A 57,671-nucleotide genomic window follows, 5' to 3' on the forward strand; every position below is an offset into this window, starting at 1 on the left:
TTAAAAGGAGGAGCCATGGTATGGCTCAGGTATTTTAAATAAATTATTTCCATAAAGTTGGCAACTCGCTCCACTCAGACACTCCAACTTTTTTTATTCCAATAATTTAGAGTTGAATTGCATTTCGATTCTAAATCGTCGGATTTTTTTATTCCTATTTAAACATTTAACTCCTTTTTTAATAATGAATTTATAAACCGTCCTTGCTGAAAAGTCGAGTGTCAATTCGGCGTAAAGAGCGTTAAAAATGATTTACTATTCGCATTTCATATGCGAATGATTTAAAGCATTTAGCGAATAGACGTTATTGACCGACTTGTAAGCACAGACTTGATTTTTTGATTACTTTTTGATCAAGCAAAAAGTAATCAAAAAACTCTTGTCTTTGATTTTCGACGGTCAAAATAAGTTTCAGCCATTCAATATTTTAAATCATTTGCTGCGCAAACAGTAAAATATTTTAACCATTTACTTCAACTTTTTGACACTCGCCTCCAAATCATATGACATTTTATGATCCTTTTTCAAATACATAATACATTGTACTTTTTACATTTTACTTAATACTTAAAAAACATCTTACAATTCTAACTGAATCGAATAACCGTCTGTGCAAAATCTTTAAATCTTGCAAAAGTGTAGAGGTTAAAACAAATGGTATAGAGGAATAACCAAATGTGTATTATAAAGAAGTTCGATGCGATTTTGTGGGGAAATGACCATACAAAAAGGCGTAGAACTCTACTTAAATCTTTTGAGGTACTGGTATACCGAGCAACAATAAGAGAGCCCACGCCTAGGTCGTGAGCAAATTTACTTATTTTCTCGTTGCTACAAAAATTACCAGTTTTCAAAAGCGAGACAAAAGTATTTTTACTTTAATTTTTTAACTATCTGATAACAAATATAATAATATTATTTTAATTGCGCACTATCGACCGCAATATTTTTATTTACTCCTATTAATTTGCTGTCATGGATAGTTCTAATAGACGTATATGTAAATTCATATATAATAACTGGATAACAAAATCTGAATCACAAAGAAAGTTTGCTGACGAACATAATATTGAAGAAAGCGTTGTCAGAAAAATTAAAAAAGCTTCTCAAGATGATAATTATATTGAATATAATATGCCAATATCCACACTTGAGAGAATTTGTGAGGCACGAGAAATTAAATTATATGAATTTTTCAAATTAGTTAACATATAAAAGGCTCCTATTGGAGCCTTTTATATGTTAACTATCTTTAATTTTAATGATTCTTCCTGGATTACCTACAACAGTTGCGCCATCCGGAATATCTTTTATAATAACAGCACCTGCACCAATGGTACACCACTTGCCTATTTTAATTCCTTGAATGACAGCAGTTCCTATACCTATATGAGTTCCCTCACCTACTTCTACATTTCCTGCTAACGCCACATTGGGTGAAATATGTACATAATCCTCAATTACACATTCATGATCGATTGAAGCATTGGTATTAATAATGCAATGTTTACCTATTTGTACTTCCGTATTCACAGAAACCCCTGACATGATAACAGACCCTTCTCCAATTTTAGCTCGTTTTGAGATTGCTGTTTTTGGATGAATAAGCGTTAAATAATTAAATTGTGGGTGATTATTCACAATCATTTTTCGTGTAGCATTATTTCCTATTGATATGAACATATTTCTTTCGTTAGGGAAACTATGCAAAACTTTGTATTGATAAACTGAATTTATTGATTCATCTACATCAAGAAATCCGTCAACTTTTATTTCTAAATCTTCAAGAATATCTAAAATAACTTTTCCATGCCCTTTTGCTCCTACTAAATACATTTGTATATTTTAAAATAATGCAAAGCTATGGTACATAAATTTATTTATTATATAACCTCATGAAATTTTATTGGTTTTGCAGGAATACCAACAGCTGTACAATTTGCAGGTAAAGATTTTGAAACTACAGCACCTGCTCCTATGATTGTATTTTCACCAATTTCTAACAAATTTATAATTTTAGCGCCAGTACCAACATATACACCTTGGTATAGATGGACTTCTCCTGATATATTAACACTTGGCATAAAAGCACAATAATCATCAATTAATGTATCATGACCAACAGTACACATTAAATTAAAAATAACAAAATCTCCAATCTTTATATTACAAGTAATTATTGTTCCTTCACAAATAATGGTACCTTTACCTATTGTAACATCATCTGCCGAAATAGAAGTATTGGGATGAATAATTGTTGGAAATTGAAGATTAGAATTCTCTATTTTATCGAGAATTACTTTCTTTATCTTAGGATCACCTATAGAAATAATTAATGATAATTCAGAAGTAACTTCGTTTAATTCTTTAATTCCTCCCAAAACAGGAAAACCATTAATAATTGATCCTTTCTCTTTACCGTCATCATAAAAACCAACAAAATTATAAGTATTAGGTTGTGTTTTATTAATTGCATCAACGATGGTCTTTACTTCACGACCAAAACCACCTGCTCCAAAGATTGCTATTTTTTTCATTTTTTTGTGCGTTATATGAAAATTTTATTTAATTTTTTCCGTTAAAAGGTTCAATCGTTACATGTCCATCGGCTGAAATACCTTCTGACTTGAACACTTTTTTAAAGGTTGTAAAGAACACGTTCAAATCTGTTGCAAACGAAAGATTCTCTACATACCATACGTCTAATTCGAACTTTTTTTGCCATGAAATGGCATTGCGTCCGTTGACTTGTGCCCAACCCGTAATACCTGGTCGTACCAAATGTCTTTTTCTCTGTGTTTCGTTATACAAAGGTAAATATTGAGGTAACAAAGGACGTGGTCCTATTAGTGACATATCACCTTTTAAAACATTGATTAATTGTGGGATTTCATCTAATGATGTTTTGCGTACAAATGCCCCAATGGGTGTTAATCGTTCGGCATCAGACAAAAGATTTCCTTGTGCATCTTTTTTATCATTCATCGTTTTGAACTTAATGATTTTAAAAATCTTTTCATTCAATCCTGGACGTGCCTGAAAAAAGAAGGGCTTCCCTTGATTGGCAAAATATAAGCCTATTGTAACTCCAATAAATATAGGAGAAAGTACGATAAGTCCTATTAAAGCTATAAAAAAATCGAAAACTCGCTTGAAAAAGTGTTTATACATTAATTTAGAGATTAGATATTGGGGATTAGAAATTAGGGACTAGAGTTTTGATTTACGATATTTTATTAATCCATTTAACATTTTACCTATTTCTTCAATTTTTGCTTGTAAAATTATATATTCAGAATCTGATATAAAATTAATATTTTTTGAAATTAATAATTGTGTGTCTAATTCCATTAAACTACCTAAGGCTATGTATAAAAAATGAATAAACTCTTTATCAGAATTACGTGCAGCTCCTTCTGCTATATTTGAAGATATAGAAACTGCTGATCTTCTAATTTGATTGGTCAAACCATATATTTCTTCTTTTGGAAAAGATTGTGTTTCTTTATAAATAATCGTAACAAAATCAACCGATTTCTTCCAAACATCTAAGTCCTTATGTGTTTTCATATCTTTTATTTTAGGGACTAGGAACTAGAGATTAGAAAGTCTAGTTTCTGATCACTGATTTCTAGTTTCTAATATCTAATTCTTGATATCCAGTTTTTTAATCAACATATTATATTCATCTAACAAGGCGTTCCATACAACCGATTGTTCATAACGGGCTTGTATCATTGGGCGAGCATTATTCTTTAAACTTAGGTAATAGGCTTTATCTTCAATTAACTTTTGCATGGCGGTTGAAATTGCTTCTACATTTTTTACAGGAATAATCGTACCATTTTCTCCTTCTGCAATAATTTCATTGCATCCATTTATATCTGATACAATACTTGGCAATTCCATTGCTCCTGCCTGCATCACTACATTCGGAAATCCTTCGCGATAACTCGGAAAAACCAACGCATTACTTATTGCAAAATAAGGACGCACGTCTTTTTGGAAACCTACACTGATTATGTTAGGGTTTGTTTTGATTTCATTTAATGTTTCCTCCTTTAATGGATCCAATTCTGTTTCAAGTGGACCAACCAATAAGAGTTTAGGGACTTTACTAGAGACTAGAGACTTGGGATTAGAGAGTTGGGAGTTGTGATTAGAGACTAGAGTTTCTGATTCCTGATTTCCAGTACCTAGTTTCTGAAATGCATCAACTAACTCATTAATTCCTTTATCCCCCACTAAACGACCAACAAAAACGAAAACGAAGTCCTCTGTTTGTATATTGAGTTCTTTTTTTAACTTTTCTGTTTGTTCCTCAGAAATTTGAATTGGACTAAAATGATTGGTATCAATACCATTGGACGAACCTTCTCCAATTACTTTTAATTTATCAGCAGATGTATACTTATTTTGTAAAATAAAATCATACAATCCTTGGGAATTCGGATAGACTTTGGTTGCTGAAGAATAGGTTAATTTTTCGACAACATCTAATACTTTACGTTTAGTTCCTGTAGCTTCCATTAAAGGTAAGCCTGCCACCGTATGCAAACGAATGGGTACACCTGCTAACTTTGCTCCCAACATCCCTACTATACCTGCTTTTGGAGTATGTGAATGCACTATTACAGGCTTTTCTTTTTTACATAGTTTATAGAAATTCCATAAGGATTTTATATCTTTTATAGGTGAAATGGTACGCGTCATTTCTAACCCTATAACATCAATACCTTCCTCTTTATTCACATCTTGTAGTTCTTGTCCATTGCTTGACACCCCCATTACCTCATAGCCTTTTTTTGACATGAAATGATGTTGTCCTTTTAAAAGTGTTTTTAAGGAAATGGGAACGGTGGTTATACGGATTAGTTTAGTTGGCATTAATTTACTTTTGAAATATAATCAATTACATCAAAATCTCTTATTAATAATTTTAATTTACCTGATTTATTGTGATCAATTACTTTCTTATATTCAAACTTAATAGATATTTTATCACCTAAAATATTCTTTAGCTTTTTAGAAATATTATTTTCACTTTCTACACTAAATTTAGTGTTTTTAACAATTTTAACAACTAATTTATTTGGGTCAATTTGAACAATTTGAAGTTGATCTATACCATTAACTTCTTTTATTACAGATGCAATTCCACCTGACACATAACCTCTTTCGAATGTCCATAACATATCATTTGATCGTCCTAGAACGGATTTAACATGTTTGAAAGGACTATTGCATAAACATTTAGAATCATTAGAAACAGTCTCAACATAATCAAGAATATCATATCTCAATAAAGGTGTTTTCCAATTACGTAAACTAGTTACTACTAATCTACCAACTTCACCTTTGTTTACAGGTTTATTATTCTCATCTAAAATTTCAAAAACACCAGAATCTTCATTCAAATGCATGTTTCCATATTTACATTCAGTAATAAAAGGACTACCTTCAGAGGAAGCATATTGATTAAAAACTTTACAATTGAAAGCTTTTTCTATTTCTTCTCTTTGAAATTCGAATAATGTTTCTGCAGTAGTGCAAATTGCAATTGGTTTAAAATTTAATTTTATATTTTTTCTATTAATGTATTCTGATACTATATAAATTGCAGAAGGAAATCCATCAAGATATATAGGTTCAAAACTATTAAGTTTATCTATATAACTCTCTAAATAAGATTCTTTTAAATGAAAGACTGACATTATTAATTGATCATCAGTCTTGTTGTATACCCAAAATGGAGGCCTTTTATTTTGAGGCTTTATAATAATATTAGAAGAGAATCTAACATTTCTTTCTTTCTTGTTAAGACCAATCATAATATGAAATCTATTCCAAAGTGCAAAAGACATAGCTTCAGATTCATAATCTAAAACATTTTTTGTGGGTGTTCCTGTAGTCCCACTTGTAAATCCAATAGTCGAAACTTTCCTTGATTTATTGTTATTAATTATTTCGTCAACATATTCTTTCCTTTCTTTCTTTGATAATATTGGTAAAGAATATAGTGCTTCATAAGGATTTTTTTTAATATCATCAATACTAATATTATTAGATAAAAAAAGATTATTATAATATTTAGAAAAGAGAAAGCATTCAATCAGTAATTGAGTCAACTTTATTTTCTGATAATTAATCATAAAATCATAATCAGAATCTTTATTTAACAAAAGTTCCTTTAATTTTTTATTATAAAATCGATTATATCTTTTTGATTTATTTAAATATCCTTTTAAAGATGCTAATACACATTTTATAAAATAGGGAGAATTTAAGTATATTTTAGTTATCATACTATATTTAATTAAATAATAAAATTGCTAACATTTATTAAGATAGACATAATTGTACCATACCAGAAAGAAGTATCTAAAATTAATAAAGGTAACATGAAGTTAATAAAGGCTATATTAAATGAAAATGAAAAAAAAGCAAAAAACAATAAATTAGAAAATTGTTTTTGATTTTGAATATAGTTATAAAATAAAACAATTAAAACTAAAAAAAACATATGCGCAATATTCAAAAATCTTGACCCCGAAGGAAATGAAATTGCAATAAATGAAAAGGAATAGAAAAACAACACAAAATTAAATAGTTTGTTAAAATAAGCTCTTTTATCTAAGCCTACCAGTTTAATATTCTTTTTTATATATACAACTACAATAAAAACAAAAATTTTTATAGCCATATCAAAATATTTTTGAACACTTAAAAAAACTGAATTTTCACGCCTTTTATCTACTAATGCTGAAACTTCATTACTATTTACATAATTTAAACGTTGGCCAATAGCTCCATCAACCAAATCAGCATTTGAAATAAATCCTAGATTTATTGAATTTGTTCTTAAAAACCAAGAAATAAAAAAAGTAAACAGAAATATATACCACAAAAATTTATTCGGCTTTTTTTTATTATCAAAAAAATCATGTAGTAAACAATAAACAACCATTACAGGCATCACCATTATAAAACCATAGTGAAACAAAGGTGTTAATAAAAGTAATAAATACCCATATTTTTTATTATATAAAACTATATTATAATTAGCTAGAAAAAAAATTAAAGCTCCTGTCCAAAATCTAAAACCATTAATATTAGATAATGAAACATATGTATAAAATATTAAAGCAAGTATTATATAGTTTAAATCTATTTTTCTAAAATATTCATTTCTAAAAATTAGAATACATTTATAGCTAAGATAGGCATAAATACCACCTGCTAAACCGTACATTATTTTAGGATTATTTGTAAAAACAGAAGAAATATAAAAAATAAATAATCGATAAATATCTCGTAATTCTCCATCTCTATACAATCTAATGATAGCATTATAGTCTAATGAATTATCAAAACTCGCAAAAGCTTTAGCATATCTATAAGAATCAGCTGAAGAATCAGAAAAAGAAATACTAGCACCAAAGAGTATACCAAAAAAAATATATATAAAGTAACTGCTTTTAGATCTTATATCAAAAAAAGAAAGAATTAATCCTAAAGGAGGATTAAGAAATACCATAGAAGTACCTAAAGAACTTAACTTTTTGTACATAATAGTTTATCTAATTTTTTTATTTGATTTTGCCATGTAAAAATCTCAATATTCCCACTATTTAAAACAATATTATCATTTAAATAATCACTCAAAACTTTATTAAATTTCAAAGACTCAATTTCTACTTGAAAATTTGAGGTATTAAAATTATATCCTAAATTATTATTTTCAATTATAAAAGATGATTCAGAAATATTTGGAGCAAAATTTAAAATTGGTTTTCCTGTAGAGATATACTCAAATAATTTCAAAGGCACTGTTTGGTAATGTGCTTTAATATTACCTACAATTAACCATAAGAAAGAAGCTTTCATTTGATATTTTATGACTTCTGATCTAGGTATATTTCCAAGAAATTGTATAGATGAGAAACATTTGTAATTTTTCATACTCTCTATTAATTCTTTCTCAATATTACCCGCAATGATAAGTTCAACCTGTTCTAAAGTAATAATTTTTTCATTAATAGCTTTATCTAATAAATCTAATAACGGAAATGGAGACCTTATACCATTGTAAAAAGTACCTGCATAAAATATTTTAATTTTATCTGTACTTTTTATATGTTTACAATTATCAGTTAATTCCAAATTAGTACCTTCAAAACCGTTATAAATACAATGCATTTTATGACTATATTTTTTATAGTAAGCTTGATTCACTTTTAGCATTGTATTTGTTACATAAGTTATAAAATCTGCATTTTTTAATATACTAGCTTCTAATCGTTTATGTAAAATTGATTTTAATCCTTTTACTTCGTTCCAATGGTTTAAATAATTAAAATCTCTAAAATCTGCAATCCATGTTAAATCTCGATTTTTTATTTTTAAATATTTTGCAATTCTATGATTAGTAACTCCTGGTGAAGTAGAAATGACAATATCAAGATCATTGAACATCTTTTTATTATCTTTGATAAAATTAATAACATTTGGATACCAAAACATTCCTTTATCTGGAAAAACAAATGACTTAATAAGTTTAATAACTTTCGTTTTTATTCCATTCTTACTTTTTTTTACTGAATGGTTAACTTGTGCCACTTTATTTGATAACTTGCTCTTAACAGTAAAAATTTCTACACCATCCAAATTATTATCAAAGCTTTCACTTTTACCCAAAGGTAAATCGGGGTTTTCACAAGTAAGTACCTTTATATTATATTTACTTTTGTCTAAATATTTTGCTATTGCATAAGGTCTTTGTGCACCTGCCACATTGTTTGGGGGATAAGCATACGCTATTATTAAAACATTTTTTTTCATTTTTTAGTCTATATTTCTTATTACCTTACATGGATTACCAACTGCAACAGAATTATTAGGTATATTTTTAGTAACAACAGAACCAGCTCCAATAATAGCATTATCTCCAATTTGAACACCTGGTAATATAACACAATTTGCACCAATCCAAACATTATTTCCTATTCTGATTGGATCAGATTTTACATGTTTAGAATAATCATTTAAATCATGATTTGAACTAATAAATGCACAATTAAATGACCAAATAGTGTTTTCACCTATTTCGATTCCGTTTATTGCTTGATAATAACATCCTGCTGATGTTGCAAAACTGAAATAACTACCTTTATTATTATCATTATTAATAATAATTTTACTAGGAGAATTTGCTCTTGAGGTAAAATGAAATAGTAAATTTCCATAATTAATTCTCAATATATATTTAAAAAATAAGTTAATTATTAATGTCCCTAATCCAGTTGCGTAATATTTACGTTCATAAATCTCATTAAAAAAAGGGATAAATCTAATTTTTTTTAATAAATTTTTCATCCAAAAAAATATGTTATAATTATCAACAAAATCAATAATAGTATAATTTTATTACCTATAATCTTTTTAAAGTAAGAGAACAATAAACTCTCATGTTTTAACTGTAATAAAGCTATCAATATAGTAGAGATTACATTTCCAAATACAATACCTTCTAAACCATAAAAATAATACAGTGTTAATGACAGTACTAAATTTAACCCTAAAAGTAATAAAGCATATCTTAAAATATATTTTGCGTTACCCGATGCTGTTATTAATGCTCCGTAGTAATTATTACGAAATAAACCAATTAAAAGAAATGTTTTAAAAAGGAACACGGAATCTTTATAACTTTTATCGTAAATAAAAAATATAATATCATCTGCAAAAAACATTAATAACAACAAAATAGGATAGGTTATAAATGATACTTGCAAAGTAGTTTTAATCCACGCCTCTTTTGCTTTTTCCTTTTCGTTATTATTGATATACTTTACTAATATAGGATATTGTTTCTGAGAGAAAGCTGCACTTAACATTGCAAAAATAGGTATTTCCATAGCACCAACAGAAAAAATTGCAAAAGCTCTTTCATCTTCAAAATGATTTACAATTAAACTTCCCGTATTAAGCATTAATGTTCCTACAAAAGTTGCTAAATACAGCGGTAAACCTTGTTTTAATACTTTGTAAAAATATTCTTTACTCGGCATCTTAATTTTAAATGTAAGATTTTGTTTCTTTACTAAAGCTATAATTGGCAAACCAAACAGAACAATATAAAGTAAAACGCCTAAATAAATAATATTAATATTTAAATTTTCATAACAAACATAAGAAAGAACTAATAGTATTAAGCTTACAATAAAATACATAACCGTTAAAACGGTGTGTGTATATATATGCGCCTGATTTATGTAAGTGTATCTTAAAACTTTATTTAAATTAAAAACAAAAAAAGTTAATGGAAATAATAAACTTACTAAATAATAATATTTCAAATCTAGAATATTAAAATAGTGTAAGCTATTTAATAAAAAGATAATTGAAAAATAAATAAAACCAATTATTAAATAAAATGAAACTGTATTAGAGAACAAATCATCCTTTTTATCACCTTTAGCTAAATAGTATTTATAGCCTTCTGCTATACCTAAAGATAAAATAGGCACTGAAAAATTTACTATAAAAAAGACTTTTTTCCACACACCAAATTCTTCAATCGATAATTTTTTTGAATAAAAAAAATCAATTAAAAGAAAGAAAACTGCAATTAAACTCTGAGAAAAAGCAAGTAAAAAACTTTGGAATAAATTAGTTTCTTTAAATTTTAAAAATTTATCTTTAAGATTCATTTCCAATTAAAAGTAAATTTTCTATTATTCTTTCCGCAGCATTTCCATCCCATAATTCTGGAATTCCGCCTTTTTTCCATTTATCAGTAAACAAAATATCTAAAGCAGGTTTTATCGCTTTAGGATTGGTTCCGATTAATTCGTTTGTACCTATAGTAATGGTTTCTGGCCTTTCTGTATTATCTCTTAACGTTAAACAAGGCACTCCCATAACTGTTGTTTCTTCTGTAATACCTCCAGAATCTGTTATTACAGCCTTAGCATTTTTAACCAAATAATTAAATTCTAAATAGCCCATTGGATTTACAATATGTAAATTATCAGCTTCTATACCTAAATCGGTAAAGATTATAGCAGTACGCGGATGTATTGGAAAAATAACGGGTAATCCTTGAACATTGTTCAAAATTTCGTTCATAGTTAATTTTAACTTTTCTGCTTCATCAACATTAGCAGGTCGATGCATGGTAAGAACTACATATTTTTTTTCTTCTAATTTTAAACATTTAAATATTTGAGGTTCTTTGAATCTACTTTGATTAACTAATAAAGTATCAATCATTACATTTCCTACGAAAAAGATGTTTTTTTCAGACACACCATTTTTTAGTAGATTGTTGTTTGCTACATCGGATGTAGTAAAAAAATAATCCGTTATTGCATCTGTAACTAAACGGTTAATTTCTTCTGGCATCGTTAAATCACCACTTCTAATTCCAGCTTCAACATGAGCAACTTTTATATTTAACTTTTTTGCCACTATAGAACATGCCATAGTAGAGGTAACGTCTCCCACAACTAAAACAAGATCTGCCGGATTACAAATAAGCTCTCTTTCAAAAGCTATTAAAATTGCTGCTGTTTGTTCAGCTTGGCTACCTCCTCCACATTCTAAATTAACATCAGGTTTTGGTATATTTAATTCCTCAAAAAAAGTTTCGCTCATTGCATGATCATAATGTTGTCCCGTATGTACTAAACGATAAGAAATATTATTACCTGCACTTTTTGCTTTAATTATAGCATGAATTATCGGAGCAATTTTCATGAAATTTGGTCTAGCTCCAGCTATTAATGTTATTTTCATTACAATCGATTATCACTATTTTCTAAAATCCCTTTCACATCGTAGATAACACCGCCTTCTTTCAGGTATTGGTTTAGATCTAGGTCTGCAAATTCTTTGTGCGCTACGGTTAGGATGATGGCGTCAAAAGCGTGAGCTTGTGAAGCTGTGAAGTTGTGAACATCATCTAACGAATTATAAGAAGTAATTCCATATTCATGCATTACTTCCGCTGGGTTTGCCCAAGGGTCATAGGTTGTAACATCAAGAGAATAATCTTGTAAAGCTTTGATGACATCCACTGCTTTGGTGTTGCGTACATCAGGACAATTTTCTTTGAATGTAATTCCCAAGTTCAGCACTTTGGCACCGTTCACTTTAACATCTTTTTTAATCATGGTTTTTACCACTTGCGAAGCGACATATTGCCCCATCGAATCGTTGAGACGACGACCAGCTAAAATGATTTCGGGATGATAGCCTTTTTCTTGTGCTTTTTGCGCTAAATAGTAAGGATCTACACCAATACAATGTCCACCTACTAATCCTGGTTTAAAGGGTAAGAAATTCCATTTAGTTCCGGCTGCTTCTAACACAGCATGTGTATCGATCTCTAATAAATTAAAGATTTTTGCTAATTCGTTGACAAAAGCAATATTAATATCGCGTTGAGAGTTCTCAATTACTTTAGCTGCTTCTGCTACTTTAATACAAGGTGCTAAATGCGTACCTGCCGTAATAACTGATTTATAAATATCGTTAACTACTACTCCAATCTCTGGTGTAGAGCCCGACGTTACTTTTAATATTTTTTCTACCGTATGTTCTTTGTCTCCTGGGTTGATACGCTCTGGAGAATAGCCTGCAAAGAAATCTTTATTGAATTTAAGACCAGATACTTTTTCCAAAACAGGAATACATTCTTCTTCTGTTACACCTGGATATACCGTCGATTCGTAGATGACAATATCTCCTTTTGACAATACTTTCCCTACGGTTTCAGATGATTTATATAAAGGCGTTAAATCTGGACGATTGTGCTTGTCTACTGGTGTAGGAACCGTTACTATATAGATATTCGCCTCTTTGATATCGTCTAAGTTTGATGAGCAGAATAAACCATGGGTTGGTTGAACTGTTGAATCGTTTAATTGATTAATTGGATTCTCAGTAACTAAAACTGATTGTAATACTTCATCAGAAACCTCTAATGTTAAGTCGCGTCCTTGATTTAATTCGTTGATACGTTTTTGATTGATATCGAAACCTACTACTGGGTATTTTGTAGCAAATAAACGTGCTAATGGTAACCCTACGTATCCCAAACCGATAACGGCAATTTTGTGTTGTGTATTCATTCTTGTTTTATGATCGATTAATTTTTATTTAATTTTAATTTGTTAACTTGTAAACGTGTGAACGTGTGAACGTGTGAACTTCTTTACTTGTAAACATGTAAACTTGTGAACTTGTTAACTTCTTCACCTCTTCACTTGTTAACTTCTTCACCTCTTCACTCCTTCACTTGTAAATTGTAAACGTGTGATCATGTAAACTTGTGAACGTGTGAACCTGTAAACTTGTAACTTCTTCACTCCTTCACTTCTTTACTTCTTTACTTGTAAATTGTGAACTTGTAACTTCTTCACTCCTTCACTTCTTCACTTATTCTCTATTTCAAATTCTCCCAATACCATTTTACAGCTTCTTTTAAGCCTTTGTCTATTGTATGTGTTGGCTCATATCCTAATAATGTTTTTGCTTTATCAATAGATGCTAACGAATGAGGAATATCTCCTACTCTGTTTGGCCCATGAATGGCTTCTACAGTTGCAATTTCAGCATCAAATTCGCTTAAATATTCACGTAAATATTTCACTAAATCGTTTAATGTTGTACGATCTCCAACAGCTGTATTATAAACTGTATTAACAGCTTTTTCATCTTCTGTCAGCATCGCACGTTCGTTCATTTGAATGACATTGTCAATATACGTAAAATCTCGAGAATAATCTCCTGTTCCATTAATCTTAGGTGATTCGTGATTCATGAATTGTTTAACAAACAACGGAATAACTGCTGCATACGCACCATTTGGATCCTGACGACGACCGAATACATTAAAATAACGTAAACCAATACATGATAATCCGTAGGTTTTAGAAAAAATATCGGCATATAATTCATTCACATATTTTGTAATGGCATAAGGAGAAAGTGGTTTCCCGATGATATCTTCTACTTTCGGTAAATTTTCTGAATCACCATAAGTAGATGAAGATGCCGCATATACAAAACGTTTGACTCCTGCATCACGTGCTGCAACTAACATGTTTAAAAAACCAGATACATTTACGTCATTAGATGTAATTGGGTCATTTATAGAACGTGGAACAGAGCCTAAAGCCGCTTGATGTAAAATATAATCTACTCCTTCTACCGCTTGATGACATGTTGCTAAATCTCGGATATCTCCTTCTATTAAAGTATAGTGTGGATTTGCTAAAAAAGGTTCTACATTGTGTCGATGACCTGTTGCAAAATTATCTAAACACGTCACTTGATAGTCTTTAGCTAAAAAATATTCGGTCAAGTTAGATCCGATAAATCCAGCTCCTCCTGTGATTAATATATGTTTCATACAATAAATAAGTTCGAATTTTTATGAGATGAATACGAAGTATTGTACGACAATTTAATCATCACAATTTGTTGAGAAGTATCGAGTGAATACTCTTTAATTATCAATCTCATATTTGTTTTATAGTTAGTTAGTTGTTAGTAAACGCAAATATATATCATATATTTATTAATTATGTTTCTTTTTAAACAAAAAAATGCAACACTTTTATTTTGTTGCATTTTTGTCTATAATTTTACTTACAAACTTTTATTAAATATTCACCATACCCACTTTTCTTCAGTGGTTCTGCAATATTCATTAATTCTTCTTTTGTAATGTATCCCATACGATAAGCTACTTCTTCGATTGCGCCAATTTTCAACCCTTGACGTTCTTCGATCACTTGTACAAACTGCCCAGCTTGCATCAACGAATTAATCGTTCCGGTATCTAACCAAGCTGTTCCACGATCGAAAACACCAACTTTTAATTTACCTCTTTTTAAATATTCGGCATTGATATCTGTGATCTCTAATTCGCCACGTGGAGAAGGTTTGATATTTTTTGCAATTTCTACCACATCATTGTCATAGAAATACAAACCTGGTACTGCATAATTTGACTTGGGTTCAGTTGGTTTTTCTTCAATTGAAACAACTTCATTTTGCTCGTTAAATTCAACTACTCCGTATCGTTCGGGATCGCTCACCTGATAAGCAAAAACCAAGCCACCATCTGGATCTGCTGAATCTTGTAATAATTTAGACATTCCAGAAGCGTAAAATATATTGTCACCCAAGATTAAGGCTACTTTATCATTTCCAATAAATTCTTCTCCCAAAATAAAGGCTTGTGCCAATCCATCTGGACTTGGTTGTTCTTTATACGAAAATTTACATCCGATTTGAGAGCCATCGCCTAATAATTTTTCGAAATGAGGTAAATCGTGAGGCGTAGAAATAATCAAAATTTCGTTAATCCCTGCCAACATCAACGTTGACAATGGATAATAAATCATTGGCTTATCGTAAACAGGCATCAATTGTTTACTTACCGCTAATGTTAACGGATGTAAACGTGTCCCTGATCCTCCTGCTAAAATTATTCCTTTCATTTTATTTATTTTATGGTTAGATGGTTAAAGGGTGAACGTGTGAACTTGTAAACGTGTGAACGTGTAAACTTGTGAACTTGTAAACGTGTGATCATGTGAACTTGTAAACGGGTGAACGTGTAAACTTGTGAACTTGTAAACGTGTGATCATGTGAACTTGTAAACGGGTGAACGTGTAAACTTGTAAACTTGTGAACTTCTTCACTTCTTCACTTGTCAAATTGTAAACGTGTGAACTTGTCAAATTGTAAACTTGTAAACTTGTAAACTTGTAAACTTGTTAACTCTTTCACTTCTTCACTCCTTCACTTCTTCACTTGTTCACTTGTTAACTTCTTCACTTGTTAACCTTCTTCAATATCCCTTTTCAATGATTCTATTAATTTTAAGAGCATTCTTTTGATGTGTAAAAATTGTGTATCAAAATCATCTAAATTACTTATATAATTTAATCTTTTAGATATTTCTAATTGTGTTTCAATTTCATTCAATGAGCCTAAAGCGATGTACAAAAAATGAATAAATTCTTTTTTACTTTTTCTTCCAGCTCCTTCCGCAATATTAGAAGGGACAGATACTGATGCTCTTCTTAATTGGTTTGTCAAACCAAATTGCTCTTCTTTTGGGAAGCAATCTGTAATAGAATAAATATTTGTGACCAGATCTAATGATTTCTGATATACTAATAAATCCTTATGGCTCTTCATCTATTGTATTTTATGTGAAACTTGTGAACTTGTGAACGTGTGAACGTGTAAACTTGTGAACTTGTGATCATGTGAACTTGTGAACTTGTAAACGTGTAAACTTGTGATCATGTGAACTTGTAAACGTGTGAACTCTTCACTTCTTCACTTGTTAACCTCTTCACTTGTTAACTTCTTCACTTCTTCACTTGTCAAATTGTAAACGTGTAAACTTGTTAACTCTTTCACTTCTTCACCTTGTTCACCTCTTCACTTGTTAACTCCTTCACTCCTTCACTTGTTAACCTCTTCACTTCTTCACTTGTTAACTCCTTAACTTCTTCACTTGTTAACCTCTTCACTTGTTCACTTGTTAACTTTTTCACCTTAAACTCTCCAAACGACTGTGCTTCTTGATCCTTTTCAGAAATTATCATTTTATCTGTTGGAATTTGCCAATCTATATTCAGTTCGATGTCTAAAGGATACACGCCATCTTCAGACGCTTTGTTGTACCCATTATCGCATTTATAGAAAAATGTTGCTGTTTCTGAAATCACCGAAAAACCATGTAAAAAGCCTCTCGGAATAAACAATTGTTTTTTATTTTCTGCTGATAATTCTACTGCGACAGCTTTTCCATAGGTTTCTGAACCTGGACGTACATCTACTGCGACATCAAGCACAGCTCCTTCTACCACACGTACTAATTTTGCTTGTGCGTACTCTCCTGCTTGCATATGTAAACCACGAACAACGCCATAAGATGAACGAGACTGATTATCTTGAACAAAGTGTGGTTTATATCCTAAAATTTCTTCCAACTTTCCTTCGTTATACGATTCGAAGAAATACCCTCTCGAATCTTCAAAAACAATTGGTTCTAAAATAAAACAACCTTTTAATTTTGTTTCTATCGCTTTCATTATAGTCGTTTATCAACTTCTTCTTTAGGCAAAGCCCCTTTTACATCATAAATCACACCATTTTCTTTTAAATAATCAGTTAACTGAAGATTTAAAAATTCGTCGTGTGAAACTGTTAGAATGATGGCGTCGAATTGGTGAACTTGTGAATTGGTGAACTGGAAAACCTGATCCAATGTATTACAAAAAGTTATTCCGTATTCATGGTTTACCTCATCCGGGTTAGCCCAAGGGTCTAACGTTGTCACCTCTATTCCATATTCTTCTAAAGCATGAATCACATCAATTGCTTTTGAATTACGAATATCAGGGCAATTTTCTTTAAAGGTAATTCCTAAATTTAGAATTTTTGCGCCTTTTACTTTGATATCGTTGTGAATTAACAATTTAACAACCTGAGAAGCTACAAACGCTCCCATAGAATCATTCAATCGTCTTGCTGCTAAAATTAATTCAGAATAATATCCAATTTCTTGTGCTTTTTGAGCCAAATAAAATGGATCAACACCGATACAATGTCCACCAACCAAACCTGGTTTGAATGGTAAAAAATTCCATTTTGTTCCAGCAGCTTCTAATACGTCATTGGTATCAATATCCATTAGCGAAAAAATCTTTGATAATTCGTTAATAAAAGCAATATTGATATCACGTTGCGAATTTTCGATGACTTTCGATGCTTCTGCAACCTTGATTGTCGGTGCTAAATGCGTCCCTGCAACAATTACGGATTGATATAAATCGTCAACAATTTTTCCAATTTCTGGCGTTGAACCTGAAGTTACTTTTAAAATTTTCTCAACCGTGTGTTTTTTATCGCCTGGATTAATTCGCTCTGGTGAATATCCCGCATAAAAATCTTGGTTAAACTTCAATCCCGAAGAATGTTCCAATACTGGAATACATTCTTCTTCTGTAACACCTGGATAAACCGTTGATTCGTAAATAACAATATCATTTGGTTTTAACACTTTACCTACCGCTTCCGAAGACTTTTTAAGCGGCGTTAAATCAGGTCGATTATTCTTATCTACTGGCGTTGGAACGGTTACCACATAGATATTAGCGTCTTTGATATCGTCTAAATTAGCTGAACAGAATAAACCATGGGTTGGTTGAGCTGTTGAATCGTTTAATTGATTAATTGGATTCTCAGTAACTAAAACTGATTGCAATACTTCATCAGAAACCTCTAATGTTAAGTCGCGTCCTTGATTTAATTCAGCAATACGTTTCTGATTGATATCAAACCCAACAACAGGGTATTTTGTTGCAAATAATCGAGCCAAAGGTAAACCTACGTAACCTAAACCGATAACTGCTATTTTATGTTGTTGATTCATTTATTATAATATTTTCTGTACCATTGTACAAAGTTATACACTCCTTTGTCAACCGGATAATGAGGATGATAACCAAATTTATCTTTCAACTCTTGGACATCTGCCCATGTTTGATTGACATCTCCTGCTTGCATCGGATACATTTCTAAAATAGCTTTTTCACCTGTCGAAAACTCAACTTCTTTGATAAAATCCATTAATTGAACAGGTTTACTATTTCCTATATTGTATAATTGGTATTTTTCTTTAATATTTTTATCTTCAAGTATTTTGTCTATTCCTTGAATAATATCATCAATGTACGTGAAATCGCGTGATAAATCCCCGTGATTAAAAACTTTTAAGGGTTGATGATTCAAAATAGCATCTGTAAACAAAAACATGGCCATATCTGGTCGTCCCCAAGGTCCATAAACCGTGAAAAAACGCAAACCTATCGTTTGGAAATTGTATAAATGACTATACGCATGTGCCATTAGCTCATTTGCTTTTTTGGTAGCTGCGTATAAACTAATAGGATGATCAACGTTTTGATTTGTTGAAAAAGGAACATCTGAAGAGTTTCCGTAAATACTTGAACTACTTGCGTACAGTAATTTTTTGACGTTATAATTTCGGCAACATTCTAAAATATTTAGAAAACCGACCAAATTACTCTGTCCATAGGCATCAGGATTTTCGATACTATAACGAACACCAGCCTGAGCTGCCATATTAACAACCGCATCAAACGAATATGTTTTAAAAAGTTGAGCCAATGACTCTTTATCTTCTAAATTCATTCGATAGAAAATCATCTTTTCTTCGTATTTAGAAGAAAGAACTTTCTGCCCAAAATTTGAAGCAAATTCTTGAGAAATTCCTAATTCGTGTAATCGATCATATTTTAACTGAACGTCATAATAATCGTTGATATTATCAATTCCAACAACTTGAATATCTTTTTCGATTAGTTTTTCAGCTAAATGATAACCTATGAAACCGGCTACACCAGTTATAAGTACTGTTTTCATTACTTCTCTTTTTCGGAGGTTGCGACCACTTTTCTTAATCCTGAACTAGAGAAGCGGTGTGTACGCTTGTTGTAGTAAATCTGAATATTATTATCTAAACAATATTGTTTTCCTGTAAAGTCAATGTTTCGGTATTCTTCCCCTATAATTCTAACATTTACGGGTAAAGCACTTAACATATCAAACAAATCTTGTTCTGTTTCGTATGGAATAATTTCGTCCACATAACGACATCCTTCTAACTGTATATAGCGTTCTACGATAGATTGTGTTGGACTGTTTTTAGAAGGGTCTACTGCTGCAGGATCTGTATTAAGACCTACAATCAAATAATCGCATTGTCGTTTGGCTTCTTCGAGCATCATCACATGTCCTGCATGAAGTAAGTCAAATATTCCGAAAGTAATTCCAGTTGTCATTTATAATACTATTGTTGGAAAGGCAAATTTAGGTAATATTTTGAATTATTGTTAAGGAATTGTACAATAAAAAAAGTCTCTCAAATTTGAGAGACTTACACTTATATCAATTCTGAATTTCTTTTTTCTAAATGGGTGTAAACATTCTTTACTTCCTGCGAATATTCTTTTTGTAGAATTAAATTCGCTGTTGGGGTATTCACAAAAATACAATTCTGAAGCCCTACAAAGGATGTATACACATCTGTTCCAATCACCATGTTTCCACTACGGTCGACATAATGTCCGTTCATCACAAAATAATCATACAAGGATTCGAAAGAACCTAAATCATTCCAAACAAATTTTGCTGGAACTACTTTTATCTTCTTGCTTCGTTCCATTACGGCGTAATCGATGCTATTTGATGGAATATTCATCGAAAGTTCTTCGTTCAATTCTCCATTTACATTTTCGTTCCAAGCCTCGACAGAAGTTTCATAAATTTCTTTTTCAAACTTCTTCAACTCTTTTAGCAACACTATTGCTTTGAAACAAAACATTCCACTGTTCCACAAAAAATTTCCTTGCTCGATAAAATCTTGTGCGGTAATATGATTTGGTTTTTCACGAAACGATAACACAGTGTCTCCTTTGTGTTCGATATAACCATAACCTGTTTCTGGACGTGTTGGATGCACCCCAAAGGTTACAATATGGTCATTCTGTGCTAAATCGATTGCTCTATTCATCGCTTCTTGATAAGCTGCTGTATCTTCGATCAAATGATCTGAAGGGGTCACAATCAATAGATCATCTTCGTCAACCGCCAAAGCCGCAAACGCAATTGCCGCTGCTGTATTGCGAGGGACAGCCTCTACAATTTTTGTGTATTCAACATCCATCTTATCGAGCACTTCTTGACTCAAATGATCGTTATCCTTGTTTCCTATGACCATCAACTTATCTGCAATAGGACGATTGCGCTGAATCGTTAACTCAAATAAAGATTGCTCATTAAACAGAGGTAAATATTGTTTTGGATGACTTTTTCGTGAAAGTGGCCAAAGTCTACTCCCAACACCACCAGATAAGATCACATTATAAATACACATAAATTCTTCTAATTCGAACTTGTAAAGATATTAAATCAAATCATTATAGAAAATTATTGAAATTAAATTTAATGTAAATTTAATAGGAAACTGATCTAATAAAAGAAAAAAATCCTGCTCAATTGAGCAGGATTTTTATATTAAATTCATTTTGAATCTTAAATCATCGAAATACGAAGTGTATTGGTAATTCCTTTTTCAAACGCTGGCATAGCATTCAAATTGATGATGTAATCACCATATTCTACATAACCTGCATTCTTCGCTAAGATATTTACCTCTGTTACCGTTTGATCCGTAGATGTATCGCGAGGATCGTAATTAATCGATTTTACACCCCATAACAAATTCAACATACGGTTGATTCGTTTACTTGGATTAAACACCAAAATAAATGAATTTGGACGATGAGAAGAAATTTGAAAAGCTGTATAACCAGAATACGTCAACGTTGCAATTGCTTTTGCTCCTGTATCTTCTGCCATTTTAGCTGCATTGTAACAAACCATATCGGTTACAAAACGTTCGTTTTTAACTTTTGGTTTGTGTTCTGGTACATGTACGTGCTCATCATCTTCAACAGTTTGAAGAATTTTCGTCATTTTCTCAATCACTTGAACAGGGTATTGACCAACAGATGTTTCACCTGATAACATAACCGCATCTGCTCCATCAAAAACGGCATTTGCAACGTCAGAAACTTCGGCACGAGTTGGCGTTAAACTCGAAATCATAGTTTCCATCATTTGAGTTGCTACAATAACTGGTTTACGCGCTAATTTTGCCTTATCAATTAATTGTTTCTGTGCTTTTGGAACGATTTCAAATGGAACCTCAACTCCTAAATCACCACGAGCAACCATTAATCCATCCGAAAACTCTAAAATATCTTTAATATTTTCTAAAGCCTCAGGCTTTTCAATTTTAGAAATAATTGGAATTTTTAATGTTCCATGTTCTTTGATAAAATCAGATAAATCTTTTACATCTTGTCCCGAACGAACAAAAGATAAGGCAAACCAATCGACACGATTTTCGATTGCGAACTTTGCATCTTCTTTATCTTTTTCCGTTAAAGCTGGTAAAGAAATATTGGTGTTTGGTAAATTAACTCCTTTTTTAGAACGCAATGGCCCTCCTTGTATTGTTTCAGCTTTTACAGTATCTGTACCATTTGTCTCGATAACTTTGAAGATTAATTTTCCGTCATCAATCAAGATGTTTTCACCCACTTGCACGTCTTGTGCAAACTTTTGGTAGGTCATAAAAACTTTCTCTTTTGTTCCTACAACATCCTCATTGGTGAAAGTTAAAATTTCTCCTGGATTGATGACAAAATCTTCGTGTTCCATTTTCCCAATACGCAATTTTGGACCTTGTAAATCCGCTAATACTGCTGTATTGTATCCGTGATCATTATTTAATTGATGAATGATTTCTATCTTACGTTTCACATCCGCATAATCGGCGTGCGAAAAGTTGATACGGAACACATCTGTTCCTTTTTTCATCATTTCTAGTATAATTTCTGGACTATCAGTTGCTGGACCTAATGTTGCAACAATTTTCGTCTTTTTAAGAAATTGTTTATCGTAAATCATATTTTTCCCTTTTTTTATGCACAATATTTTGTTAGAAAACCAATCTATCAGCTGTACTGATTAAATCGATATCTATTTTTTTAATTAATTTAATAAAATCTTTTTCTACAAATGGAAGTGGAAGATTCTCTATCTCATCTTCCCAGCCAGACACTTTGACAATGTAGTTGCAATCCTTGTAATTAGGCACAAGAATAATGCTCTCTTTGAAAAGATTTGATAAATCTACTTCAATTTTTTTAGAATCGGATTGATTTGGGATATTTTTAATGATATGATAATCTATCTTATTGGTTTCATCTATCCATTCGTATGTTTCGAAAAAATAGGTATGATCATCTAACCAAATATCCAAATCATTGATACGTTGAAAACGCGTATCATAAGTAGAATTGAGATGGAAAATAAATTGTGTCGAAGTATTAAAGCTTGAATTTACGCCTATTAGATGGAAATCTATCCACTCATCATATAAGAGTAACTCTGCCATTCTTCTATACTTTTTCTATTTTCTTTTGTAGTGAATAATACGCGCGTTTTGCGGCACTTTCTTCTGCTTTTTTCTTTGAAGTTCCTCTCCCCTTCGAGATAACTTTATCGTTAAGACGGATAACGGATACAAAGACCTGAAGATCTTCTGCATTTTGCTCCTCAAATGTATTGAATCTTATTGTATTTCTCGTTTTTTGACTCCACTCCAAGATCAACGATTTGTGACTTGTTATGGTATGTTCCAAACGATCTAAATCCGCATAAGGGTCAATAATTTTGATTTGAATAAATTTTTGGACTGCATCTATTCCTCCATCTACATAAATTGCACCGACTAAAGCTTCTAACATATCACCATTGACGTCTTCCCCCAAATTGTTGTGATTGTTCATAGGATCTAAATAATCCAACAGACCAAGTTGTTTTGACACAGCGTTTAATTGCTTGCGTGAAACAATTTTAGAACGCATTTTTGTCAAATACCCTTCTTGTTGATCTGGTGCTTTATAGTACAAATGTACTGCGGTAGAAGCACCAAGTAATGCATCTCCTAAAAACTCTAATCTTTCAAAATTGATACTGTTTCCATTTTCATCTTTTTTTTGCGCTGATCTGTGGGTAAATGCTTCTTTAAACACCTCAATATTTTGAGGGGTATACCCCAGGGTCTCGTTCAAAAATTTCAAAAAAGGATCAGATGAATTTGAATCATCACGATGATTTTTAAAAGAAAATAATTTTTTTAAGAAAGACATTACTTATACTTCTTAAATATCACACACGCATTGTGACCACCAAAACCAAAAGTATTACTCAATGCATAATCCACATTTTTCTCTTTTGCTTTGTTAAATGTATAATCAATTTTAGGATCAAGATTTTCATCATCCGTAAAATGATTAATTGTTGGTGGAACAATACTGTTATTGATAGCTCCAATAGCCGAAATCGCTTCAATAATTCCAGCACCACCTAATAAGTGACCTGTCATTGATTTAGTTGAATTGATTTGAATATTGTACGCATGTTCTCCAAATAATTTTTGAATCGCTTTAGATTCTGCAATATCTCCTAATGGTGTAGATGTTCCGTGCATGTTGATATGATCTACGTCTTCTACTTTGATATTTGCGTCTAATAAAGCTTCTTTCATCACATTTAAAGCGCCAATTCCTTCTGGATGTGGTGCTGTAATATGATGAGCATCTGCTGTCATCCCTGTTCCTACTAATTCAGCATAAATTGTAGCTCCACGTGCAATTGCATGTTCGTACTCTTCTAAAACAATACATCCAGCGCCTTCACCCATTACAAAACCATCGCGGTCTTTGTCAAATGGTCTTGAAGCCGTTTGTGGATCATCGTTTCGTGTAGATAACGCATGTAATGCATTGAAACCTCCAATGCTTGATGCTGTAATCGCAGCTTCTGACCCTCCTGTTACTATTGCTTCTGCTTTTCCAAGTCTTAATAACATGAATGCATCAATAATTGCATTTGTTGAAGAGGCACATGCCGAAACAGTTGTATAATTAGGTCCCATAAGACCAAATTCCATTGAAATATGACCAGGTGTGATATCTGCAATCATCTTAGGGATAAAGAAAGGATTGAAACGTGGTGTTCCATTTCCTGTTGCGTAATTCGAAACTTCTTCTTCAAAAGTTTTAATTCCACCAATACCAGATCCCCATATAACACCGATACGCTCTTTGTTTACGTTAGTAGCATCTAAGATCCCACTGTGTTTGATAGCTTCTCTTGCAGCCACAATCCCCAATTGGGCACAACGATCAATCTTGCGCGCTTCTTTTCGATCAAAATGATCTTCAATGTTGAAGTTTTTGATCTCACAAGCAAATTGTGTCTTAAAAAGAGTTGCATCAAAAAGCGTAATAGGCGCGGCGCCACTTACACCATTCACTAATCCTTTCCAGTATTCTTGGTAAGTATTTCCGATTGGTGTTAGCGCGCCTAAACCTGTTACTACTACTCTTTTTAATTCCATAAAAATTAAGGAACTATTACTTGTTTAAGTCTTCGATGTATGTCACAGCTTGACCTACTGTAGAAATTTTCTCTGCTTGATCGTCTGGAATTTGAATATCAAATTCTTTTTCGAATTCCATAATTAACTCTACTGTGTCTAATGAATCAGCTCCTAAATCGTTAGTGAAACTTGCTTCAAGCGTTACTTCGCTTTCGTCAACTCCTAATTTATCCACGATAATTGCTTTCACTCTTGATGTAATGTCAGACATAATTTTCTAATTTTAATTGTTGTAAACTACTGCAAAAATATAAAACTTATATTAAATACAAGCTTTTTTTTATATGCATGCATAAGAACTTGCAAATATAGGGTGAATAATTATTCACGAAAACGTTTAAGTGAATGACATAAGTCAAATTTTTCACGCTTTTTTTTATTGTAACTTTGTGCAAAGTTTTTACCTTTAATATTTTAAAAATACTATAAAATCACAAAAATGAGCATAGAATTGGCATCTTACGGAATAAAAAATTCCAAAATTAACTATCAATTATCTCCTGAAGAACTTACCAAGAAAATGGTAGAATTAGGACAGGGAGAAATCACATCTTCTGGCGCTATTAATATGCTAACAGGAGAATTTACAGGGCGTTCACCAAAAGACCGTTTCATTGTAAAAGATGATATTACGGCTGATAACGTTTGGTGGGATGGAAATACAAATATTCCTTTTGATTCTGATAAGTTTGACGCTTTATATGATAAAGTAGTTGAGCACTTAAGCAACCGCGAAATTTATGTACGCGATGCTTTTGCTTGTGCAGATGACGCCTACAAAACTAAAATTAGAGCAATTACAGAAACACCTGCTGCTAATTTATTTATCTACAACATGTTTATTCGTCCAACAGAAGAAGAATTAAACAACTTCGGAGATTCTGAATGGACAATTATAAATGCGCCAACTTTTGTTGCTGATGCAGACCAAGATGGTACAAGACAACACAATTTCTCTATCTTAAACTTCAAACGTAAAATCGTTTTGAATGGTGGAACTGGTTACACAGGAGAAATGAAAAAAGGAATTTTCTCTGCTTTAAACTTTATCTTACCGGTATTTAGAAACACATTACCAATGCATTGTTCTGCGAACTCTGGTGAAAACGGAGATACTGCCATGTTCTTTGGGTTATCTGGTACAGGAAAAACAACCTTATCTGCTGATAAAAACAGACGTTTAATTGGGGATGATGAACATGGTTGGACTGAAGACAATACTGTATTCAATTTTGAAGGTGGTTGTTATGCTAAAGTAATCAACTTATCTGCAGAAGGAGAACCAGAAATTTTTGCAGCAATTAAAGAAGGGGCGTTATTAGAAAACTGTAAGTTAGTTCCAGGAACAAACGAAGTTGACTTTACGGATACCTCAATTACAGAAAACACACGTGTTTCTTATCCGATTGATTACATCGAGAATATTGCAGTTCCATCTGTAGGAAAAAATCCTAAAAATATTTTCTTCTTATCATTTGATGCTTTTGGTGTTTTTCCTCCAATCGCTAAATTAAACCCAGATCAAGCAGCTTATTTATTTATCTCAGGATATACTTCAAAAGTGGCTGGTACAGAAGCTGGTGTTACAGAACCACAAACGACATTCTCTACATGTTTTGGTGCGCCATTTATGCCTTTACACCCAACAAAATATGCTGAAATGTTAAGCGACAAAGTAGAAAAAACTGGCGTTAATGTTTGGTTAATTAACACAGGTTGGAATGGTAAGAAAGAACGTATGTCTTTAAAAGATACTCGTGCAGTGATCAATGCAGCATTAAATGGAGATTTGGATAACGCGGCGTTTAAAAAGGATCCATACTTCGGATTTGAAGTTCCAGTTGCAATAGATGGTGTTTCATCAGAAAAATTAAATCCTGCAACTTCATTTGCAACAGAAGAAGCGTATGAAGAAAATGCGAAAGTATTGGCAGCTAAATTCAAAGAAAACTTCAAAAAGTTCGAAGAATTTGCGAATGCTGATTTATTAGCTGGAGGACCAACAATTTAAGGTTGAAATTAAGATTGAGATTAAGATTGAGATTAAGACAAAGTTTTAGCTCATTTTGAAAATCAGAAATAAATACAAAACCGAGCAAATTGCTCGGTTTTTTTATGTTTTAAATTTTTTAAAAAGATATAATTCATCTTAATTCTAGATACACTTTTTATAAATTTCATTTCTAAAAATCACTCAAATTGACAAATTTTCATTCAGATTTACAATAGAAAAATTACATTTTCAAATAAAATTCTTTTGTTAAATTAATGTAATCTTCGGTATATTGATGACGTTCGACTTCGATGATTAACTCATTTTCAAGGCATTTCTTGTCATGAAAACTAAATTCTAATAAAACACGTTTGGTTGCAGTAGTTGCATTTCCTTTTACATAGACTGTTTTTGATCGTTTTAAGTTGTTTTGCGAAGCAATTTTACAAAAAGCACCCATTTGATCGTAAGGTATAATAAAACTCGCTGAACCGTCTTGTTGAAGCAATTCAGTCGTTTTTTTGATTAGCTCTTCAAATGTTAAGGTTTCTTGTTGTCGCGCTTGTTTTCGCGCATCAAATTCAACCGTGTCATTTACTATGAAAAATGGTGGATTGCTTACGATCAAGTCATATTTTTGATCTGTAGAATACGCTTGAAGTGATGCATTAAAAACCGTTAATCGCTCAGAAAAAGTTGCAAGTTCAAAATTTTCTTTTGCTTGTATAAAAGCATTTATATCAATTTCGATAGCATCAATTGTTGCATGTGGAAAACGTTGGGCTAACATCAAGGAAATTAATCCTGTTCCAGTGCCAATATCTAATATATTTTCGCCCGTTTCTAAAGTTGACCAAGCGCCAAGCAAAACACCATCTGTGCCAACTTTCATTGCCGTTTTATCTTGAAAAATATCGAATTGTTTAAAACGAAAAGGTTTTCTATTCATTATATGGAATCAATATGTAGAATGTTGTGCCAACAGAAATTTCGGTTTCGAAACGAATGGTTCCATCGTAATCGTCAATAATTTTTTTCACCATTGGCAAACCGATTCCCATTCCACTGTTTTTTGTTGTAAATTTTGGAATAAAAATAGCGTCCTGAGATTCTACTGGAATTCCGTCTCCATTGTCTTGAATGGTGATATGAAGAAAATCTTTAACCAACGCCACATCTACTCTCACTTTTGCTGTTCGAGATTGTGGTATAGACTGAAAAGCATTCTTGGTAATATTGGTGATAATTCGATTCAAATATTGTTTATCAAAACGCATCATGATGATGTTTGGCGAATAATTAAATTCGATAAATTCCATCGGAAATACAAAAAGGGTATTTTTTATAACATCAACAACATCTATTTTTTCGTCTTTACGAGAAGGCATTTTAGCAAAATCAGAAAAGGCTTCAGTTATTGCCGAAATCGTATCAATTTGTTGCAATAAAATATTCCCTGTGCGCATTGTTTTCTCTTCGAGATCAGGATCATTGATATCAAATCTTCTCATGTGATTTTGAATCATTAATCGCATTGGAGTTAATGGATTTTTGACCTCATGAGCCACTTGTCTTGCAAAATCTCTCCACGCTTCTTCACGTTCTTGTTTGGCCAACAAATCGGATTGTTCTTTTAATCGAAATAACATATCGTTATAGGAATCAACCAAGACTTTAATCTCGTCATTTCCATCGTAACGAATCGGCATATTGTTGACAATTACTTCTGTTTCTCGAATACGATCTGCAAACGACCAAAGTTTATTCAATGTACGTTTAGTTACAAAATAGACGGCTAATGTTCCGAATAAAAGAATTACACCAAAAGCCAATCCATAACTTCCAATTAAGGTAAACATGTCTTGCTGTAAAAAATCTTGGTTGGATTGATAAGGTAAACAAAGAATGGCAATGTTCTCATTGTAATAATTCTTGATATTACTATACGATGAATAGATATCACTCTCGTCATTTGAATCTTTATTCGTTACAATAAAATCATTTGAATCTTTGAGTTTATCGAGTATCTTTTGCGGTAAAACATCATAAGTTGTCGATACAGGTTGAGTTGTAAGGATTTTATTTCCACGCAAATCGTAAACCACAATATCTGTTTTGTTGATATCTCCAATGCGAAGAAAACCATCTTCTAATAGGTTATGAATATTATCCTTGGTTGCAATTCCAGGGTAATTATCCATCTCATAATCTATCGCAGCTTCTACTGCTCTTACCTTTCTTTTAAGAATATCTTCGTGATATTGTTTGGTTTGATCATTGAAATGATTAGCAGTAATCAATAAAATTGCGCCTGCTGTAAATAACAAAATCGTTACCATGTAAATGATAATACGAACAGGTAGCGATAAGTTATTTTTTCTTGTAATCATTTTTATTTTTGAAATAATCTTTTGACGTATTTTCCTAAGATATCAAATTCTAAATTTAAGGTATCTCCAACTTTCACTTGATTGAGATTTGTAAATTCCCAAGTGTACGGAATAATTGCTACCGAAAATTGACCAACTTTACTATCTACAACGGTTAAACTAATTCCATTTAGACAGATCGAACCTTTTTCTACAGTTACATTTCCAGACGATGCTTCGTCATAGGCTACGGTAACAAAAAAACTTCCGTTTTGATTTTCAATAGAAACTACTTTTCCTGTTTGATCTACATGTCCTTGAACAATATGACCGTCTATGCGACCATTGAATTGCAAACATCGTTCTAAATTGAGAAAATCGCCTTCTTTTAAGGTGTTAAAGTTTGTTTTTTGTAGTGTTTCCTCTATAGCTGTGACTTTGTAAAGACCATCTTTAAAATCAACAACTGTTAAACAAACTCCATTGTGTGCTACACTTTGATCTATTTTTAGTTCATCACAAAAATCAGCTTCAATCCATAAATGTAAATTAGATTGATCTTTCTCTGCTTTTACAAGCTTTCCAACTCCTTCAACGATTCCTGTAAACATGATGTTATTTTTGGTGAAAGTAATAATTAATTCTAAAATTATAAAATGAAAAAGGGATGATTTTAAAACATCACCCCTTTAATTATTGATCTAAATATTTATTTTACTCAACTGTAACTGATTTTGCCAAGTTACGAGGCTGATCTACATTTTTACCTAATTTTACAGCAATCCAATAAGATAATAATTGTAATGGAATAGCTGTTAAAATTGGAGAAAACTCTTCTGCCGTTTCTGGGATTACAACATAATCATCTGCCATTGCAGTAACTTGTTCATCGCCTTCGTTTACAATTGCAATTACTTTTGCACTACGAGATTTAATTTCTTGAATGTTAGAAACTACTTTTTCGTAATATCCTTTTTTCGTTGCAATAACAATAACTGGCATATTTTCATCCAACAATGCGATTGGTCCGTGCTTCATTTCTGCTGCAGGATACCCTTCTGCGTGGATGTAAGAAATTTCTTTTAATTTTAATGCACCTTCTAAGGCTGATGGGAAGTTATACCCACGACCTAAATAAATTGCATTTCTATTGTCTTTGTATTTTTCGGCAATTTTATCGATAACGCCTTCGCAATTATCTAAAATTTGTTGCACTAATTCTGGAATACGCTCTAATTCGTGTGTTAACAAGTTGAATTTCTCTGCTGATAATTCACCATTGTGTTTTCCTAATTTTAATGCAATCAATGCTAAAACTGTTAACTGAGCTGTAAAAGCTTTTGTTGAAGCAACACCAATCTCAGGACCTGCGTGTGTATAAGCACCAGCATCTGTAATACGAGCGATAGATGAACCTACAACATTGTTAATTCCGAAGATAAAGGCACCATTTTCTTTTGCTAATTTAAGCGCTGCTAATGTATCTGCCGTTTCTCCTGATTGAGAGATTGCAATTACCACATCATGTTTGTTGATGATTGGATTACGGTAACGGAATTCTGATGCATATTCTACTTCTACAGGAATGCGAGCGAAATCTTCGATCATGTATTCTGCTACTAATCCTGCATGGTAAGACGTTCCACAAGCTACAATAATGATACGTTTGGCATTTAAGAATTTCTCTTGATGATCCCAAATACCTGCCATTTTGATGACACCTTCGTCAACCAATAAACGTCCACGCATTGTATCACGAATAGAACGAGGTTGTTCGTTGATTTCTTTTAACATGAAATGTTCGTACCCTCCTTTTTCGATTGCTTCGATATTTAATTTTAATTCTTGAACATCTAAAGATACCGCTTCATTATTTTTAATTGTACGTACATCAACTGCTTTGTCTAAAGTAATTGTTGCCATGTCTCCGTCTTCTAAATAAACAGCATCTTTCGTAAATTCGATAAACGGAGAAGCGTCAGAAGCTACAAAGAATTCGTTTTCACCAATTCCGATTGCTAATGGAGATCCTAAACGTCCAACAACAATTGTATTTGGTTCTTCTTTGTCTAAAACTGCTATTGCATAAGCTCCAATCACTTCATTAAGCGCTAAACGAACAGCATCTGTTAAATTTAGATTTTGTTCTTCTTGAAATAATTGAATAAAGTTTACTAAAACTTCTGTATCTGTATCACTGTGAAAAACATAACCTTTTTCGATCAACAATTTTTTGATTGATTCATAGTTTTCAATAATACCATTATGAACTAAAACCAAACGTCCACTGTTTGACATATGCGGATGCGAGTTTACATCGTTTGGAACACCATGTGTAGCCCAACGTGTATGACCAATTCCTAAATGAGGTGTTTTATCTAAATTTGATGATTTTTCTTCTAAATCAGAAACTTTTCCTTTTGTTTTTACTAATTCAAAATCAGTACCAGTAGAAAGGACTAAGCCAGCACTATCGTAACCACGATACTCTAATCTTCTCAATCCATTTATAATAATTGGATACGCTTCGCGATGACCAATATATCCTACAATTCCACACATAATGTTATATAGTATTTTAAGTTAAATTGTTATTTTTTTGAATAATATACTAATAGTTTTAATTTTTTAGCATCATTTTCTGTGTTATTCCCGTGCAATACAATTCTATACGGATTGTATGCTCTATTATTTTGGAATGGGTTTGTACTATTGATAGTTGTCGCATCAGAAACAGAAGTGATAAAATTACCCAATGTAATGTACATTGTTTGGTCTTTAAATTCATTTCCTTTTTCTAACATACTTTTCAGATGTTTTGTGATATCAATTGTATAAAACTCTGTTTTTCCTTTTACTTGAGGATTAAAGTGTACAGAAAGTGGATACGAATTATAAAATTCTAAAACATCTGCATATAATTCATTAACAATTTTGTCCTCTTTTTTGTAGTTATTCCAAGCAGTTATATACGGTGGTTTTGGAAAACCATATGATTCATCTATATAAAATTTCAATTTGGCACCAAGAATAGCAATATCACTTTTCGACATTTCTGTCTTCAATTCATCTAACTGTTGGGTGTTGAATTTTAATTTCGCATAGTTACCACTCATTCCACTCAAAAACAATCTTGCATCACCCTTTATAGAGTCTGGTTGAACTGTTGAATAAGTAGAACCTGCTATATTATTTACAATTTGAGAAGCAATTACATTTGAGTTATTCGCTGTACCTGAATTCCACTGATTAGAGAAATCAAAATCATAGGTTGCGTCCAAACGTTCTTTGTATTCTTTATCTGTATCTTTTTTAGGTGTTGGATTTTTGTATGAATAATACATTTTTAAATCCATTTTATTTGGATTAAAATTGATGATAAATCCATCCGTTTCTTCAACAGAAAATTCTAACCCTTTGATGTTTTCACGAATAAATGTTGCATAATCAGAAAGCAATCCTGTTTTAGCATTCTTGATGATTTTTTCGTCAAAATAATCTTTATCTAAAGAGACTTTGTAACCTACTGCTTCTTCCGAAATATTAGTTGTTCCTGTTTTTTGTTTTACAACTTTACTCACCACTGTTTTTCCAATTTTAGCAGTCCCAATCACTCTCGAATTGGCATCTATTGGCGATTCTGAACCATCTAATTTAGAAAAATACTTTGAGTCTCGATATAAAACCGTATTAATGTCTTTAATTTTCAACGTCATCTCCAAATCCTTTTTTCCATACAAGGAATCAACAGCGTATTTTGTTGTAATTTGGATTGTATCTGTATCTTCTGGTTTCTCTCCTGGTTTAGACAAGTTGATTGTGTCCTTAGAAATAGGATCTTTTGTAGAATTGTAATAAACAGGGATGATAAGATTGACAGAATCTACTTTTGGCTCTGTACCAAAATCTTGGTCTCCAATAGAAGTAGGTCTAAATTGCGTATAAAACTTTGATGCAGTCGAGCCAAAAATTGGTTCATTGTACACACCAAAAGCCCCATTTTGCAATACAAATCTATCAGATCGAATCGTATCAAAACTTGCATTAAACGCTAATACATCTAACGATTTCACATTCCCATCAGCTTCTCCTCCAATAACATTGTTATCTAATTCTAATGTTTCGTTTTCACAAGAAACCATTGTTCCCATTCCAATCATCATTGCAACAGATACAGAAAGGACATTCAAAAATTTTTTCATTAATCTCAACGGATTTTAATTAGAGTTCATTACTTCCTCAAGATAAAAGTTGTTGTACACTTCTTTTGCTTGCTCTTTTGAGCAATAATCTAATAGAGGAATATTTTGTTGGTTGATATAGTTTTTGACATCTTCTGGAATTATCTCTTCTCCTCTCGCTACAGCATCTGCGTATTCTAAAGAAGCTTGAATCATTCCTAAATGAGTCGGTTTTTCTAAGTATTGTTTTACTTCCCCTTCTACTTTATCGAAGGCTAATTTATTGATTAATCCATTATCCAATTCTCCATCAAATGCATTGTCAAATAGTGAAACTACTACTTTCGCATCTTGAAAAAATGGATCATCCGAATAATATTTCTTTAGGTACAATGGTACTAAACTTGACATCCATCCCATAACGTGAACTACGTCTGGTTTCCAGTTTAATTTTTTTACTGTCTCTAAAACTCCTTTTGCGAAGAAAATCGAACGCTCATCATTATCAGAAAACAAATCATTTCCTTCTCCATAAACTTCTTTACGTTTAAAATATTCTTCGTTATCGATAAAATACACTTGTAGTCGCTCTCCTGGTACAGATGCTACTTTAATGATTAAGGGTTGATCCAAGTCATTAATAATCATGTTCATACCTGAAAGTCGTATTACTTCATGTAATTGGTGTCTTCTTTCATTAATTGCTCCAAATCTTGGCATAAAGATTCTTACATCTGCGCCATTACTTTGCATGATTTTTGGCAAATCTAATGCTTGAGAAGACATCGGATTTTCAGGAAAATAAGGTACCATTTCTGTTGTTACATACAATATGCGCTTTCCTTCCATAATTTCTACTCTCTTTTCCTAATGAATAATAAGGCACAAATTTACAAAAAAATGTTGATATATTATTTGCTTATAGTAGCTTTGCCGGATATTAGTTTTTTTTTAACAAATCAGTGGAATGGTTGTATTTAACGAAAAGGAAAAATTAACTCCCGTAATCGTCGAGTTAAAAAACCAAAACAAAACCATCGGGTTTATCCCTACAATGGGCGCTTTGCACGAAGGGCACATGTCTTTAGTAAAAGCTTCTAAGGCTCAAAATGACTACACAATTGTAAGTATTTTTGTCAATCCAACACAATTTAATAATCCAGAAGATTTAGCAAAATATCCTCGAACTGAGGAAAGTGATAAGGAATTGTTAATGAAAAATGGTTGTGATTTTGTCTATATGCCAACAGTAGAGGATTTATACGAGTCAAATGAAGGTGCAAAACATTACGATTTCGGAACGATTGACAAAGTCATGGAAGGTTCTTCTCGTCCAGGACATTTTGATGGTGTTGCAACAATTGTTTGCAAATTATTCAAAGCCGTTCAACCAACAAGAGCATATTTTGGAGAAAAAGATTTTCAACAAATTCGTATCATTCAAGAAATGGTAAAACAAGAGAATTTGGATGTCGAAATTGTTCCTATGCCCATTCATCGTGCAGATTCTGGTTTAGCTTTTAGTTCGAGAAATGCTCGTTTATCAACACAACAAACAACAGATGCACCACAAATTTTTTCGATTTTATCTAAAGCTGTTCAACTTAAAAACAACGGAAAAGATATAGCTGAAGTGAAAGCATTTGTCGAAAATGAATTTGAAAACTCTCCTTTTGAATTAGAATATTTCGAAATCACAGACGAAGAAACATTGTTGTCTATCAACCGTTTTTCTGAAGCAAAACATATTCGAGGGTTTGTTGTTGCCTATGCAGGCGATGTTCGTTTAATTGATAATATTCAATTCTAAAAAAAACTAAAATATTTGTTCCAAATCCATTGAAAAATATTGGAATAGGTTTTGAAATTTATAAGTTCAATGTAACTTTGCAAAATTATGATGGTAGAAGTTTTTCACTCTAAAATACATAGAGTTAAGGTAACAGACGCAAAACTAAATTATATCGGAAGTATCACAATCGATGAAGATTTGATTGATGCTGCAAATATGGTAGTGGGTCAAAAAGTACAAATCGTTGTTCAAGAAAACGGTGAACGATTTGAAACTTATATTATAAAAGGGAAACGTGGAAGTGGCGAAATTTGTTTGAATGGACCTGCTGCGCGCAAAGTACAAGTTGGTGATACGGTAATCATTATTACCTACGCGATGATGGATTTTGAGGAAGCCAAAACATACGAACCAACAATTGTTTTCCCTAACGACAATAATCGTTTAGATTAAGAAATTAATTTTCAAACATTTATATGAAGAGTAAGATGAAACAATCACTCTTCTTAATCATTGCTTCATTGTTAGCACTCTTTTTTGTGGTAATAACAGTGAGGCAAATTGATTTCGAACGAGTTGCAAACGTTTTAAAAGAGACCAATTACTTTTGGATTTTTGCATCAATGGCTATTAGTATCCTCACCTATTGGATACGTGCCGCTCGTTGGAAACTTCTTCTCAAACCAATGGGGTACAATACCCAAACTTCATCTGGTTTTTGGGCAATTGCCTTTGCTTATTTTATGAATTTAACCATTCCGAGAAGTGGCGAAGTTGCACGAGCAACAAGTTTTTATAAAATGGAAAATGTCCCTTTCGAAAAATCATTTGGTACAGTTGTTTTAGAACGCGTTATTGACCTCTTATTTTTAGGCTTATTTTTCGGATTAACACTTATTTTTAACTACGAGACCTTTATGCGTTTTGTAGAATTAGGAAACAAAGAAAAAGCACATCAACCAACAACAGAACCTTCTTTCTTAAAGTATTACATCGCGATTGGAATTGTTCTTTTTGGAATGATGTTAGTTGCCATTTTCTGGAAAAAAATTATCCAATTGAAGTTTTTCGAGAAAATTAAAACATTTCTTTTAGGACTTTGGGAAGGAATCAAATCAATCTCAAAATTAGAAAGAAGAAGTCTATTTATCTTTTATTCTTTTGCTCTTTGGATTTGTTATTTTTTGATGACCTATTTAGTTTTCTTCGCGTTTCCAGATACAGAAAACTTTGGAATTGCAGAAGGTTTATTTCTTTTAATTGCAGGTTCTTTTGGAATGATTTTGCCCGTTTCTGGCGGATTAGCTTATCCTTACGTCATGTCGATCGCATTTTCAGCAGTGTATCTTGCTAAAGGCGGCGATCAGCACGAAGGACGAGCTATTGGCGACTATTTTGGGTTAATACTTTATATAGCTCAAGTTATTTCGATGATTAGTTTTGGCTTAATCGCGATTTATAAAATTGCAAAAATTCGTCGAGATTCTACTATTTAATCATCTCCAAATATTTGAACGCTTGATCTTCTAATATTTCAGTTATTTTATCATATTTATTTTCTTTTACTAATTTCTCTAACCCGAAATTGTGATAACAATACGTTACATAATCACTGACTTTATTTTCAGGAATATTCAAACTTTCGACAAAATAATTTTTCGTAAAATAGTTTTCTAACTCTTTGATTTTATCTATTCTTTTAAAATATTGATCTTGTTTTTTATCTTTTTTCTTTTGTCCAGAAATTGTTGCTATCCAATTAGATGGGTCTAACAATCCATTGTTATTCAACATTGAAGAGGCATACGGATCGATCTTCCTGAAACGTAAATTGGGATCAATTCCAAGATTCAATCCTTTATACAAATCATCTACTTTATCGTGTTTGAGCTTAATATTATTCTTAAAGTTTTTGTCTAATGTATTAATCCGAGCCTCAGCTAATTCTATTGTTTCAATATTTAAATGAATGGTCAACATTCCTTTTGCTAAAATATCAGCTGTTATTTTGATTGCACGCTCTTTGTAAAAATCGTGCGTAAAAATCAATTCATCTCCAACAGAAGCTTTGATCGAAAACATTCCCTTCGAGTTTGTAAATGCTTTAGCATTAGTCGTTTCGTTGGTAATCAAAATATTCTCAACAATATCTTGTCCCACAATACCATCGTCAATCACCACTTTTCCAGTAATCAAATTGGATTGTGCAAGCGAAAAAATACTGATCAAACTAAAAAATAAGATGTATAAAAATTTATTCATTCTTCGATATTTTTGCTAAATAAATTGGTGATTGTTCTTCTATGACAAAAAGTATTTCATCAAAATTATTACCCCTTAACAACGTTGGAAAATCAAAATTTGAATAACAATAATCTAAAAACTCATTGATTTTTCCTTCTGGAATCTTCAAATCATTAACAAAATAATAAGTCGTATAAAACCTACGAAGCGCAAGCAATTGATCTTCTTTCACTATTTTTAGTGGAACAGAATTTTTAACACGCTTTTTGGGATTTTTGAAAAGATTCATTATTCCCAATAAATTAACTCCTCCAACCTGTTTGATTGTTCGATTGACTATTTCTTCATCATGTTTTAGATTCAATTCAGCTTTAAAATCAAGTGAATTAATTCCCATTTCATCTCCTAATTTTTCTTGAAACGATTTCTCTTTTCCCATATTCCTAAACGCATCTTTATTCAGTTTCTGAATATTCGTTTCAGCTAATTCGATTACTTCTACATTCATGTGAATACTTACAAATCCTTTCGTCATCATAGCTTCAGTAACTTTCAAACTTCGATCTTGAATCCCCAAATGCTTAATGTATAATTCATCATCCAAATTAACATTTATCGAAAATAATCCTTCCGAATTGGCTTTTGCTTTGGCTTTTGTCATTAAATTTTCAACCGTTGCTCCACTCAGATCCATCACTTCATCAGCATCGTCAACCATAATTTTCCCAGTAATTAAGGTTGATTGCGCATAAAGTAAACTACATAAAATGAAAAATAGGTTAAAAAGTAAAGTTCTCATCATTGGCATTCAATTTTCTCTTAAAAATAATCGAGAAAATGATTGTAAATCAATATTTAACTCAACTTTATCTAAAGTAGTTAATTTGTTAAAAAAGTGGACTATCATTAACGTTATTTACTTATTGTATTAAAAAATTTCACAAATAGAACTCCACAGTTTGTCGCACTAAACCATTATTTTTGTGTAAATTTGAAACTATGGCTAAAACAAAAACTACCTATTTCTGCCAAAACTGTGGCACGCAAACCTCACAATGGATGGGACAATGCAAAAGTTGTGGTGAATGGAATACCATTGTTGAAGAAATTGTTGACAAAGGCGAAGAAAAAAAATCGTGGAAAGATAAATCGGATAAAAAAGAGAAAACTTTTGCACTAAATATTCGAGAAATTAATCCGTTGGGAGAAATCCGTATTTCGACTAAAAACCAAGAATTAGACCGAGTTTTAGGAGGCGGAATTGTTCCTGGATCAGTTATTTTGGTTGGTGGAGAACCTGGTGTAGGAAAATCGACCTTAATGCTGCAAGTTGCCTTAAAGTTAGATACGATTAAAATCTTGTATGTATCTGGCGAGGAATCTGTTTCGCAAGTAAAACTTCGTGCCGAACGAATTGGTATCGAATCTGATCAGTGTTTTATTTTACCTGAAACAAATACGCAAAAAATATTTGCACACGCAAAAGAGATTCAACCTCAATTGATCGTTGTAGATTCTGTTCAAACCTTACAAACCACTTATGTAGAATCTTCTCCTGGGAGTATTTCTCAAATTCGAGAAACCACTTTTGAGTTGATTCAGTACGCCAAAGAAACCAACACGCCGATTATTTTGATTGGTCACATCACCAAAGAAGGAGTAATTGCTGGACCAAAAATTTTGGAACACATGGTGGATGTTGTCTTACAATTTGAAGGTGATCGCAACCATATTTATCGAATTTTACGTGCGAATAAAAACCGTTTCGGTTCGACTGCAGAAATCGGAATTTACGAGATGCAAGGTGCCGGTTTGCGCGAAGTCACAAATCCATCCGAAGTGTTGATTACAAAAAAAGACGAATTGTTAAGTGGAAATGCGATTGCAGCCACTTTGGAAGGCGTTCGTCCAATGTTAATCGAAATTCAGGCTTTAGTTTCTACCGCAGTTTATGGAACTCCACAACGGACTGCTACTGGTTTTGACGCGAAGCGATTGAACATGTTGTTGGCTGTATTAGAAAAGCGCGCTGGTTTTCGATTGAATATGAAAGATGTTTTCTTGAATATTACAGGAGGAATTCGTGTAGACGACCCTGCAATTGACTTGGCTGTTATCGCTGCAATTCTTTCTTCGAGCGAAGATTCTGCCGTTCCTGATAACTGTTGTTTTGCTGGCGAAGTTGGTTTGAGCGGCGAAATAAGGGCTGTAAATCGTGTAGAACAGCGTATTACGGAAGCGGAAAAATTAGGATTTGATGTTATATTTGTTTCAAAGTACAACAAAATAAAAGATACAGATTTTGGAATCAGAATTGTCCGAATTTCAAAAGTCGAAGATCTTTACCGTATGTTGTTTCAATAAATTAAAAGTCATCAAATAATTGGATTTACATGTATATTATAGTTTTGTTTCAAACGAAATAATATGAAAAAGCGGATTTTAGTTTATGGATTAGCAACCGTATTGCCAATTTTGGGAATCGCTTATTTTTACGGTTATTACAACAACCAAAGTCCGTTTACAATAAAATGTATGTTTCATGCAATAACTGGCTTATGGTGTCCTGGTTGTGGTGGTCAACGCGCTTTTTATTTATTAACACACGGCCATATTTTACAATCGTTGCGATATAATTTGCTACTCCCCTTTTCGCTATATATTTGCATACGTTTTTATTATTCTATTATCGGAAATATATTTTTAGCGGAACCTTTATCGAGTAAGTTTCATTTTTCAACAAGTTTCGCGCGAAACTTTCTACTCTTTTTATTAATTTATTCGATTTTAAGAAATATTCCTCTTTCACCGTTTATCTATTTAGCACCAGAAGGTTAAATCAAAAAAAATTAAAGGAACTATTCCTCTAATTTTTTTTGATCTGATTGTGTAGCGCTACGCTCCTCACCTTCTTTTAACTCTCCTCGACGTATTCTATTTTTATCCGAATCTACCTCATCATTTGGTAACGAAACAGCTTGGTTCGCTTCTCCTAAAACCCAAGTTTCAGTAGCCTCCCACATTGCTCGTACTTTAATTGGTTCTGGATACAAATAAATTGGTTCAGGTTGTTTACCTGATAAATAATCACCTGTATCCCATTTTCCATTTGTATTTTCATCTACCAACAATCGGAACAAATATTCGCCTGGTTCTATAAAATTAAACTCAAAATAATTTTTATTCGCTGGATTATAAATCTCTTCTAAAACTGTAAAGTTTTGATCTGCTTTCAGGAATTGCAAAATAAATGGTTTTGAAGGCGTATTCTGAAGCGTTAATTTCAAATGCCCAAAATCACCACGCGTTCCCATTTTTATTGGATATGCCAATGTATCATTCTTTTCTCCTAAAACATCCGTTAACGCATTGGGATAGATATTTACCTCAAACTTCTCATCTAAATTTTTATCAAAAACAAAGTTTAAATTTTGTGCATTAATCGTATCAATCGAAACGTTGAATGGTATTGAAACTGTATCCTTGAATACGTGAATTTTAGTTAAATCTAACGATTTAATAGGTGCATTAGCTTGGATTTTAAACGTTTTATTCGGTGCTAATTTTTGATCATTTAACGCTTTAAACTCTAATTTACGTTCAACATTCGATTTTGAATACAATGCACTAATCGAATCAATTTGATCCTTATGTTGCACATTAAATTTTAATTTTGCGCTTCGCCCTGATATGGTGTCCACCTTTGGATTAAACCAAAAGTTAATCGAATCTTGCTTTGGAAATTTCTCAATGTAAGCCGATTTAAATTCTTTCCCTACAGGTGTAATCGTTACATCTTCTGTTGCTCCAGTTGTTTTAAACACAATCAAACCTTCTTGTTTGAAACTTGCTTCTGGCTTACGATATGCTGGTTTTTGATTGAATAAATTCAAGTTTATTGCCTGATTCGAATTCAATTCTATCGCTTCATTATGAAAAGCTAAACGTTCTTTACCATAATCATACATTACATTTTCTACTTTATCTTCGAATGCAATCAGTTTATATTTCCCTGAAGCCAAATAATTTAACTGATATGCACCTTTATCATTTGCTCTTGCAATATAATATGGTTTCTTTTGCAACACCACACTATCGGTATATGCACTGTCTACTTTATATAGCCCGACCAATATCTTCTCTGGTAATTTAAAATCATAAGACGAATTTACATGTCCCGTTACTTTTAACGAATCGATAAAACTACCTGTCGAAAAAACATATTGAAAATTTGACAACTTATTGTTCTCATTAAAATCTTGAACTGCATCACCAAAATTGAAACTATAGGTTGTATTTGGCAAAAGTGGTTCTTGAAATTTTATTGAAATATTTTTCTTTGCTAATGCTTGAGGCGTTACAATTGGCGGTATCTGAAACGAAGGAGAAATTACCACATTTTTGCTGTATTCCTTCAAGATAATATACTCATCAAAGTTGATTGTTGCTTCTTGCAAATTGACATCTACATTCGTTGCCAACGTGTCTGGAGCAGCTTTTAGGAAAACTGGTGGTGTTTCATCTTTAGGTCCACCAGTTGGCGAACCCTGTCTTGCACAAGAAATAACCGTCAAAATAGTTAACATCAAAAGCGAAAAACGTGTCGTCTTATTCATGGGCGCAAGTTAAGAAAAAGCTTGTTATTAAGCACAAGCAATGGTGATTACACTTATCTTAAAATTTTCTGAAAAATTAAACTGTTTAACTGCCGAGGCAATAGTAGCACCTGTTGTTAGTACATCATCAATCAAAATATAATGTCCAGGTTTTAGATTTGGATTAATTTCAAACGCATTTTTCAAGTTATTTAACCGATGTTGTTTATCTTCATTTACTTGAGATGAATGATATTTAACTCGAATTAATCCATCCGAAAAGTAATTGATTTGATTATTTTCAGCCAATGTTCGTGCAAAATATTCAACTTGGTTATACCCTCTTTTTTTCAATCGTTTTGGATGTAATGGAATCGGAATAATTCCGTCATAATCACTCAAATCAAATTTGATTAACTGTGCTAAATCAATTCCTATTTGTGGACGATTTCTATATTTCATTTCATGCAAAATTGTTTGCGTTGTATTGTGATGTTTAAATTCTAACAAAGCAACAACATTTTCTACCTCGCATATATTTCGTAATTTAGAATAAGCTATATTGTTTTGATCAAATTGCCAATGGGTAAATGCGAGATTGGTTGAGCATGAAACGCACAGAAACTGCGAAGGTTGAATCACCTCTTGACAATCCAAACAACGCATCGGAAAAAATAAATCAACCAAAGAATTTACGATTGTTTTGATTTCCATTACCTTTGCAAATTAAAGTTTAGTACTAAATTTAATGAAAATCATTCGACTTACAAAAGCTTTTACGTTCGAAACTGCACATGCATTGCATGGTTATGACGGAAAGTGTAAAAATATACATGGACATTCGTACAAATTATTTGTTACTGTAAAAGGTGTTCCTTCTGAGGATATCAACGATGTGAAACTTGGAATGGTGATGGATTTTGGAGATTTGAAGAAAATTGTCAACAAAGAAATTGTTGATCTTTTTGATCATGCTATTCTATTGAACGAAAATTCTCCTCACAAATCTTTGGGTGAAAAATTATTAGCCGAAGGGCATAATGTTGTATTTACAAATTATCAACCATCTGCAGAAAATATGATTTTGTGGATTGTGGATAGAATAAAGCCTCTTTTACCAAATAATATTGATTTGGTTGCGCTAAAATTACATGAAACAGATAATTCTTATGCAGAATGGTTAGCGGAGGACAACCAATAAACATTCAATTAGAAGCTGGTAAAAAGGCCTATTTTTCTTCGGATCATCATTTTGGTGCTCCGAATGAAAAAGATAGTTTGGTACGCGAAAAATTGTTTGTAAAATGGCTTGATGAAATAAAAGACGATTGTGGTGTTTTATTTTTGATTGGTGATTTATTTGATTTTTGGTTCGAATATAAACATGTTGTTCCGAAAGGATTTGTTCGTGTTTTAGGAAAATTAGCCGAACTATCTGATCGTGGAATTCCAATTTATTTTTTTGTTGGTAATCATGATTTATGGATGAAAGATTATCTGCAAGAACAAATCAATGCAATCGTTTTTCGAGATAAACAAGATTTTATCATCAACAACAAAGAGTTTTTTATTGTTCATGGCGATGGAAAAGGTCCTGGAGATAAAGGTTACAAACGCATGAAAAAAGTGTTTACCAACAAAGTTTGTCAATTTCTTTTTTACTTACTTCATCCCGATTTAGCTATGTGGTTAGGAATTACAGCTTCGCGAAAAAACAAAATGATTTCGGGCGATGAAGATGTCAATTTTCTTGGTATTGATAACGAATGGTTGATCTTATACAGTCGCAAACAATTGCATCGAAAATACTACGATTACCTTGTCTATGGACATCGACATTTACCAATGGAAATTGCGATAGGTAAAGCACGTCACATCAATCTTGGAGATTGGATTAACTATTTTACCTATGGTGTTTTTGATGGAAAGGAATTCGAATTAAAAACTTACTTCCGTAATCAAGGAGAAGAATCTCGGGATTCGATCATAAAAATTATAGATTAACAAGCAAATCATAAAAATCCATAGATAAGCTTCTTTTAGCCACTCTATTTTCGGTTTGCTTTCGGTAAAATATCTGGTCAACATTAGCATAATACTAAATCCTAAAAAAGCAAGATAAGTATCATTATTTCCTCCGTAAAGAATATAAGTGATAAAAATGACGAGAAACATAAAGTGCATCAACAAAAAGATTCTTTTCTTTTGAGCTGTCAGCTTATTAATATTCTTGAAATGATTAACAATAGAGTAAATTAAGACAATTGCAACTGGAATTAAAAACAATTGTTTCAATTCGAAATGTACCATTGTAAACATTAATTGTTCTTTATAAAAATCGTACATAAAGTAATAATCTAAAAGAAAACTTACTTGTGCTACAATTAATACTGGAAGAATAAATCCTAAAAATCCAAGAATAGGAATCTTAGGTTCTACCACTCTTAGCGTCAAGAAATAAGCGAAAATAGCTATTCCTAAAAATATAAGTGGAGGATTGAGTAAAATTGCAAAGCTCATAAACACACCTATATCAAACGCATTATATGTATCATTTTTTTCGGATTCGAAGTACAACAATTGTACTGTAATATAGGTAACAAGCAATAAACTTCCTGCAATACGATAGTCTGACAATCCGCCTATAAAAGGCATTAGCCATAAAATATAAATAAACGTTGGATATGATGACGTACTAATTAAATCGTTTGTATTATCGGTATAACCTACAAAAGCAATTGTTAAAATCGTTAGAAATACGCCCAATTTTTCTAAATTACTCAGACCAATACTGTTAAAATTCGCTGCTCCAAGCAATGTAAACAGTACAATGATAAAAATCTGTATAAAAAAATTCCTTTTGTCAAGTAGATTAACCAACATTTTATTAACTTTGATGCAAATTAAGCAATAAACTAGAATATGGGAGTTATAACTGATTTATTTTTTGCGATTGGTGATATTTTCAAATGGACTTTTGAAAATTTATTATCTCCAGTTGGCGTTATCTTTGGATGGTTATTTACATTCATCGGATGCGCATTGATGGGATGGTGGTTATTTAAAATCGCTAGCTTTGGAACCGAAAATGAAAAAAAATACGAAAGATAATCCATCTTTATTTGTATAAAAATATATTTTCGAATTAATTCGAGAAACCCTTTACAATAACTGTAAAGGGTTTTTTTGTGAATTATATTGCGTTTTCGTCACCTTTAAAAACTAATACTACTGTCTGATAAATAATTTGTATATCTAATAATAAAGACCAATTTCGTACATAAAAAATATCTGTTCGAATACGATCTTCCATATCTTTGTCACAATCTATAGCTCCTCTATACCCTTTCACTTGAGATAGACCAGTAATTCCAGGTTTCACATAATTTCTAAGATTATATTTTCTTATTATTTCACTATAATATATGTCCTGTGATATCATATGAGGTCTAGGCCCAACTATAGACATATCTCCTTTGAGAACATTTATAAATTGCGGCAATTCATCTAAACTTGTTTTTCTAAGAAAATTCCCGATTTTGGTAATTCTATTATCATTTACAACAGTAGCTTTTATAGAATTTGTACCATCATTACGCATCGTTCTAAACTTATAACAATCAAAATCTTTACCATTAATTCCTCTTCTTTTCTGCTTGAAAATGACAGATCCTTTAGAATCTAATTTAATTAATAAAGCTATAATTGGAAACAACCAACTTAAAATAAAAACACAAACTAAAGATGAAAAAATAATATCAAATAATGATTTTACTATTTGATTATTTGTTTGCTCTAATGGGTACTTTTTTATAGTATAAATAGGAAGGGTATCAATGTAATTAACAGAGAAACTCAACACTTTTTCTTCAAAAGCATACGGTATGTAATTAATTTCCATATGATTTAACAAAGCTAATTCATATAACTCTTTATACAAATAATCATAATTTAATCCATTTTGAGCTATATAAATAATCTGAATATCATTATTTTTAAATAATTGTTTAATATCAGTTTTTTCCAATAATTTATCATCTAATATTTTTACAATATTTATTCCAAGATCTTTCCTATTTTTAAGTGTCGCTATTAGTTTATCTACATTATCATTATTACCAACAATTATTGCGTTTACTGTATATTTTCCATTTTTAAAAAAATTTTTGAGTAAAAAAAACAAAAATAATTTCACGAATAAAATCAATAAAAATGTAATACTTAAATAACAAAGTATTAAATTAATCGATAATAATTCTTCACTTTTAACTCCAGAAATAGTGAAAATAAATAGTGAAAATAAAATAAATACTTTACCCGTATCTCCTAACTGTTTATAAAATTTCAAATTACTTAAGGACAAATAATTGAAATTTCCTATAAGTAATATCCAAAAACTCATGATAAGAAGAATTGCCTTATAATGCGAATTTATAATCTCAAAATAAGTTGGAATACTATATTTAATATTTATCTGATAATGTAATTTAATAAAAATTACCAATAATAAACTAATTATAATTAGATTCATTAGTAATTCTATTTGATTAAATCTTTTTCTTAATAACATTTTATGTAATATTAGTTAGTTATAATAATTGAATCTTCCTGGATTACATCCAAAAATTAATATATTTGCATCAAATATATTTAACAAAAATGGACATAAAAAAAAATCAATCAGAAGAATTAAATATTAATGATATTTTTCTTAGTTTATCTAAAGGTTTTAATAGTTTTGGTATTAAATTATATCAATTTTTAAGATTTCTTTTAAGAAAAAAAATTATCATTATCTCTTTATTGATTATTGGTTTTATTTCAGGGTTTTTTATTGATAACTATTTTCAGAAAAATAGGTTTAAACATGAAATAATTGTAACTCCTAATGTTAATAGTCAACCTTTTTTATATAAAGAGGTTAATAGTTTAAAATTCAAGCCTAACTCTGCTATTAAAAGTGTTGAAATTGAACCTATTGTAGATGTTTTTAACTTTATGTCTCAAGACATTAATAATATTGAAATTGCAAAATTTTTGGCTGATAACAATGTAAAACTTGTAAAACATTCGAAAGGTAATGAAACAGAACAAGTCTATAAATATCATACAATTACATTCTACAGTAATAATTTCACAAAAGCCGAAAAAGAAATTGATGAATTATTTTCACAATTTAATAACGAAATTTTTTATAAAGAAAAACTAAAAATAAACAGAGACTATATCAAATCAAAAATTCATGAGAATGATATTTCGATTGCGAATATTAATAATATTTTTAGCAAACTAGGAACAACACAAGCTTCTACTAATAACAATGTAAATATTGAGGTGTTTAATGAAGTGAATAAATTAATGGATAGTAAACAAAATTTATTAGCGGAAAATAAAAAACTAAAAAATGAATTGATTGAAAATAACGATATTGTGTTTAAAATTGCAAACCTTAATGCAAGTAGAGAAACTACAAGTTCTCAATTAAAATTTATTTTGCCTATTGTATTTTTATTGATTTTCTTTTGTTATACTGGTTTTCAAAAGTTTTCTAATAAATATAAACATTTAGTCTAAAAGTAAACTTTAGCATGATACAAAATCTAATCAACAAAAATTATATTATTTATGGTTCATCAATAATTCTTAGTAGAGGTTTAGAATTCTTAATTTTATTCTTTGCAGCTTATATAATGACAAAAGAGCAGTATGGTGAGTTTGAATATTATAAAAAATTGATTGAAACCTTTTCAATTGCATTTGCATTTGGTTTTCCAAGCTTGTTAATGAGTTATACAAAAAGTCCGAGAAATAAAGACTATTTTTATGTACTATCTATCTCTTTCACTTTTTTAATAGGACTTTTTGGTTATGGAATAGCTTTGCTTTTTGATATGGCGTTTTTGATAATTCCAATTCTCTTTTATGCCTTATTTTTTACAGGGAGTATTACTCAGAATTACATACTTGTTAAAAATGGATCACAATACGCTTCTATATATAAAATAGTTGTTTCGTTAATTTTTTATTTAACAGTTTTTTGTTTAATTTATAGATATAATATTAAAGAATATGCATTGGTATATGCTAGTTTTTTTATTTCCCCTTTTATGTCTTTATATTTTATTAGAGTTGTATATAAAGCAAAAATCAAACTTATACACTTAAAAAAGTATTATCGCTTATTTAAAAAATTACTTTATGGTTCATTAACAATGGTTATAAGTGATTTTGCAAATATTCTTTTTTTATATACAGATATTTTTATAATAAAATTATTATCTCAAAATTCAAATGTGGAAATGGCTAACTTTAGTTTTGCTCTAAATATTGCAGCCATTATACTAATAATACCAACAACTATCTTACAAGTTAATATTGAGAAACTAAAAAAAACACCCGTAATTAGTACACTAAATATAGATAAACAGATTACTAGTCTTATCTTACTAACTTCAATCTTTCTCATTCTATTTTATAAGTTACTGGTTGACAATCTTTATCAAAGTTACCAAGAAACATTTTGGTTATTTGTGTTACTTACGATTGCAAAAATATTTCAAAGTTTATCAAATTTATTTGGTACAAATCTATTAATTCAAAAAAGATATAATCTTAATTTATATATTAATCTTTTTTTCCTTACTATCAATTGTATATTATGTGCTTTCTTGTATAAGCTTTATGGAATTTATGGTATTGTCATCAGTAGTATTCTTACTTTAGCTGGAAGATATTTTATTTTAAGAAAATTAAATTTCAAATATTTTAAAACTAATTATGCTTAAAATAAATAAAAATACAATAGATAAGTTTCTAATACTATTACCATTTTTATTAATTTATATTGGTACTTCATTTCAAAACATAAATGATTCCATTTCTAGTATGCTAAAAATACTTGGATTTGGATACATGGTTTTTTATATTTTTCTTAATCAGAAAATAAATAAGAATTTATTTTTAGGAACATTTTTTTTTCTTCCTTTTTTAATTTATGGTGTATACAATTCATTTAATATAAAAGCAGGATTAAGTGATGCTATAAGGTATCTATTTCCTGTAATTACTTTGTTTTATAGCTATTCTATCCGAAACTACCTACCTTTATTAATAAAGTTTATTATATTTTTTGTTCTGATTAATTTTTTTGTACAAATTATCAACTATATCAATTGGATAAGAGGTGTAGATCAATGGTTTTATTATGAAACATCTGATGGATTAAGATATTACAATCAAACTGCTGGTATAATTAGAGCCACAGGTATTGTTGTCTTCTTCGGTTTTTTTGGTTTCTTTAATTTGATTGCGCTTTTCTTAGTTAAAGAATTTTATAAAGGAAAATACAAAAATTTAATTTTAGGAGTCTGCTTAATGGGAATGTTTTTAAGTGTTTCTTATAAAACTTTTGTTGCTTTTTTTGTTATACTTATGTTTTACTATTACAAAACATTTTTCAAGCTTTTACCTTTGTTAATTATAGCTTTTATAACTGCATTAGCAATTTTTCCAAAAGCATTTGACTCTATAATAAAAGATATCGTCCTTCGTTTTACAGTTTACATTTCTGAAGGAACTTCTATGAGAGCTGAATCATATCGAGTAATGTTCCAAGAATTTAATAATTTTAATTTGTTTGGTAAAGGAATTGGAGCTTTTGGGGGGCCTGCTTCTATACTGTATAATTCGCCTTACTATCAAGAAATTTATTTTTATTGGTACGATACCACTTGGCTGGAGTTACCTACTACTGACACATATCCTCCTCATGCTTTTGTAGAATTAGGAATCATTGGTGGATTGACTTACTTTTTTTTATTGTGTATTCCACTTTTTAGAAGAAAATTTAATAAAAATTTAATGGTTGCTTTGGTTATCTATTTCACTTTATTTTTCGATATGTTATTTTCTTTTTCACTAAATAATTTAGAATTTTTAATGTTTTCATTAGTGTTAATTTACCCTATTTTAAACTATACTAATCAGAAAAATTTAAGAAATGCATAAACAAAAAAAAGTACTTTTTTTTGGAAACATTCCTAAGAAAAATACAAGTAGTTCGATCGGTGGAGCTACTATACTTGCCTTAAGTATATTATTTTTTATAAATCAAGATCAACGTGTTTCTATTACTCACAAGGATATTCGAAAAATTTGGAAACCAAAATTACATTTGATAGAACATTTTCTTTGGATTATTAAATTCCCATTTATATTTCAAAAAAAAGATATTGTTAGTTTCCATACAACTTGGGATTTTAACTTTACTGTCGGTCCCTTATTATGGTTATGGGCTAAAATATTTAACAAAAGGATTATTTATCATTTTTTTGGAGGTGATTTTCATACCCATTTTCACAAATTACCATCATTTATAAAACCTATATTTTTAAAAACCATTCTATCTTCTGACGTTATATTTTTCGAGACAAAAGCTTGTATAAAATATTTTGAAAATTTAGGTGTTAAAAACATCGAATGGTTACCTAATGCAAGAAAATCTGAAATACATAAATTGAATGATAAAATTTATTCTAAAAAATTCGTATTCATCTCTCGTGTAATAAATGAAAAAGGAATTAACGAAATTATTGAAGTTTCTAAATTACTTGACAACTCATATGTTTTTGATGTTTATGGTCCTATTGATGAAAGATATTTTAATAAAAATAACTTTCATAATTCTAATGTAAACTACAAAGGAGAATTAGAACCTCAAGAAGTAAGTCATATTATAAAAAATTATGACTTACTTTTACTTCCTACTTACTTTTCCGGAGAAGGTTATCCTGGAATAGTTATTGAAGCATTAGCTTTCGGAATTCCTTCAATTACAACAAATTGGATCTCTATTCCAGAAATCATTCAAAATAATTATAATGGTTTTTTAATAGAACCCAAAAACGCTATACAGTTGAAACAAATAATTGAAAATATAAATGATACTAACTATCAGAATTTAAGATTTAATGCATTTAAAAGCTTTGAAAATTTTGATGAGAATATTGTATTTAAAAAAATAATAAAAGCCTATTTAAATGAATGAATTCCTTCCTAATAAAATCCTTTTTTCATTTCTATTGCTCATAGTTTTGGGGTTTGGATTATTCTATTTCTCTAAAATTCAAAAATCATTTTATCAATTGCAGTATGATTGGGATAAAAAAGAAATTATTGAAACATTTAAAATAAATAATATAAAAAATGTTTCATCAAACAGCCTTTCTATCTCAGTAGATAATAGTAATTTTCAACTTGATAATCAATTTACTTATTCCTTAAGAACAGATCAGGATTATTATTTTAGATTTAATTCTTCTATTTTTTCTGAAAACTCCTTAGACCTATATGACTTAGTTTGGATTACAGATTCTCCTACAAATTTGAATGATGTAAAAAGTATCTCTAAATTAAATCTTCCTTTGAAACATAAATCTAGCGATAAAAAAATTGCAATGATTGGTAATCAATTAATCTATATCAATGAAGCAAAATATCTTAGAAAAGAAATAAAAAAATATAAAGATGTTCACTTTATTGGTAATGTAAAAGATATTTATAATAATTCTTTTATTAATATTGACGATAATAAACTAACACTTCCTAATCCCGTTGATTACATTATTATATTTTCTTATTTTTATCCTGATAGTTTTTATAATGAGCTAAATAGTATTTTACATAATAAAAATATAAAACTGATTATAATTGAAAATCCAGAATTAATAAATCATCACATAAATAATTTCAATTTAAAGAAATTACGTAAAAGTATAACACCTATTATCATTGATCCAAACATAATTTTAAATAAAAATCCTACTATTTTTTACTATGATAATAATAAATATTTAACATTAGAAGCTTATAATAAAATCGCTTACTTAATCTCTAAAGAATTAAAATGAAATCAATTTACATCGATAAATTATATTATATTTTATTAGGTTTATTTATGGCCTCTTTCACAATCCCTTCTTATAGTTTTAATACACAATGCTTTATCACTTTAGTTTTTGTTGGTTTATTTTTAAAAGATAATGGAATTGAGAAAATTAAAAAATTAAAAAAGAACTATATACAGATATTTTTACTTTCTATACCATTTATTATAGCAATATTTGGTTTATTATATACGAACAATTTAAAAGAAGGATTTAGAATAATAACAACACAACTTCCTTTTTTATTAATTTCATTAACCTTTTTATCTACAGGATTTAATAAAAATCAATTATATTATTGTCTTAAAACATTTAGTTTTTCTGTTGTTATTTATAACATAATAGTATTTTGCTTTGCATCCTACCTAAAATTAAACGATTTAGGCATTTTTTTTTATTATGATCAATATGGATATTTCTTTGGTAAGCATACTACTTACACTGCCTTGTTTATTATTATTACTATCTCATTTTTATCTTACTTAATAAAAGAAGATTTAAAAAGGAGAATCAATTTGCTTTATTTTATTATAATTTTATTTTTATGTCTTCAATTGTATTTCTTAAGCGTTAGAATTGCTATTATTAGTTTGTTTATTAATCTTATTTTTATCGTAATTACAATTAAACATAAAGTAAAATATATTGTTATTTTAGGTTTAATAAGCTCTTCTATACTTATGTTTTTCTTACCTAATTTCAAAAAAAGGTTTTTACCGAGTATGACAGAAGTTGGAGCTATTGATGGATTAGATTTTAGAAAAGAACACTGGTTATCCGTTCTTGAAACAATAAAATATAATGGATTATTATTTGGAGGAGGAACAGGTAATGATCGTAATTTTTTATTTGATCAATATAAAGACAGAAAACTAACCTCTGCATATTTAGAAGAATATAATGCTCATAATCAATACCTAGAAATTATTCTTAATTATGGTCTATTAGGTTTTGCTTGTTTTATTTTCTTATTACTTTATCTATACTACTATCAGGTAAAGTATAAAGACATCTTAACGCTTTTAATTCTAAATACTTTTGTTATATTTTTTATAACAGAATCTTTACTTATTAGACAAAGCGGAATTATGCTTTTTGCTATCTTAACAACTTTAATAATAAATAAAACAATTAATAACTTAGATTTTGGAAAAAATAAAACTCTTTAATACATATATAAATAATCTTTCGATGAAAGATACGCTTAGTGTTGTAGAAGACGCTATCAAAAATCATCAACAAATTGTATATGCAGATGTTAATGCAGATAAGATTGTAACTTTACAGAGTGATAAATTAATACAAGATTATTTTAAAGAAGCTACTATTGTAAATGCTGATGGGCAAGCTGTTATTTGGGCAGCAAAGTTATTTGGACATCAATTAAAAGAACGAGTAACCGGTGTTGATTTAATGCAAAAATTAGTTGAATTATCTGCAAATAAAAAATATAAAATCTATTTTCTTGGAGCAAAAGAAGAAGTCGTTTCTACTCTAATTAATAAATATGAAAAAAACTTTGGTAAGGAGATTATTGCTGGTTATAGAAATGGATATTTTAAAGAAGAAGAAGAAAAACAAATAATAAAAGACATAACAAATTCAGATGCTAATCTATTATTTGTAGCTATTACATCTCCTAAAAAAGAAATTTTTTTACACAAACATAAAGAGGCTTTAAAAAATATCAATTTTGTAATGGGAGTGGGTGGTAGTTTTGATGTACATGCTGGTTTTGTTCAAAGAGCACCTATTTGGGTACAAAAAGCAGGATTAGAATGGCTATTTAGAGTATATCAAGAACCAGGTAGAATGTGGAAAAGGTATTTAATAAGTAATACAAAATTTATCATATTACTTTTTAAAACATATTTAATAGAAAAAAAATAAGGACTTATTTAGTCCTTATTTTTTTTCTATTAATTGATACAATTCAAACATGCCATAACTTGCTATTATTATAAAAAAAGGATATAATTCATAACGGTATCTACTCTGAATTTCAATTAAAAAGTAAGTCCCTATGAATAAACCTAAAACTATAGGTAAATATAAAACTATTTTCTCATTCACTTTATTATTAACTAATCTTAAAGAGGCAAAACTTGCTAAAAAAAGAATGATTACCCACATATAATTCGTTAATGAAATTAAATTATTATTATACCAATCAGCCCAATAAAATGTTGAATCTGGTGAAGCCCACATTATCCTAAATTTTTCTTCAAATAAATTTGTAAGTTTAAGCTTATCCTCAATTCTAATTTTAATTAATTCTTTAGAATATTCTTCAAAATTTTTATCATATGTAGAAAATAACAAATGGGAATCTTCTGCAGAATATCCACCTTTACTATCATAATTAACACCTACTAAAAATTTATAATTAGAAGAAGCGTTATGATAAAGTGAATTTTCAGAAAAACCACCCTTTATTAAAACCAAACTTGTTATGATTAAAATAAAATGATATGATAGAAATAGTTTCAAACTATTTAAGAGTTTTATTTTAACAAATTTTAAACTATACTTATTATCATAAATTAATTGATAAATTAAGAGTATGATAAAGGCAAATAAAAATATAGTTCCAATCGGTCTAAAAATTTGAGCAATTCCAATAAATAATCCAATCCATGAAAAGCTTTTATTTTTAAGAAAGAAGTATAAAGCTAATAAAATAAAAAATATAGAAATCGTTTGGTTAGTTAATATACCTGAATATATAATAAAAGGAGGAAAAATTATGGCTAAAAATGTAGAAAATAAAGCCGTTTTTTCATTAAACAAGATCCTAGAGCAATAATATATTAAGAGTACTATTCCTGAACTAAGAAGTGCATTTATTAGCTGAAGTAGTAATATATTATCTGATATTTTAATAATTAATGCTTCAAAAAGAGTAAATGGAATATTATAATTCCACAATTTATAATAAACTTCATTACTTAATGGTTCCATATCTCCATTTGCAAGAGAAATAGCAGTATCATGGAGAAGTTTAAAATCAGAAATAGGAATTACATTTACATTTAAAATAAATAATAAACGTAAAAAAAATGCGCTAAAAAAAATAATATATGGCAGATAATTACTTGATAATTTCATACTTTTTAATAATGAAAAACCAAGAATTAGAATAAACAATAAAGCAAGTGCTTTAATAATTTTTATGATAAAGATATTGTTTGTTTCACTAATATATTCAAAAGCACTTATTCCCATAAAAAGAAATAAACAACATATTATTATCCAAATAAAAGAGGTTCCTGTATTTAATATTTTTCTATTCATTCAAAAAATTTTTTAATTTTTCCACTCCATATCTTGGTCTATTTTTAGTTTGTATGTATATTTTTCCTATATACTCTCCTATTAATCCCAATGATAAAGTTTGAATTCCTCCAAAAAAAATAATTAAAACTATAATTGAGGTCCAACCGGTTATAGTATTACCTAATAACATTTGAATAAGTGCCCAAAACCCTAATAATAAAGAAATCAAAATAGAAAAAATACCCAAATTCAATACAAGTTTTATAGGTTTATCTGAAAAAGAAGTAATGCCTTCCCAAGCAAATGACAACATTTTTTTCAAAGGATATTTACTCTCCCCTAATACTCTTTCTTTTCTTTTATAATATATTTTACTTTGTTGAAATCCAATTAAAGGGAATATTCCTCTTAAGAATAGATGAGATTCATTAAATTTTAAAAATTCAAGCAATACTTTATTATTTATTATTCTATAGTCTGCATGATTATAATGAATATTCACTCCTAACTTCATCATGAATAAATAAAATAATTCTGCAGTTTTTCTTTTAAAAAATGTATCTGTTATTCTTTCTTCCCTTATTCCATAAACAATATCATTCCCTTTAGTATATTCTGATATCATATCTTCAATAGAATTAATATCATCTTGAAGATCTACATCCATTGTAATATAAGCATCAAAACTATTTTTAAGAGTTTCCAGACCTGCAAGTAATGTAAATTGATGTCCAACATTTCTTGCTAATTTAATTCCAATAATGTTAATTTCTTTAAAGCTTTCTATTATCTCCCATGTTTTGTCTTTACTTCCATCATCTACAAAACAAATCTTACTATCTGAAGAAATAATTTTTTTAGAAACAAGTTTAGTAAACTTCTCAACAATTTCATTTTTAGTTTTAATAAGAACTTCTTCTTCATTATAACAAGGAAAGATAATTACAATCTTATTCATTATCTAAATTCTTTATATATTCAATTATTCTCTTCACTGCTTTTCCATCTCCATATGGATTATGTGCATTACTCATTTTTTCATATAAATTCTTATCATCTATTAAAGCTTGTACATTTTTAACAATTAAATCTACATTTGATCCTACTAGTTTTACTGTACCAGCTTCTACAGCTTCTGGTCTTTCTGTTTCATCACGAACAACAATTACAGGTTTTCCTAAACTTGGAGCCTCTTCTTGCACTCCGCCACTATCGGTAACAATAATCTTTGATTCGTTCATTAGCCAAATAAAATTAGGATAGTTTAATGGTTCTATTAAAACTATATTTTCAATACTAATCAATTCTTCATGAACAATTTTTAAGATTTTAGGATTTAAATGGACAGGAAAAACAAATTGATAATTTTCGTTCGATAATGCAAGTTCTTTTACAGCTTTACATACATTCAAAATTCCATTACCATGGTTTTCTCTACGATGACAAGTTATCAAAACAATTTCCTTATTAGATAATAATCTTAATTTTAAATCTGCAACAATAGAGCTATCAGATTTTACTTTTTCTATTCCATATAACAAAGCATCAATAACAGTATTTCCAGTAACAAAAATTTTACTATCATCAATGTTTTCTTTAATTAAATTTCTTTTAGATGATTCAGTCGGAGAAAAATGATAATCACTCAATACAGATGTAATTCTTCGATTTGCTTCCTCAGGAAAAGGATTTCTTAAGTCTGAAGTTCTCAAACCTGCCTCTATATGGCAAATTTTAGAGCCATGATAAAAAGAGGCTAAACTAGCAGCCATTGTAGTAGATGTATCTCCATGTACAAATACATAATCAGGATTATAAACTTCTAATACTTCTTTTAAATTATGAATTATTCGTTCTGTTATACTATATAAAGTTTGATTTTCAGTCATTATATTTAATCTATAATCACATTCCAATTCAAAAAAATCTAATACTTGATCCAACATTTCTTTATGTTGTCCAGTATTACAAATTTTTACATCAAAAAAATCTTCTTCTTTAAAAGACTTTATTAATGGAGCTACTTTTATTGCTTCTGGTCGTGTTCCAAAAACAAATAAAATTTTTTTCATACTTAATATAATAATTTACGTAAATTTCTAATACAAAACGCTAAATTACTAATTTTCTTTTAAATT

The 57,671-nt window shown here is 30.2% G+C and carries 55 protein-coding genes and 1 pseudogene; 16 read left to right on the forward strand and 40 right to left on the reverse strand.

The window, feature by feature from the left end; translation table 11 throughout:
- Positions 1-1,242: 1,242 nt before the first annotated feature.
- The 25 genes and pseudogenes from HX088_RS03305 to HX088_RS03425 form a co-directional block, all read right to left on the reverse strand.
- Complete coding sequence (locus HX088_RS03305) at positions 1,243-1,836, reverse strand: acetyltransferase (RefSeq protein WP_225542115.1); 594 nt, start codon at positions 1,834-1,836, stop codon at positions 1,243-1,245.
- Positions 1,837-1,883: 47 nt separating this feature from the next.
- Positions 1,884-2,537, reverse strand: a complete 654-nt coding sequence (locus HX088_RS03310; RefSeq protein ID WP_286483375.1) for an acetyltransferase — start codon at positions 2,535-2,537, stop codon at positions 1,884-1,886.
- Positions 2,538-2,565: 28 nt separating this feature from the next.
- A complete protein-coding gene (locus HX088_RS03315; RefSeq protein WP_286483377.1) occupies positions 2,566-3,171 on the reverse strand; it encodes a sugar transferase in 606 nt (201 codons plus the stop codon).
- A 39-nt stretch (positions 3,172-3,210) separates the two neighbouring features.
- Positions 3,211-3,570 carry a four helix bundle protein gene (locus HX088_RS03320; protein WP_286483378.1) on the reverse strand — a complete coding sequence of 120 codons (360 nt, stop codon included), beginning with the start codon at positions 3,568-3,570 and terminating at the stop codon, positions 3,211-3,213.
- 75 nt (positions 3,571-3,645) lie between these two features.
- A complete protein-coding gene (locus tag HX088_RS03325) occupies positions 3,646-4,887 on the reverse strand; it encodes a glycosyltransferase family 4 protein (RefSeq protein ID WP_286483381.1) in 1,242 nt (413 codons plus the stop codon).
- Complete coding sequence (locus HX088_RS03330) at positions 4,887-6,305, reverse strand: phenylacetate--CoA ligase family protein (protein WP_286483383.1); 1,419 nt, start codon at positions 6,303-6,305, stop codon at positions 4,887-4,889. The genes HX088_RS03325 and HX088_RS03330 overlap by 1 nt, the downstream gene beginning before the upstream one ends.
- An 11-nt stretch (positions 6,306-6,316) precedes the next feature.
- Complete coding sequence (locus HX088_RS03335; RefSeq protein ID WP_286483385.1) at positions 6,317-7,570, reverse strand: hypothetical protein; 1,254 nt, start codon at positions 7,568-7,570, stop codon at positions 6,317-6,319.
- Positions 7,555-8,841 (reverse strand): glycosyltransferase family protein, encoded by a 1,287-nt coding sequence (locus tag HX088_RS03340; RefSeq protein ID WP_286483386.1) that lies wholly within the window; start codon positions 8,839-8,841, stop codon positions 7,555-7,557. The genes HX088_RS03335 and HX088_RS03340 overlap by 16 nt, the downstream gene beginning before the upstream one ends.
- Before the next feature lie 3 nt (positions 8,842-8,844).
- Complete coding sequence (locus HX088_RS03345; RefSeq protein ID WP_286483388.1) at positions 8,845-9,375, reverse strand: acyltransferase; 531 nt, start codon at positions 9,373-9,375, stop codon at positions 8,845-8,847.
- Positions 9,372-10,712 (reverse strand): lipopolysaccharide biosynthesis protein, encoded by a 1,341-nt coding sequence (locus HX088_RS03350; protein WP_286483476.1) that lies wholly within the window; start codon positions 10,710-10,712, stop codon positions 9,372-9,374. The genes HX088_RS03345 and HX088_RS03350 overlap by 4 nt, the downstream gene beginning before the upstream one ends.
- Positions 10,702-11,799, reverse strand: a complete 1,098-nt coding sequence (gene wecB, locus HX088_RS03355) for a non-hydrolyzing UDP-N-acetylglucosamine 2-epimerase (RefSeq protein ID WP_286483389.1) — start codon at positions 11,797-11,799, stop codon at positions 10,702-10,704. The genes HX088_RS03350 and wecB (HX088_RS03355) overlap by 11 nt, the downstream gene beginning before the upstream one ends.
- Entirely contained in the window at positions 11,799-13,136 is a 1,338-nt protein-coding gene (locus tag HX088_RS03360; protein ID WP_286483391.1) for a nucleotide sugar dehydrogenase, read from the reverse strand. Before HX088_RS03360 ends, wecB (HX088_RS03355) begins: the two co-directional genes overlap by 1 nt.
- 314 nt (positions 13,137-13,450) lie before the next feature.
- Positions 13,451-14,419 (reverse strand): SDR family oxidoreductase, encoded by a 969-nt coding sequence (locus HX088_RS03365; protein ID WP_286483393.1) that lies wholly within the window; start codon positions 14,417-14,419, stop codon positions 13,451-13,453.
- Between the two features lie 235 nt (positions 14,420-14,654).
- Complete coding sequence (gene rfbA / locus HX088_RS03370) at positions 14,655-15,515, reverse strand: glucose-1-phosphate thymidylyltransferase RfbA (RefSeq protein WP_286483395.1); 861 nt, start codon at positions 15,513-15,515, stop codon at positions 14,655-14,657.
- 344 nt (positions 15,516-15,859) lie between these two features.
- A complete protein-coding gene (locus tag HX088_RS03375) occupies positions 15,860-16,222 on the reverse strand; it encodes a four helix bundle protein (protein WP_038335987.1) in 363 nt (120 codons plus the stop codon).
- Positions 16,223-16,599: 377 nt separating this feature from the next.
- Positions 16,600-17,127, reverse strand: a pseudogene (rfbC, locus tag HX088_RS03380) (dTDP-4-dehydrorhamnose 3,5-epimerase); the annotation flags it as partial.
- A complete protein-coding gene (locus HX088_RS03385; protein WP_286483397.1) occupies positions 17,127-18,470 on the reverse strand; it encodes a nucleotide sugar dehydrogenase in 1,344 nt (447 codons plus the stop codon). The gene HX088_RS03385 and the pseudogene rfbC, both read right to left, overlap by 1 nt.
- Positions 18,467-19,483: an NAD-dependent epimerase/dehydratase family protein gene (locus HX088_RS03390; RefSeq protein ID WP_286483399.1), complete on the reverse strand. Its 1,017-nt coding sequence runs from the start codon at positions 19,481-19,483 to the stop codon at positions 18,467-18,469. Before HX088_RS03390 ends, HX088_RS03385 begins: the two co-directional genes overlap by 4 nt.
- On the reverse strand, positions 19,483-19,902 hold the full coding sequence (locus HX088_RS03395; RefSeq protein WP_171622975.1) for an adenylyltransferase/cytidyltransferase family protein: 420 nt from the start codon (positions 19,900-19,902) through the stop codon (positions 19,483-19,485). Before HX088_RS03395 ends, HX088_RS03390 begins: the two co-directional genes overlap by 1 nt.
- Before the next feature lie 101 nt (positions 19,903-20,003).
- Positions 20,004-20,996: a mannose-1-phosphate guanylyltransferase gene (locus HX088_RS03400; RefSeq protein ID WP_286483402.1), complete on the reverse strand. Its 993-nt coding sequence runs from the start codon at positions 20,994-20,996 to the stop codon at positions 20,004-20,006.
- Between the two features lie 158 nt (positions 20,997-21,154).
- A complete protein-coding gene (gene pyk, locus HX088_RS03405; protein ID WP_188319456.1) occupies positions 21,155-22,597 on the reverse strand; it encodes a pyruvate kinase in 1,443 nt (480 codons plus the stop codon).
- 31 nt (positions 22,598-22,628) lie between these two features.
- On the reverse strand, positions 22,629-23,087 hold the full coding sequence (locus HX088_RS03410) for an IPExxxVDY family protein (RefSeq protein ID WP_225542095.1): 459 nt from the start codon (positions 23,085-23,087) through the stop codon (positions 22,629-22,631).
- A gap of 4 nt (positions 23,088-23,091) precedes the next feature.
- The gene (gene rnc, locus HX088_RS03415; protein WP_225542094.1) at positions 23,092-23,844 is read right to left on the reverse strand and encodes a ribonuclease III; all 753 of its coding nucleotides are present in this window, start codon (positions 23,842-23,844) and stop codon (positions 23,092-23,094) included.
- On the reverse strand, positions 23,844-25,097 hold the full coding sequence (fabF, locus tag HX088_RS03420; protein WP_286483406.1) for a beta-ketoacyl-ACP synthase II: 1,254 nt from the start codon (positions 25,095-25,097) through the stop codon (positions 23,844-23,846). The genes rnc and fabF overlap by 1 nt, the downstream gene beginning before the upstream one ends.
- A 16-nt stretch (positions 25,098-25,113) precedes the next feature.
- On the reverse strand, positions 25,114-25,350 hold the full coding sequence (locus HX088_RS03425) for an acyl carrier protein (protein WP_038336002.1): 237 nt from the start codon (positions 25,348-25,350) through the stop codon (positions 25,114-25,116).
- A gap of 228 nt (positions 25,351-25,578) precedes the next feature.
- Here HX088_RS03425 and pckA point away from each other — a divergent pair, with 228 nt between their 5' ends.
- On the forward strand, positions 25,579-27,150 hold the full coding sequence (gene pckA, locus HX088_RS03430) for a phosphoenolpyruvate carboxykinase (ATP) (RefSeq protein WP_225539556.1): 1,572 nt from the start codon (positions 25,579-25,581) through the stop codon (positions 27,148-27,150).
- A 223-nt stretch (positions 27,151-27,373) separates the two neighbouring features.
- Here pckA and HX088_RS03435 read toward each other — a convergent pair whose 3' ends face one another.
- The 6 genes from HX088_RS03435 to HX088_RS03460 form a co-directional block, all read right to left on the reverse strand.
- Complete coding sequence (locus tag HX088_RS03435) at positions 27,374-28,081, reverse strand: tRNA1(Val) (adenine(37)-N6)-methyltransferase (RefSeq protein ID WP_286483409.1); 708 nt, start codon at positions 28,079-28,081, stop codon at positions 27,374-27,376.
- Positions 28,074-29,522 carry a sensor histidine kinase gene (locus HX088_RS03440; protein ID WP_286483411.1) on the reverse strand — a complete coding sequence of 483 codons (1,449 nt, stop codon included), beginning with the start codon at positions 29,520-29,522 and terminating at the stop codon, positions 28,074-28,076. The genes HX088_RS03435 and HX088_RS03440 overlap by 8 nt, the downstream gene beginning before the upstream one ends.
- A gap of 2 nt (positions 29,523-29,524) precedes the next feature.
- Entirely contained in the window at positions 29,525-30,112 is a 588-nt protein-coding gene (locus HX088_RS03445) for a riboflavin synthase (RefSeq protein WP_225542090.1), read from the reverse strand.
- A gap of 103 nt (positions 30,113-30,215) precedes the next feature.
- A complete protein-coding gene (glmS, locus tag HX088_RS03450; RefSeq protein ID WP_286483414.1) occupies positions 30,216-32,063 on the reverse strand; it encodes a glutamine--fructose-6-phosphate transaminase (isomerizing) in 1,848 nt (615 codons plus the stop codon).
- Between the two features lie 29 nt (positions 32,064-32,092).
- The gene (locus HX088_RS03455; RefSeq protein ID WP_171622962.1) at positions 32,093-33,703 is read right to left on the reverse strand and encodes a DUF4270 family protein; all 1,611 of its coding nucleotides are present in this window, start codon (positions 33,701-33,703) and stop codon (positions 32,093-32,095) included.
- Positions 33,704-33,718: 15 nt separating this feature from the next.
- Positions 33,719-34,531 (reverse strand): glycogen/starch synthase, encoded by an 813-nt coding sequence (locus HX088_RS03460; protein ID WP_171622961.1) that lies wholly within the window; start codon positions 34,529-34,531, stop codon positions 33,719-33,721.
- Between the two features lie 118 nt (positions 34,532-34,649).
- Here HX088_RS03460 and panC point away from each other — a divergent pair, with 118 nt between their 5' ends.
- The 3 genes from panC (at position 34,650) to HX088_RS03475 (ending at position 36,970) form a co-directional block, all read left to right on the forward strand.
- On the forward strand, positions 34,650-35,492 hold the full coding sequence (gene panC, locus HX088_RS03465) for a pantoate--beta-alanine ligase (RefSeq protein WP_286483417.1): 843 nt from the start codon (positions 34,650-34,652) through the stop codon (positions 35,490-35,492).
- Between the two features lie 87 nt (positions 35,493-35,579).
- Positions 35,580-35,927: an aspartate 1-decarboxylase gene (panD, locus tag HX088_RS03470; RefSeq protein WP_171622959.1), complete on the forward strand. Its 348-nt coding sequence runs from the start codon at positions 35,580-35,582 to the stop codon at positions 35,925-35,927.
- 35 nt (positions 35,928-35,962) lie between these two features.
- Positions 35,963-36,970 (forward strand): lysylphosphatidylglycerol synthase transmembrane domain-containing protein, encoded by a 1,008-nt coding sequence (locus HX088_RS03475; RefSeq protein WP_286483418.1) that lies wholly within the window; start codon positions 35,963-35,965, stop codon positions 36,968-36,970.
- On the opposite strand, the gene HX088_RS03480 is transcribed toward HX088_RS03475, so the two are convergent.
- Both HX088_RS03480 and HX088_RS03485 read right to left on the reverse strand, forming a co-directional pair.
- A complete protein-coding gene (locus tag HX088_RS03480; RefSeq protein WP_286483420.1) occupies positions 36,963-37,736 on the reverse strand; it encodes a hypothetical protein in 774 nt (257 codons plus the stop codon). The two genes, HX088_RS03475 and HX088_RS03480, sit on opposite strands and share 8 nt — an antisense overlap.
- Positions 37,729-38,520 (reverse strand): hypothetical protein, encoded by a 792-nt coding sequence (locus HX088_RS03485; RefSeq protein ID WP_286483422.1) that lies wholly within the window; start codon positions 38,518-38,520, stop codon positions 37,729-37,731. The genes HX088_RS03480 and HX088_RS03485 overlap by 8 nt, the downstream gene beginning before the upstream one ends.
- 197 nt (positions 38,521-38,717) lie before the next feature.
- On the opposite strand from HX088_RS03485, the gene radA reads away from it, so the two are divergent.
- Positions 38,718-40,082, forward strand: a complete 1,365-nt coding sequence (gene radA / locus HX088_RS03490; protein ID WP_225539547.1) for a DNA repair protein RadA — start codon at positions 38,718-38,720, stop codon at positions 40,080-40,082.
- A 63-nt stretch (positions 40,083-40,145) separates the two neighbouring features.
- Positions 40,146-40,556 carry a DUF2752 domain-containing protein gene (locus tag HX088_RS03495; protein WP_286483425.1) on the forward strand — a complete coding sequence of 137 codons (411 nt, stop codon included), beginning with the start codon at positions 40,146-40,148 and terminating at the stop codon, positions 40,554-40,556.
- A gap of 20 nt (positions 40,557-40,576) precedes the next feature.
- Here HX088_RS03495 and HX088_RS03500 read toward each other — a convergent pair whose 3' ends face one another.
- Complete coding sequence (locus tag HX088_RS03500) at positions 40,577-42,334, reverse strand: Ig-like domain-containing domain (RefSeq protein ID WP_286483427.1); 1,758 nt, start codon at positions 42,332-42,334, stop codon at positions 40,577-40,579.
- A gap of 27 nt (positions 42,335-42,361) precedes the next feature.
- The gene (locus tag HX088_RS03505) at positions 42,362-43,027 is read right to left on the reverse strand and encodes a ComF family protein (protein ID WP_171622949.1); all 666 of its coding nucleotides are present in this window, start codon (positions 43,025-43,027) and stop codon (positions 42,362-42,364) included.
- A 40-nt stretch (positions 43,028-43,067) separates the two neighbouring features.
- On the opposite strand from HX088_RS03505, the gene queD reads away from it, so the two are divergent.
- Both queD and HX088_RS03515 read left to right on the forward strand, forming a co-directional pair.
- Positions 43,068-43,514, forward strand: coding sequence for a 6-carboxytetrahydropterin synthase QueD (queD, locus tag HX088_RS03510; RefSeq protein WP_171622988.1), 447 nt, complete (start codon positions 43,068-43,070; stop codon positions 43,512-43,514).
- Positions 43,490-44,317 (forward strand): UDP-2,3-diacylglucosamine diphosphatase, encoded by an 828-nt coding sequence (locus HX088_RS03515; protein ID WP_171622948.1) that lies wholly within the window; start codon positions 43,490-43,492, stop codon positions 44,315-44,317. Before queD ends, HX088_RS03515 begins: the two co-directional genes overlap by 25 nt.
- Here the strand turns inward: HX088_RS03515 and HX088_RS03520 are convergent.
- On the reverse strand, positions 44,252-45,196 hold the full coding sequence (locus HX088_RS03520) for a DUF6427 family protein (protein WP_286483429.1): 945 nt from the start codon (positions 45,194-45,196) through the stop codon (positions 44,252-44,254). The genes HX088_RS03515 and HX088_RS03520 overlap by 66 nt on opposite strands.
- A gap of 39 nt (positions 45,197-45,235) precedes the next feature.
- On the opposite strand from HX088_RS03520, the gene HX088_RS03525 reads away from it, so the two are divergent.
- Complete coding sequence (locus HX088_RS03525) at positions 45,236-45,424, forward strand: hypothetical protein (RefSeq protein WP_171622946.1); 189 nt, start codon at positions 45,236-45,238, stop codon at positions 45,422-45,424.
- An 82-nt stretch (positions 45,425-45,506) separates the two neighbouring features.
- On the opposite strand, the gene HX088_RS03530 is transcribed toward HX088_RS03525, so the two are convergent.
- Positions 45,507-46,883 carry an exopolysaccharide biosynthesis polyprenyl glycosylphosphotransferase gene (locus HX088_RS03530; RefSeq protein WP_286483433.1) on the reverse strand — a complete coding sequence of 459 codons (1,377 nt, stop codon included), beginning with the start codon at positions 46,881-46,883 and terminating at the stop codon, positions 45,507-45,509.
- A gap of 89 nt (positions 46,884-46,972) precedes the next feature.
- Here HX088_RS03530 and HX088_RS03535 point away from each other — a divergent pair, with 89 nt between their 5' ends.
- Genes HX088_RS03535 through HX088_RS03565 form a run of 7 tightly spaced genes read left to right on the forward strand, consistent with a single transcriptional unit; the run spans position 46,973 to position 54,147 of the window.
- Entirely contained in the window at positions 46,973-47,887 is a 915-nt protein-coding gene (locus tag HX088_RS03535) for a hypothetical protein (protein ID WP_286483435.1), read from the forward strand.
- Between the two features lie 14 nt (positions 47,888-47,901).
- Positions 47,902-49,098, forward strand: coding sequence for an oligosaccharide flippase family protein (locus HX088_RS03540; protein ID WP_286483437.1), 1,197 nt, complete (start codon positions 47,902-47,904; stop codon positions 49,096-49,098).
- Positions 49,091-50,320 carry a hypothetical protein gene (locus tag HX088_RS03545; RefSeq protein WP_286483439.1) on the forward strand — a complete coding sequence of 410 codons (1,230 nt, stop codon included), beginning with the start codon at positions 49,091-49,093 and terminating at the stop codon, positions 50,318-50,320. Before HX088_RS03540 ends, HX088_RS03545 begins: the two co-directional genes overlap by 8 nt.
- On the forward strand, positions 50,313-51,359 hold the full coding sequence (locus HX088_RS03550; protein ID WP_286483441.1) for a glycosyltransferase: 1,047 nt from the start codon (positions 50,313-50,315) through the stop codon (positions 51,357-51,359). The genes HX088_RS03545 and HX088_RS03550 overlap by 8 nt, the downstream gene beginning before the upstream one ends.
- The gene (locus HX088_RS03555; RefSeq protein WP_286483443.1) at positions 51,352-52,221 is read left to right on the forward strand and encodes a hypothetical protein; all 870 of its coding nucleotides are present in this window, start codon (positions 51,352-51,354) and stop codon (positions 52,219-52,221) included. Before HX088_RS03550 ends, HX088_RS03555 begins: the two co-directional genes overlap by 8 nt.
- On the forward strand, positions 52,218-53,426 hold the full coding sequence (locus HX088_RS03560) for an O-antigen ligase family protein (RefSeq protein ID WP_286483445.1): 1,209 nt from the start codon (positions 52,218-52,220) through the stop codon (positions 53,424-53,426). Before HX088_RS03555 ends, HX088_RS03560 begins: the two co-directional genes overlap by 4 nt.
- 22 nt (positions 53,427-53,448) lie before the next feature.
- The gene (locus HX088_RS03565; protein WP_286483447.1) at positions 53,449-54,147 is read left to right on the forward strand and encodes a WecB/TagA/CpsF family glycosyltransferase; all 699 of its coding nucleotides are present in this window, start codon (positions 53,449-53,451) and stop codon (positions 54,145-54,147) included.
- Between the two features lie 15 nt (positions 54,148-54,162).
- Here the strand turns inward: HX088_RS03565 and HX088_RS03570 are convergent, their stop codons facing one another.
- From HX088_RS03570 to wecB (HX088_RS03580), 3 genes are read right to left on the reverse strand one after another with little or no spacing between them, the layout of a single operon-like run.
- Positions 54,163-55,551 (reverse strand): glycosyltransferase family 39 protein, encoded by a 1,389-nt coding sequence (locus HX088_RS03570; RefSeq protein ID WP_286483449.1) that lies wholly within the window; start codon positions 55,549-55,551, stop codon positions 54,163-54,165.
- Positions 55,544-56,491 (reverse strand): glycosyltransferase family 2 protein, encoded by a 948-nt coding sequence (locus HX088_RS03575; protein ID WP_286483451.1) that lies wholly within the window; start codon positions 56,489-56,491, stop codon positions 55,544-55,546. Before HX088_RS03575 ends, HX088_RS03570 begins: the two co-directional genes overlap by 8 nt.
- Entirely contained in the window at positions 56,484-57,605 is a 1,122-nt protein-coding gene (gene wecB, locus HX088_RS03580) for a non-hydrolyzing UDP-N-acetylglucosamine 2-epimerase (RefSeq protein ID WP_286483453.1), read from the reverse strand. Before wecB (HX088_RS03580) ends, HX088_RS03575 begins: the two co-directional genes overlap by 8 nt.
- Between the last annotated feature and the right edge of the window lie 66 nt (positions 57,606-57,671).

This window comes from Empedobacter sp. 225-1 (assembly GCF_030328185.1).
GTDB lineage: Bacteria > Bacteroidota > Bacteroidia > Flavobacteriales > Weeksellaceae > Empedobacter > Empedobacter stercoris.

What these genes read in the sequence shown, in the direction of transcription:
- HX088_RS03305 (WP_225542115.1), bottom strand. Translation starts at nt 1,836, where the DNA reads ATGTATTTAGTAGGAGCAAAAGGGCATGGAAAAGTTATTTTAGATATT.
- HX088_RS03310 (WP_286483375.1), bottom strand. Translation starts at nt 2,537, where the DNA reads ATGAAAAAAATAGCAATCTTTGGAGCAGGTGGTTTTGGTCGTGAAGTA.
- HX088_RS03315 (WP_286483377.1), bottom strand. Translation starts at nt 3,171, where the DNA reads ATGTATAAACACTTTTTCAAGCGAGTTTTCGATTTTTTTATAGCTTTA.
- HX088_RS03320 (WP_286483378.1), bottom strand. Translation starts at nt 3,570, where the DNA reads ATGAAAACACATAAGGACTTAGATGTTTGGAAGAAATCGGTTGATTTT.
- HX088_RS03325 (WP_286483381.1), bottom strand. Translation starts at nt 4,887, where the DNA reads ATGCCAACTAAACTAATCCGTATAACCACCGTTCCCATTTCCTTAAAA.
- HX088_RS03330 (WP_286483383.1), bottom strand. Translation starts at nt 6,305, where the DNA reads ATGATAACTAAAATATACTTAAATTCTCCCTATTTTATAAAATGTGTA.
- HX088_RS03335 (WP_286483385.1), bottom strand. Translation starts at nt 7,570, where the DNA reads ATGTACAAAAAGTTAAGTTCTTTAGGTACTTCTATGGTATTTCTTAAT.
- HX088_RS03340 (WP_286483386.1), bottom strand. Translation starts at nt 8,841, where the DNA reads ATGAAAAAAAATGTTTTAATAATAGCGTATGCTTATCCCCCAAACAAT.
- HX088_RS03345 (WP_286483388.1), bottom strand. Translation starts at nt 9,375, where the DNA reads ATGAAAAATTTATTAAAAAAAATTAGATTTATCCCTTTTTTTAATGAG.
- HX088_RS03350 (WP_286483476.1), bottom strand. Translation starts at nt 10,712, where the DNA reads ATGAATCTTAAAGATAAATTTTTAAAATTTAAAGAAACTAATTTATTC.
- wecB (WP_286483389.1), bottom strand. Translation starts at nt 11,799, where the DNA reads ATGAAAATAACATTAATAGCTGGAGCTAGACCAAATTTCATGAAAATT.
- HX088_RS03360 (WP_286483391.1), bottom strand. Translation starts at nt 13,136, where the DNA reads ATGAATACACAACACAAAATTGCCGTTATCGGTTTGGGATACGTAGGG.
- HX088_RS03365 (WP_286483393.1), bottom strand. Translation starts at nt 14,419, where the DNA reads ATGAAACATATATTAATCACAGGAGGAGCTGGATTTATCGGATCTAAC.
- rfbA (WP_286483395.1), bottom strand. Translation starts at nt 15,515, where the DNA reads ATGAAAGGAATAATTTTAGCAGGAGGATCAGGGACACGTTTACATCCG.
- HX088_RS03375 (WP_038335987.1), bottom strand. Translation starts at nt 16,222, where the DNA reads ATGAAGAGCCATAAGGATTTATTAGTATATCAGAAATCATTAGATCTG.
- HX088_RS03385 (WP_286483397.1), bottom strand. Translation starts at nt 18,470, where the DNA reads ATGAATCAACAACATAAAATAGCAGTTATCGGTTTAGGTTACGTAGGT.
- HX088_RS03390 (WP_286483399.1), bottom strand. Translation starts at nt 19,483, where the DNA reads ATGAAAACAGTACTTATAACTGGTGTAGCCGGTTTCATAGGTTATCAT.
- HX088_RS03395 (WP_171622975.1), bottom strand. Translation starts at nt 19,902, where the DNA reads ATGACAACTGGAATTACTTTCGGAATATTTGACTTACTTCATGCAGGA.
- HX088_RS03400 (WP_286483402.1), bottom strand. Translation starts at nt 20,996, where the DNA reads ATGTGTATTTATAATGTGATCTTATCTGGTGGTGTTGGGAGTAGACTT.
- pyk (WP_188319456.1), bottom strand. Translation starts at nt 22,597, where the DNA reads ATGATTTACGATAAACAATTTCTTAAAAAGACGAAAATTGTTGCAACA.
- HX088_RS03410 (WP_225542095.1), bottom strand. Translation starts at nt 23,087, where the DNA reads ATGGCAGAGTTACTCTTATATGATGAGTGGATAGATTTCCATCTAATA.
- rnc (WP_225542094.1), bottom strand. Translation starts at nt 23,844, where the DNA reads ATGTCTTTCTTAAAAAAATTATTTTCTTTTAAAAATCATCGTGATGAT.
- fabF (WP_286483406.1), bottom strand. Translation starts at nt 25,097, where the DNA reads ATGGAATTAAAAAGAGTAGTAGTAACAGGTTTAGGCGCGCTAACACCA.
- HX088_RS03425 (WP_038336002.1), bottom strand. Translation starts at nt 25,350, where the DNA reads ATGTCTGACATTACATCAAGAGTGAAAGCAATTATCGTGGATAAATTA.
- pckA (WP_225539556.1), top strand. Translation starts at nt 25,579, where the DNA reads ATGAGCATAGAATTGGCATCTTACGGAATAAAAAATTCCAAAATTAAC.
- HX088_RS03435 (WP_286483409.1), bottom strand. Translation starts at nt 28,081, where the DNA reads ATGAATAGAAAACCTTTTCGTTTTAAACAATTCGATATTTTTCAAGAT.
- HX088_RS03440 (WP_286483411.1), bottom strand. Translation starts at nt 29,522, where the DNA reads ATGATTACAAGAAAAAATAACTTATCGCTACCTGTTCGTATTATCATT.
- HX088_RS03445 (WP_225542090.1), bottom strand. Translation starts at nt 30,112, where the DNA reads ATGTTTACAGGAATCGTTGAAGGAGTTGGAAAGCTTGTAAAAGCAGAG.
- glmS (WP_286483414.1), bottom strand. Translation starts at nt 32,063, where the DNA reads ATGTGTGGAATTGTAGGATATATTGGTCATCGCGAAGCGTATCCAATT.
- HX088_RS03455 (WP_171622962.1), bottom strand. Translation starts at nt 33,703, where the DNA reads ATGAAAAAATTTTTGAATGTCCTTTCTGTATCTGTTGCAATGATGATT.
- HX088_RS03460 (WP_171622961.1), bottom strand. Translation starts at nt 34,531, where the DNA reads ATGGAAGGAAAGCGCATATTGTATGTAACAACAGAAATGGTACCTTAT.
- panC (WP_286483417.1), top strand. Translation starts at nt 34,650, where the DNA reads ATGGTTGTATTTAACGAAAAGGAAAAATTAACTCCCGTAATCGTCGAG.
- panD (WP_171622959.1), top strand. Translation starts at nt 35,580, where the DNA reads ATGATGGTAGAAGTTTTTCACTCTAAAATACATAGAGTTAAGGTAACA.
- HX088_RS03475 (WP_286483418.1), top strand. Translation starts at nt 35,963, where the DNA reads ATGAAACAATCACTCTTCTTAATCATTGCTTCATTGTTAGCACTCTTT.
- HX088_RS03480 (WP_286483420.1), bottom strand. Translation starts at nt 37,736, where the DNA reads ATGAATAAATTTTTATACATCTTATTTTTTAGTTTGATCAGTATTTTT.
- HX088_RS03485 (WP_286483422.1), bottom strand. Translation starts at nt 38,520, where the DNA reads ATGATGAGAACTTTACTTTTTAACCTATTTTTCATTTTATGTAGTTTA.
- radA (WP_225539547.1), top strand. Translation starts at nt 38,718, where the DNA reads ATGGCTAAAACAAAAACTACCTATTTCTGCCAAAACTGTGGCACGCAA.
- HX088_RS03495 (WP_286483425.1), top strand. Translation starts at nt 40,146, where the DNA reads ATGAAAAAGCGGATTTTAGTTTATGGATTAGCAACCGTATTGCCAATT.
- HX088_RS03500 (WP_286483427.1), bottom strand. Translation starts at nt 42,334, where the DNA reads ATGAATAAGACGACACGTTTTTCGCTTTTGATGTTAACTATTTTGACG.
- HX088_RS03505 (WP_171622949.1), bottom strand. Translation starts at nt 43,027, where the DNA reads ATGGAAATCAAAACAATCGTAAATTCTTTGGTTGATTTATTTTTTCCG.
- HX088_RS03515 (WP_171622948.1), top strand. Translation starts at nt 43,490, where the DNA reads ATGGTTAGCGGAGGACAACCAATAAACATTCAATTAGAAGCTGGTAAA.
- HX088_RS03520 (WP_286483429.1), bottom strand. Translation starts at nt 45,196, where the DNA reads ATGTTGGTTAATCTACTTGACAAAAGGAATTTTTTTATACAGATTTTT.
- HX088_RS03525 (WP_171622946.1), top strand. Translation starts at nt 45,236, where the DNA reads ATGGGAGTTATAACTGATTTATTTTTTGCGATTGGTGATATTTTCAAA.
- HX088_RS03530 (WP_286483433.1), bottom strand. Translation starts at nt 46,883, where the DNA reads ATGTTATTAAGAAAAAGATTTAATCAAATAGAATTACTAATGAATCTA.
- HX088_RS03535 (WP_286483435.1), top strand. Translation starts at nt 46,973, where the DNA reads ATGGACATAAAAAAAAATCAATCAGAAGAATTAAATATTAATGATATT.
- HX088_RS03540 (WP_286483437.1), top strand. Translation starts at nt 47,902, where the DNA reads ATGATACAAAATCTAATCAACAAAAATTATATTATTTATGGTTCATCA.
- HX088_RS03545 (WP_286483439.1), top strand. Translation starts at nt 49,091, where the DNA reads ATGCTTAAAATAAATAAAAATACAATAGATAAGTTTCTAATACTATTA.
- HX088_RS03550 (WP_286483441.1), top strand. Translation starts at nt 50,313, where the DNA reads ATGCATAAACAAAAAAAAGTACTTTTTTTTGGAAACATTCCTAAGAAA.
- HX088_RS03555 (WP_286483443.1), top strand. Translation starts at nt 51,352, where the DNA reads ATGAATGAATTCCTTCCTAATAAAATCCTTTTTTCATTTCTATTGCTC.
- HX088_RS03560 (WP_286483445.1), top strand. Translation starts at nt 52,218, where the DNA reads ATGAAATCAATTTACATCGATAAATTATATTATATTTTATTAGGTTTA.
- HX088_RS03565 (WP_286483447.1), top strand. Translation starts at nt 53,449, where the DNA reads ATGAAAGATACGCTTAGTGTTGTAGAAGACGCTATCAAAAATCATCAA.
- HX088_RS03570 (WP_286483449.1), bottom strand. Translation starts at nt 55,551, where the DNA reads ATGAATAGAAAAATATTAAATACAGGAACCTCTTTTATTTGGATAATA.
- HX088_RS03575 (WP_286483451.1), bottom strand. Translation starts at nt 56,491, where the DNA reads ATGAATAAGATTGTAATTATCTTTCCTTGTTATAATGAAGAAGAAGTT.
- wecB (WP_286483453.1), bottom strand. Translation starts at nt 57,605, where the DNA reads ATGAAAAAAATTTTATTTGTTTTTGGAACACGACCAGAAGCAATAAAA.